Origin of the sequence: Prevotella sp. KH2C16 (genome assembly GCF_900113305.1) — a bacterium.
Classification (GTDB): Bacteria; Bacteroidota; Bacteroidia; order Bacteroidales; family Bacteroidaceae; genus Prevotella.
Genome location: NZ_FOOW01000004.1, coordinates 57,672 through 115,342 on the forward strand (window position 1 = coordinate 57,672; position 57,671 = coordinate 115,342).

Genomic DNA, 57,671 nt, shown 5'->3' on the forward strand with positions numbered 1-57,671 from the left:
TGGAAGCTGAACAAAGGCAGGAAGTATCGTGAGATAAACAAGAAGCCGCAATACAAGGACACGCAGACGGGAATCATGGACTGAGCATGAAGAAGCTGCTCATATTCATACTTGTCGCGGTGGCAGCAACTGTCGCAAGCATCATAGTCCTCCACCCCGACCAGCGGAGCGACTTAGAGAGGTTTCGGGAGGCCATGAACTTCGCGGTTTTCGACCAGTACACAGACTCTGTTTACGGGCATTCTTTCAGCTATCCATCCTTTTTCCAGAAGGAGGAAGACCCTGTCCCCATAAACGGGCACACGCAGTTCGGCTATCATGCGCACAACCTGAACCTCGTAATGGAGTGCCGCGTGGTGGCCACGAGCGGGCAGGAAGCTAAAATGGGCGATTTCATCGACACGGGCAGCGTCGATTTCATGGATGACTACAAGTATTATTCTCATCACATATATAAAGGGAGACACCATCTGATTCTCACTTTCTACTATCCTCGTAAAGCAGAAAGCGCAATGGGAAGAGTCATCTATCGAATAAAGAATTGGGAACCCTTCCCCACAAAAAAGCTACCCTTGAGGCAGTAAGAAAGACAAAAAACAACAAGATTTGCCGACCTATCACCCCTCGGCAAGTTTATGAAAAGCTTCATCGCCCCGTCTATTTAAAAAAAGTTAAAGCATCTTTTTGCAAATAGGGGGATTCTGGATTTTTGAATTATTGTAGACGAAAGCACGAGCAAAATCAGGATTTCCTCGCGACTTGACAAACAAATATAAACAATAACTCAAATTAAGACAATGAAGAAAAAGAATCTTTTCTGCCCATTGATGGCTTTGGCAATGATGGTGTTAACTGTTTCTTTCACCTCTTGCGACAATGACGACACAAAGAAGAATGAACAACTCACCAACAAAACAATCCTCGGAACATGGGAGAAGATTGGTGCTACAGGCACTTTGACCAATCTGGGAGATTCCAAGAAGCCGGCTTATCTGGTAGAATGGACATTTGAAAACGAAGCCACTACCATCAAAGTAGACAACAAGCCCTTAAAGGAAGCTCCCAAGGATGTTATGGAATACTTGAATTCTCTGGAGCAGGATTGCGACCGCATACAGTTCGTAGAGGGCAATAAGGTAAACCGCCAGATCTTCAAAGATGAGAAATGGACCAACGGAGAGATGGGTGCATCCTACTCTTACAATGAAAAGAATGGTCAACTGACCATCGAGTATCCTGGCAAGAAATTCGAAGGAACGGTAGCCAGCTTTGCCCAAATGGTAATGTCAATCCGCACAAAGAACATGCAGAAAGATAAAAACTGGAGTCTCCCTGAATATGTTTTCGCTTACAAGCGCATGAAATAAGCCATGGAAAAATCGCCCTTTTCAAAAAGGCAGTGTATAATAACTCAAAACTTAAGAGGCCGGCATTCCTAAGGGAGCCGGCCTCTTTTATTCCTTGGATCCGCCAGTCTATAGCAGGCTCTTGATTTCCGCGTCCAAGTCCTTTATCTGCTCAGCACGCTTGTAGAGCGAGTTGCTCCTATCAATGAGGAAAAACGAGGGAATGACCTGCACATTATAAGTGCGTAGCACCTGGCCGCTGCCGTCTTTCACGCTAATCCACGGCAGGGCTGCGGTCTGCGTTTTCCAGAAATGTTCATCGCCGTCTACCGCCACCTGATAGATCTCCAGTCCCTGCGCATGATACTTATTGTAGATGTCGCGCAGGTCCATAATACGCTTGGCACTCCCCTCGGCACCGAACGCATGGAAGTCGAGGAGCACCACTTTGCCCTTCAAATCGGTCAACCGGCGCGTCATTCCCTTGTTGTCCGGCAAGGCTATGTCGATAAGTCCGGCTACTGATACCTTGCTGGCATCTATCTGGCCAGCCGCCTGTTCGTTGCGAAGAATGCGCACATCCTTCATTCCCTCAAGGGCTATATTGTGCAGATTGATGCCCCGCTCTGCCTTCGGATAGAAGGTGTCCCAGCTCGTTGCGACCGCCGCGAACACCTTTACATCGTCGGCGTTGGCACGCGGATTGAAGACCAAGGCCTGCATGTTGCCCAGCTGATAGGTCTGGAAGAGGGCGAAATAGGCGTAGGCCTTCATGGGCTCCTTGAAGATATAGTGGGTCTTGACATGCTCCTTGTAAGCCTGCAGGATGCCAGCCACGGCCACCTGAACGCTGTCCACGCCTGTGCGGGGGTCGTTCACCGTGGCGTTGATGCGGTTCTGGAGGTCGATCTGGAGCTGTGCCAGCTCCTTGATCTTGGCATTGTCGTCGGAGCCTTCAATCTCATATTGCGAGGACATCACGGGGTAAGAGGCCTTCACCTTGATGTTCTCCGTAGAGTCAATGGCCACATTGATAATCTGTCCGGCTATCCGGAGACGATAGAACTCCGGCGCCTCGGGAGCCTTACCGCTGAAATCAAACGAGCCGTCCCCGGCCAACTTGACGGAATCCACCGTCACGGGACCGTTCAGACTCATGTTCTCGAAATAGAGAACGGAATCCTCGGCATCGCTGATCTGCCCCGACACTTGGAACTTCTTGTTGCTGCATGACACCATGCCCAGTATTGTCAGTACAAAGACCGCTACTGATGAAATCTTGAATATCTTCATTACGATTAAGTTTTCGATTTACACCTGCAAAAGTAATAATTAAATGTGAATTGCCAAAAGGGAATGATATTTTTTTCCACCTGCCGCTTGCGTTATTCAATCTTTTAGCCTATCTTTGCATAGGGAAGGCTATACTCGGCAATCCGAGAACAAGTTCTCACTGCGCTCGCCTGTACAGCCTTTGCCAAGGAAACGCTTTACTGCCATGAAGAAAGATATTTTCATTTCAATAATCGTGTTGCTCACACTCACCGTGTCGTGCAATCCTAACCATCAAACCACTATGAAAGAAAATCCGCAAAGCCGTTGGGAAGAGCAGCTGGAGGCCGAGATGCCCCTGCTTGGACACCGTAACTGGATCGTCGTTACCGACATGGCCTATCCTCTGCAATCGGCTCCCGGCATTGAAACCCTTTATGCCGATGAAGACTTTGAAACTGTCTTGACAAAAGTAAAGGCGTCCATAGACTCCGTCCCCCATGTCTTCGCCCATGTCTATCATGACCAGGAAATGGACTTTTTGACCGATTCCATCGCTCCGGGGATAGGAAAAGCGAGAGAAATCGTCAGCCAACTCTACGGCAAGGAAGCCAAGAGTATGGTGCACGAAGATATTATCACAAAACTTGACAAAGCCAGCAAGCTTTACAAGATACTGATCATCAAGACTCCGCTTACCATACCCTATACCAGCGTCTTCCTCGAACTCGACTGCAAATACTGGTCGGCAGAAAGACAGCAGCAACTCGACGAGCTGATGCGCAAATAGTATTTCTCCCGTATTTTGAGGCTGGCAGAAAAGGCGGCAAGGGCACCCCTGCTTGCAAAAGGCCGTTACCCGCTCGACAAAATCGGCGAGATTGTGGGACAAAATCGCCGATTTCGTCCGATGATTTCGCCGATTTTGTCAGACCGACAGCAGTCTCTCATCCTGCAAAAGACAAGTGGGCGGTTAGCGTTCAGATGCTCCCCGACGACTGAATTCCCGCCGGCAAGACTCCTTTTTCCCAGATTATTTCACTAAAAACACAAAATAATCCTTCGAATTTTCTTTTTTCTTATATTAATAATGTACCTTTGCTGCCGTTTTCTGGGCATAGCCTGTCAAGGCTATCCCTGACTTGACGATTTTTTAGATGTTATCAAAACAATAAAGTTTTATTTTTTCAGATGAATGTAATTACGAAGACAGTTCAATTGCCAGATGGCAGAACCATCTCAATTGAGACCGGAAAAGTTGCAAAACAGGCCGACGGCTCTGCGGTACTCCGCATGGGCAACACCGTACTTTTGGCAACTGTTTGTGCAGCAAAGGAAGCAGTTCCGGGTACAGATTTCATGCCTTTGCAGGTAGATTATCGCGAGCAGTACAGTGCCGCAGGCCGTTTCCCAGGGGGATTCACCAAGCGCGAAGGCAAAGCCAGTGATGACGAGATTCTCACATCACGCCTTGTGGACCGTGCGCTCCGCCCACTTTTCCCAGCAGATTATCATTGTGAAGTTTATGTGCAGGTAATGTTGCTTTCCGCCGATGGCGTCGATCAGCCCGACGCACTGGCAGGTTTTGCAGCCTCGGCAGCCATGGCCTGCTCCGACATACCTTTCGATTATACGATTTCAGAGGTCCGCGTAGCTCGCGTAAACGGCGAGTATGTAGTAAACCCGACCTTCCAGCAGATGGCTGATGCCGACATGGATCTCATGGTGGGAGCCACGAAGGACAACATCATGATGGTGGAAGGCGAGATGAAAGAGGTTTCCGAGCAAGACTTGATTCAGGCCCTGAAGGTAGCCCACGAGGCTATCAAGCCGATGTGCGAGCTCCAGGACGAGCTGGCCAGGGAACTGGGTACTGACAAGAAGCGTGAATATGACGACGAGGTGAACGACGAAGACCTGCGCCAGGAAGTAAAAGACCTCTACGACCAGGTGTACGCCATCAACCGACAGGCACTCGAAAAGCATGCCCGCCACGATGCTTTCGACAAGATTCTTGCAGACTTCCTCGAGAAATATGACGCCGCTCATGCCGACCTCTCGGAAGATGAACTTGGAGAAAAGCATGCAGAGGCTGCCCGTTATTACGACGATGTGATGCGCGATGCCATGCGCCGCTGCATCCTCGACGAGGGTATTCGCCTCGACGGTCGTGCCACAACCGACATCCGCCCGATATGGTGCGAGGTATCACCGCTGCCCATGCCTCACGGAAGTGCCATCTTCCAGCGCGGCGAAACCATGTCGCTCTCTACCTGCACACTCGGCACCAAGCTCGACGAAAAGCTGGTAGACGGCGTGCTGAACCGCGGCTATCAGCGCTTCCTCCTTCACTATAATTTCCCTCCTTTCTCAACAGGAGAGGCCAAGGCACAGCGTGGCGTTGGCCGTCGCGAGATTGGACACGGACACTTGGCATGGCGCGGACTGAAGGATCAGATTCCTGCCGACTTCCCTTACACCATCCGCCTGGTGAGCCAGATACTGGAGTCTAACGGCTCTTCGTCCATGGCTACCGTCTGCGCAGGCACTCTGGCACTGATGGATGCAGGCGTTCCAATGAAAAAACCAGTTGCCGGTATCGCCATGGGTCTCATCAAGAATCCGGGCGAAGAGAAGTATGCCATCCTGAGCGACATCCTCGGCGACGAGGATCACCTGGGCGACATGGACTTCAAGACGACGGGTACAAAGGACGGGCTCACCGCCACTCAGATGGATATCAAGTGCGACGGCCTCTCTTTCGAGATTCTCGAGAAGGCCCTTATGCAGGCCAAGGCCGGTCGTGAGCACATCATGGGTGAGATGATGAAGACGCTTTCCGAACCCCGTGCAGAGCTGAAACCTCAGGTTCCCCGCATCGTTGCCATCGAGATTCCGAAGGAGTTTATCGGTGCGGTAATCGGCCCCGGCGGTAAGATTATCCAGCAGATGCAGGAAGATACGGGTGCTACCATCACCATCGACGAGATCGACGGCGTGGGCAAGGTGCAGGTTTCTGCTCCTAACAAGGAGAGCATCGAGGCCGCTCTTGGCAAGATCAAGGCCATCGTAGCCATGCCGGAAGTAGGCGAGGTGTACGACGGAACCGTCAAGAGCGTCATGCCTTACGGCTGCTTCGTGGAGATTCTGCCCGGAAAGGAAGGTCTTCTCCACATCAGCGAGATTGACTGGAAACGCCTCGAAACGGTAGAAGAAGCCGGCATCAAGGAAGGCGACAAGATCAAGGTCAAGCTCCTTGAAATCGACCCGAAGACAGGCAAGTATAAGCTTTCTCACCGTGTATTAATTGAGAAACCTGAAGGATATGTGGAGCGTGAACGCCGTCCACGCCGTGAGAACAATGGCGACCGTCGTAACGGCAACCACCGTCCGAACAATGGCGAGCATCGCAACAGTAACAGCAACGGTCATCAGCCTCGTCGCTTCAGCGGCAATGCCAACGAGAATTATCGCCCCGCAGAAGAGGAAAACGAAACTCGGGATTTCAGCGATGTTCTCGATCGTGATAACGATTAATCACACATTATTATATCAAAAGTCCCCGCACTCGGTCTTGAGTGCGGGGACTTTTATTGTCTGAAGCCTAAATCTGGACCTCAAATCTTGAACTCCATCGCGAAAGTCTGGCTTTTCATGCCCTGAGGAAGCGTAACAATTACCTTGCCACCCGTCTTCTGGGTCTTCAGCGTCTTTCCCGTACTCAGGAGCCTGACGCTGCCCTTGGGCAGATTGCCCGCCCATGAAACCGTTGCGGGAACCTGCTCCCCATCCTTCACCGTATAGATGGCATAGAGCTTTCGGCCGTCCTTGCTGGCCGTAAACCACACATTCCCGTCGTGATAATTCTTGGTAATGGTAGTGCCATAGATGGCCTTTCCGTTCGCGCGCAACCATGCCCCGATCTGCTCAAGACGCTTTACAGCTTCCGGTTCTATCAATCCTTCGGGGGTCGGTCCGACGCCTAAGACTAAGTTTCCGCCCTTTGCCACAATCTCAACAAGTATGTTAATCACCTTGTCGGCACTCTTCCAGGTCGGGCGGGGAACCCATCCCCAGTCGTTTGTCAGCGTGATACAGCTCTCCCATGGGAAGTCAAGCTGGGTCTCGGGAATCGTTCTCTCGGGGGTCTGATAGTTCTCATAAGGTCCGTGAATGGTGCGGTCTACCATGATAAGACCCGGCTGACGGGCACGCGCCATCTTGGCAATCCGGTCCATGTCGAGGGTCTGCTTCCTGTAAGGATTCACCCATCCCCCGTCAAGCCAGAGGATGTCTACAGGACCATAGTTGGTCAACAGCTCCTCCATCTGATTATAGACGAACTTCCGAAAGCTGGCCCATCGCCACGGCCACTTATCTATATCGTAGTTCACATTGCGGCCGTTCTTGACGGGATAGACATCCCACCAGAAATCCTGAGAATGCCAGTCGGGCTTGGAGAAGTACTCGCCTATCATGAAATCCTTGTCCCGGAAAGCCTGAAGCACATACTTCAGCACATCCCGCCTGGGGTTGTCCTTGAAGGCATGATGGGCTATGGAATAGTCCGTATACTTGGAATCGAACATGCAGAAGCCGTCGTGATGCTTGGTCGTAAAGATCATGTACTTCATGCCTGCCTTCTGGAAGACACTTGCCCACTGGCCGGGATCAAACTTCGTGGGATTAAACTTGTCGGCAAGCCCCCAGTACCAGTCCTTGTATTGCTGATAGGTCATGGTCGTGTCGCGGGTTATCCAGTCCTCGTCGCATATCGACCACGACTCTACGATGCCGGGAACGGAGTAGACGCCCCAGTGCATGAGCACGCCGAATTTCAGGTCCTGCCACTTCTTAAGTTTGCTTACGACTTGAGGGTCGGCAGGCCACTCATAGGTTTTGGAACGCTCGTGAATCTCCCCCTGCGCGCTGACATTCAGCACAAAGGCAACGAAGGCCAGGAAAACGATAACTATTCTTCTCATAAAACATCAAGTTAGATTCTCGGGTAAAGTTACAAAAATTATTTTGAGATATAGCATTATTTTTTTATTTTTGCAGAAAAATCAAGTGCAGACAATGAATAAGATACTCTCAATACTCCTTTTGCTTACATTCTCGTTGGGACTTCCTGCCCAGAACGAGCCCACCTATCTGAAGACCTTTGAATACGACAAGCGCATCCACGACTTCGGAACCATACTGGAAAAGGACGGCAAGGTGAGCCATACTTTCACTTTCACGAACAAGGGAAGCAAGCCCGTCGTCATCAACGAGGTGAACTCTTGGTGCGGATGCACCGGCAGCGAGTTCAGCAGGAAGCCGATTGCCCCCGGCAAGACCGGCACGGTAACCGTTACCTACAATCCGCTGAACCGCCCCGGAAAGTTCTCCAAGGAGGTGGCCGTGCTGCTGAACGACGGCAGGAACTACACCCGCATCTGGGTAAAGGGGAATGTGATAGGCTACCTGCATCCCGTTACCGAGGACTATCCTTACGCCTTCGGACGAGGACTGTACATGGGATTTAAGGTGTTGCCGTTCGGCTCTTTGAAGCCCGGGGAGTCATATACCTTTGAGCAGAGAATCGCCAATGACACCGACAAACCCATGACCGTGGAGTTTGAGAAGGTGCCCGACAACCGCGTGCTCAAGATGCCCGGCAGGATAGAACTCAAGCCCAGGGAGCGCACTACATTCAAAGTTTCCTACAAGGCGGTAAGGCAATATCCCTACGACCGCCACATCCTCGTCAGGATTAAGGTAAACGGTGCATCGGTAAAGCCCATGCGCGTAACTTGGTTTGGCACGAAACCACGGCAAGTAGAACTTTAGAACATCGACGATATGAAAACTAAAAACCTATTATTAAGCATGCTGTTCCTGCTCCCCGCAGGCATGACGGCACAGAATGAAGCCCCCGCCCCGGTAGCCCCCCTGCCTAACGAGAACCAAGTGGAGTGGCAAAAACTCGAGACCTATGCCTTTATCCATTTCGGCCCGAACACCTTCGGCGACCGAGAGTGGGGCTATGGCGACGCCCCGCTGGAAAGTTTCAATCCCCGGAAACTCGACTGCGAGCAATGGGCTAAGACACTGAAGGCCGCCGGCATGAAGGGCATCATCCTCACCTGCAAGCATCACGACGGGTTCTGCCTGTGGCCTACGAAGTACACCGACTACAGCATCCGCAATACTCCCTACAAGAACGGGAAGGGCGATGTGGTAGGAGAACTCTCGGCAGCATGCAAGAAATACGGGCTGAAATTCGGCGTCTACCTCTCCCCGTGGGATCGCCACCAAGCCTTTTACGGCACACCTCTTTATATAGAGTACTTCTACTCCCAGCTTCGGGAGCTGCTCACGCAATATGGCGACATCTTCGAAATCTGGTTCGACGGTGCCAACGGCGGCGACGGCTACTATGGCGGAGCTCGCGAGACGCGCACCATTGACCGCCGTACTTATTACAATTTCCCGCGCGCTTTCAAGCTTGTCAATGAGCTTCAGCCCAAGGCCATCATCTTCTCCGATGGCGGCCCGGGCTGCAGATGGGTAGGCAACGAGAGCGGATATGCCTTTGCCACCAACTGGTCGTTCCTCCGCATCAACGATGTCTACCCCGGATACCCCGACTATTGGGAGCTGATGTCGGGACACGAAGACGGCGACACCTGGGTTCCTGCTGAGTGCAACACCTCCATCCGGCCGGGATGGTTCTATCATGAGAGCGAGGACAGCAAGGTGAAAAGCGTCGACCAGCTCGTAGACTTGTATTATCGCAGCGTAGGGCACAACGGCACCTTCCTCCTGAACATGCCCGTAGACAAGGACGGCCTGATACATCCCGTAGACTCCGCCCGCGTCATCGCCTTCCACAAACAGATTTCCTCGGAGCTCAAGACCAACCTACTGACGAAAGGAGTGAGCATCAAGGCTTCGAATGTGCGCGGCAAGTCGTTTAGCGAGAAAATGCTTACCGACGGGCAGTTTGATACCTACTGGAGCGTGAACGACGACCAGAAGGAGCCCTCGCTGCTGCTGTCTTTCAGCCGGCCGACGAAACTTAACCGCATGATGCTCCAGGAATACATCCCCCTTGGGCAGCGTGTGCAGCAGTTCCTCGTCGAGTATCGGCAGGGCAAGGAATGGCTGCCGTTGAAGATGAACGAGGAGACCACGACCATCGGCTATAAGCGCCTGCTGCGCTTCAAGACCATCCAGACCTCGCAGATTCGCATCACCTTCCAGAAGAGCCGCGGCCCCATCTGCATCAATGAGCTGGGAGCCTACTATGCTCCGAATGCCAAGGACCAGTTCATAGAGAGAGTGGAGGATGTGAAGAGCCTTCCTTTCACGGTATCAACAGCCAATCCCGATGAACTATACTTCGACTTGGGAAAGGTGCAAGGACTAAAGTCATTCTACTATCTGCCCGACCAGAACCCACGGCACAAGGGCCTCGTAACCCACTACGAAATCTATGTGGGCAAGGAAAAGGGCAGCATGAAGAAGGTGGCGGAGGGCGAATTCTCCAACATCCGCAACCATCCCGTCATGCAGGAAGTGCACTTCCCCCCCACCCAGGGTCGCTACCTGAAGTTCAAGGCCACACGCATGGTCAACGAGGGAGAGCTTATCGACTTTGACAATTGCGCCATACAATAAACTGAAACACTGCTAATTGATATGAAGAAAATACTCCCACTCGTCCTGCTAAGCCTCTTTGCGCTCAGCACGACGGCAAAGAAGAAACTGCCTTACCAGAATGCGAAGCTGCCTGTTGAGCAGCGCGTGAGCGACCTCCTGCACCGCATGTCGCTCGAGGAGAAGGTGGGCCAGCTGCGCTGCACCCTCGCCTGGAACTACTATAAGACGCTGGGCAGGCAGGTCGTCGTTTCCGAATCCTTCCGCAAAGACCTCGCTGAGGGCAACATCGGCATGCTCTGGGCCACCTTTCGTGCCGACCCCTGGACGCAGAAGAGCCTTTCCAACGGGCTCACGCCGGAGATGGCTGCCAAGACGGCAAACATTCTCCAAGACTATGTAATGGACCACACGCGCTGGGGCATACCGCTCTTCCTGGCTGAGGAGGCTCCCCACGGCCACATGGCCATCGGCACCACCGTCTTTCCCACGGGACTGGGACTGGCCGCCACCTTCTCTCCCGAGACGGCTGAGGCCATGGGTAGGGTAGTCTCCAAGGAAGTGCGGCTCCAAGGGGCACACATCAGCTACGGTCCCGTGCTCGACCTTTCGCGCGACCCGCGGTGGTCGCGTGTGGAGGAGAGCATGGGTGAAGACCCCGTGCTCACCGGTACCATGGGGGCGGCCTTGGTACGGGGACTGGGCGGAGGCGACCTCTCCAAGCCCTATTCCACCCTTGCCACACTGAAACACTTCATAGCCTACGGCACCACGGAGGGCGGCCAGAACGGCAACCAGAGCATCATCGGGCAGCGCGACTTGCTGCAAAACTTCCTGCCGCCGTTCAAGAAAGCCATCGACGCGGGGGCTCTCTCGGTGATGACCTCTTATAACTCGCTCGACGGAATTCCGTCTACGGCCAGCCGCGAACTCTATACCGACCTCCTCCGCAGGCAGTGGGGCTTCCGCGGATTCGTGGTTTCCGACCTCTACAGCATCGACGGAATCTGGGAAACCCACCATGTGGCGCCCACCCTGCAGCAAGCCGGGGTGATGTCGCTCACGGCTGGTGTTGACGAGGATCTGGGTGGCCGCGCCTATGCCGAGCTGCCGGATGCCGTGCGGAAAGGCCTCGTGAGCGAGGCACTTGTCGACACCGCCTGTGCCCGCGTGCTGCGAATGAAGTTCGAGATGGGGCTTTTCGAGCATCCCTATGTGGATGAGAAGGCTGCCCGGCAGGTGCGCTGCGAGGAGCACAAGGCCGTGGCCTTAGACGCGGCACGCAAGCTCATCACCCTGCTGAAAAACGAGAACCACACCCTCCCGCTGAACAAGACGGCCAAGGTGGCCGTGGTGGGGCCTAACGCCGACAATATATACAACATGCTGGGCGACTATACGGCACCGCAGGAAGACGGCAATGTGAAGACCATCCTCATGGGAATCAAGGCAAAACTGCCGCAGGGCAATGTGGAATATGTAAAGGGATGTGCCGTGCGCGACACCCTTAGCGACAACATCGAGGCGGCTGTGCAGGCCGCCCGACGGGCCGATGTAGTGGTCGTGGCGGTGGGCGGCTCGAGTGCCCGCGACTTTAAGACCAGCTACAAGGCCACGGGAGCGGCGGAGGCAGACACCAGGAGCCTCTCCGACATGGACTGCGGCGAGGGCTACGACCGCGCCACGCTCTCCTTGCTGGGCCATCAGCAGAAGCTGCTCGAGGCTCTCCGCAGCACCGGCAAGCCTCTGGTGGTGGTCTATATAGAGGGACGCCCCCTCGACAAGGCATGGGCCGCCGAGCACGCCGACGCCCTGCTCACGGCCTATTATCCCGGACAGGAGGGCGGAACGGCCATTGCCGATGTGCTCTTCGGCGACTACAACCCTGCCGGCCGACTGCCCGTCTCGGTGTCGAGAACTGTGGGCCAGCTGCCCGTCTACTACAACAAGCGGGCTCCGAAGGCGCACAACTATGTGGAGATGACTGCCCAGCCCCTCTACTCTTTCGGCTACGGACTGAGCTATACCACCTTCAGTTACGGCAACCTGCAGGTTCGCAAGCAGGGCGAGAAGGACTTCTGCGTGTCGTTCGACATCACCAACACCGGCTCCCGCGACGGCGACGAGGTGGCACAGCTCTACCTCCACGACGAGGTGGCATCAGTGGTCCAGCCCATGAAACAGCTCAAGCACTTTGCGCGCGTATATATAAAGAAAGGTGAGACGCAGCATCTGGAGTTCGACATCACGCCCGAAGACCTCGAAATCATCGGCAAGGACTATCGGCCGGTGGTAGAGCCGGGCGACTTCGAGGTGCTCGTGGGCAGCTCGTCGGACAACATCCTGCTCCACGGAAAGCTGTCTGTGGAATAGTTTTTTTCGGTTAATCGAAACGCAAACAACGGCTATAAGGAAACCAAAATAAGTGAATTTACGGGGTAAATTAACTGATTTTACTTCGTAAATTCACTTATTTTATCTGACGAAATCGCCGATTTTGTGGGACGATTTCGCCGATTTTGTCAGCAGGGAAGCCGCTTTTAGGAATGGAAAAACAAAACGGGAACCACACGAGTGATTCCCGTTTGCGCTCCAGGATGGGCTTGAACCAACGACCCCCTGATTAACAGTCAGGTGCTCTAACCAACTGAGCTACTGAAGCTTTTTGCCAATTGCGGTTGCAAAGGTAAGGCGTTTTTCTGAATCCACCAAACTTTTTAGAGTTTTTTTTCGGTTTATCGCTAAAATACAATAAATTTTGAGGGCTTTTAGCGGGAATGTGGTCTTATATTATTACTTTTGTACCTGATATGAAGAAACTGCTATTCTGTCTGCTCCTGCTGGGCGCAATGCCCGTGGAGGCACAAGAGAACAAGGATCACAACCTCGATGTGGCGAAAAACCTGGATGTGATGAATGTCATCTATAAGTATCTCGACATGATGTATGTGGATACGCTGGATGCCAACGAGGTGGTGGGCAACGGCATCAAGTCGATGCTCAAGAGCCTCGATCCCTACACCGTCTATTATTCCGAGAGCGATGTCAACGAGCTCCGCACGATGATTACGGGCAAATATGTGGGGGTGGGCATGCTCATCCGCTGGAACTTCCAGTTGCAGAATGCCGTGGTCGACGAGCCTTATGAGAATACTCCCTCGGCCGAGGCCGGCCTGAAGAAGGGCGATGTAATCCTAAGCATCGACGGCGAGTCGATGAAGGGCAAGGACACCAAATATGTGAGCGAGCATCTGCGCGGGGATGCAGGTAGCACCTTCGAGCTCGTGGTGCGCCGTCCTTCCACGGGCAGGCAGATGAAGTTCAGGATTACCCGTCGCTCCATCTACCAGACTCCTGCCGTGCCTTACTATGGCGTGCAGGAGGGCAACATCGGATATATCAACCTGAGCGGCTTCGTGGAGAACAGTGCCAAGGCCGTGCGCCGTGCGTATGTGGAAATGCGCCAGAAAGGCATCAAGGGACTCATTGTCGACCTGCGCAACAACGGCGGCGGTTCCGAGCAGGAAGCGGTGGACATCGTAAACATGTTCGTGCCCAAGGGCAAGCTCGTGGTTTCCAACCGTGGCAAGCTGAAGCGTGCCAACCACGACTATATCACCAGCATGGAGCCCATCGACACCGTGATGCCCCTCGTGGTGCTCGTGAACGGCAACACGGCGTCGGCCAGCGAGATCATGAGCGGGGCTTTGCAGGACTTCGACCGCGGAGTGATTCTCGGAACCCGCACCTATGGCAAGGGCATTGCGCAGATGACGCTCGACCTGCCCTATAACGGACAGTTGAAACTCACCACCAACAAATGGTATACTCCCAGCGGGCGATGCATCCAGGCCGTTACCTACAAGCATGCCCGCGGCGGTTCAACGGTGCAGAAAGCAGACTCCACGGCGAAGGTTTTCCTTACCGAGCACGGCCGTGAGGTCAAGGATGTGGGCGGCATCGTGCCGGACATAGAGGTGAAGGCCGACTCGCTGCCGAACATCGCCTATTATCTGGCTGCGGCCGTAGACTCAAATGAAGTGCTGCACAACTATGAGGTAGACTATATCGCCAGGCATCCCGCGATAGCACCGGCGGGCGAGTTCAGTCTCTCCGATGCCGACTACGAGGAGTTCAAGCAGCGAGTGATGGCCAGCAATTTCAAGTATGACCGTGAGAGTGAGAAATATCTCAAGAACCTGAAAGAACTGGCTAAGTTTGAAGGATATTACGATGAGGCCAAGCCTGAATTCGAGGCTCTGGAGAACAAGCTGAAGCACAATGTGGCCAAGGACCTTGACTACAACAAGCGCATCATCAAGCATATGATAGAGAACGACATCGTGGCGGCTTATTATTATCAGAAGGGGAGTATAGAGAATTCGCTGCGCGACGACAAGCAGGTGGCTGAGGCCTTGAAACTGCTCCATGACGAGGCAAAATACAGGGAAATCCTGCAATCGAAGAAAAAATAAGGAATGATAAGTGATGAAAGTTGCGCTTTTTCTTGGATTATTCGGAAATTATGCGTACTTTTGCATCGTTCAGTGGAATGAGGGGCTCCCAGAGAGCTCCTCATTTTATTTTAAATGAAATTGTATGATAGACAAGAAGGTCGTAGAAAAGTTAGTAGACGAGTGGTTGGCCGACAAAGACTATTTCCTTGTGGGCGTTGAAATCAGCACCGACGACAAGATCGTCGTAGAGATTGACCATGCCGACGGCGTGTGGATTGAGGACTGTGTGGAGCTAAGCAAGTATATCGAAGACCGCCTGAGCCGCGATGACGAGGACTATGAGCTTGAGGTCGGATCGGCCGGTCTGGGACAGCCTTTCAAGGTTCCGCAGCAGTATGTCAACTTCATAGGTAAGGAAGTGGAAGTCCTGGATGCCGACGGGAAGAAAGTGAGAGGTCTTCTGAAGAGCGTGGACGGCAACGACTTCGTTGTAACGGCAAAAGAAAAGGTAAAGATGGAAGGCAAGAAGCGTGCCGTGTTGCAAGATGTAGACCACCTCTACCAGATGGACAAAGTGAAATATACTAAATACTTAATAAGTTTCAAATAAGCTATGGCAGCAAGAAAAAATGCAGAAGAACAGGTGAGCATGATTGACACCTTCAAGGAATTCAAGGAAACCAAGAATATCGACCGTACTACTTTGGTAAGTGTACTGGAGGAGAGTTTCCGCAATGTGCTCGCTAAGATTTATGGCAGCGACGAAAACTTCGATGTGATCGTGAACCCTGACAAGGGCGACTTCGAGATTTACCGCAACCGAGTGGTTGTGGCCGACGGAGAAGTGGCCGACGAAAACAAGGAGATCAGCCTCTCGGAAGCCCAGAAGATAGAGCCTGACTATGAGGTAGGAGAGGATGTTTCGGAGCGCGTGAACTTCTCGAAGTTCGGCCGGCGTGCCATCCTGACGCTGCGCCAGACCCTGGCCTCCAAGATTCTGGAGCTGGAGCACGATTCGCTTTATAACAAATATAAGGACCGCGTCGGACAGATTGTCGCCGGTGAGGTTTATCAGATATGGAAACGCGAGGTGCTCCTCGTAGACGACGAGAACAACGAACTGATTCTCCCGAAGGCAGAACAGATTCCTTCAGACCAGTATCGCAAGGGCGAGACCATTCGCGCCGTCATCGATCGCGTGGAGAATGAGAACAACAATCCTAAGATCATCTTGAGCCGTACGAGTCCTGTCTTTCTGGAGCGTCTGCTGGAGCAGGAGGTTCCGGAGATAGCCGATGGGCTTATTGCCGTTAAGAAGATTGCCCGCATGCCGGGTGAGCGTGCCAAGGTGGCCGTGGAAAGCTACGACGAGCGTATCGATCCGGTGGGAGCCTGCGTCGGAGTAAAGGGAAGCCGTGTCCACGGCATCGTCCATGAGCTCTGTAACGAGAACATCGATGTCATCAACTGGACGGCCAACATCAAGCTCTTTATCCAGCGTGCTCTGAGTCCGGCTCATGTGAGCAGCATCAACATCAACGAGGAGGAACGCAAGGCCGAGGTCTATCTGCAGCCGGAGGAAGTAAGCTTGGCCATCGGCCGTGGCGGCCTGAATATCAAGCTTGCCTCTATGCTGACAGAGTATACCATCGATGTATTCCGCGATGTGCCGGAAGGTGAAGAGGAGGAAGACATCTATCTGGACGAGTTCTCCGACGAGGTGGACCAGTGGGTTATCGACGCGGTAAAGGCCATCGGTCTGGATACGGCAAAGCAGGTATTGAATGCTCCCCGTGAGATGCTGATAGAGAAGGCTGACCTTGAGGAGGAGACGGTAGACCATCTGCTGAATGTGCTTCGTGCAGAATTCGAGCAATAACAAAGTGTACCCCTCAATCCAACAAACAACCAGTAAAAAAGTAGTAAATGAGTATTAGATTAAATAAAGCAATCAAAGAACTGAACATAGGACTTCAAACGGCAGTTGAATTCCTTGAAAAGAAGAATCTCTCGGGCGACGAGACCCTCACGGCGAACACCAAACTCACCGAGGAACAATATCATGCCCTGACGGAGAACTTCAAGCAAGACGCCCAAGTGCGCACAGAGGCTGAGAAGCTCTTCCAAAAGAAGCAGCAAAAGGAGAAGAAACCTGCGGCGCAGCCGGTGGACCACAGTGGCGAGAGTCTGCTGAGATCGAAGCAGCAGTATAAACCTCTGGGCAAGATAGACCTTGATGGTATGACAAAAAAGGAAAAGGAGATTGCTGCTCCTCCCAAAGAGGAGGCTCCGAAGGAAAAGGCTGCTGCCGTTCAGCCTGAACCTGAAGCAAAGGTGGAGAAGGCGGAAGTCCAGAAGCCGGTGGAGGTGGAGGCGCCTGCCCCACAGCCTGAGAGAGAAGATTCAGCAAAGCCCGATGATAAACCGGAGGAGACCCCTGCTCCGGTAATCGAGGAGAAGGCTCCTGAGGCTTCTGCCCAAGAAAGCGGAAAGCCCGAGGTATATCAGCTGAAGAGTGAGAAGAAGATGCTTAACGCCCCCAATCTGAATGTATTGGGCAAGATAGATCTTGACTCCATAAACCAGAGTACTCGTCCGAAGAAGAAAACCAAGGAGGAGAAACGCAAGGAGCGTGAGGAAAAGGTTCAGCAACAGCATCCGGGCGGCGAGAAGAAAAAGCGCCAGCGCATCAGCAAGGAGCGCGTGAACATCGATGCCGCAGCCAATGAGGTAAGCAACCGTAAGAACAATAAAGGCAAGAATAACAATAAGGACAAGAACCGCAAGCGCAACCAAAAGCCGCTTGAGGTGGACGACGAGGCCGTAGCACGCCAGGTGAAGGAGACCCTTGCCCGCCTTACGAACAAACAGAGCCAGAGCAAGAAGGGTGCCAAATACCGCAAGGAGAAGCGTGAGGCCGCTCAGGAGAAACTGGACGCCGAGGCACGCGCAGAGCGCAGGGAGAGCAAGACGCTGAAGCTTACGGAGTTTGTAACCGTAAGCGAGCTTGCTACCATGATGGATGTTTCCGTAACACAGGTCATCTCTACTCTGATGGGGGTCGGCATCATGGTGTCTATCAACCAGCGATTGGACGCAGAGACTATAAACCTCGTTGCCGAAGAGTTCGGCTTCAAGACGGAGTATGTAAGTGCAGAAGTCCAAGAGGCTATCAGCGTGGAGCTGGACGACGAAGGAGACTTGGTTTCCCGAGCTCCTATCGTAACGGTGATGGGCCATGTAGACCATGGTAAGACCTCCTTGCTCGACCATATCCGTAACACGAATGTGATAGCCGGTGAGGCCGGTGGCATCACACAGCACATAGGTGCCTACAGCGTTACCTTGAAAAACGGGCGTAAGGTTACCTTCTTGGATACTCCGGGTCATGAAGCCTTTACGGCCATGCGTGCCCGTGGAGCACAGGTTACGGATATCGCCATTATCATCATTGCTGCCGACGACTCTGTGATGCCGACGACAAAGGAGGCCATTGCACATGCTCAGGCAGCTGGTGTTCCGATGGTGTTCGCTATTAACAAGATTGACAAGCCGGGTGCAAATCCGGATAAGATTCGTGAAGATCTGGCCAATATGAACCTGCTGGTAGAAGAGTGGGGAGGAAAGTATCAGTGTCAGGAAATCAGCGCGAAAAAAGGCATCGGTGTAGAGGATCTGATGGAGAAGGTTCTCCTTGAGGCTGATATGCTCGACTTGAAGGCGAACCCTAACCGCAAGGCAACAGGTACGATCATAGAATCCTCACTCGATAAGGGGCGCGGCTATGTTTCCACGGTGTTGGTGAGCAACGGCACGCTGAAAGTTGGCGATGTTGTTATTGCCGGTACTTCATGGGGCCGCGTGAAGGCTATGTTCAACGAGCGAAACCAGCGTATCGAGGGAGCAAGGCCTGCCGAGCCGGCAATCATCCTGGGGCTGAACGGAGCTCCTACTGCCGGTGACGCATTCCATGTGCTGGAAACGGAGCAGGAGGCCCGCGAGGTGGCCAACAAGCGTGAACAGTTACAGCGCGAGCAGTCGTTGCGTACGACCAAGACGCTGGGCTTGGATGATATCTCGCATCGCATCGCATTGGGCGAGTTCCATGAGCTGAACATTATTGTCAAGGGTGATACCGACGGTAGTATCGAGGCCTTGTCGGATTCGTTCATCAAGCTTTCCACGGAGAAGGTTCAGGTGAATGTGATCAGCAAGGCTGTGGGTGCTATTTCCGAGAATGATGTCATGTTGGCAAGTGCCTCAAGTGCCATCATCGTTGGATTCCAGGTGCGTCCTTCTGTCGATGCCCGTAAGGCGGCTGAGCATGAAGGCGTTGAAATCAACACCTATTCTATCATTTATGACGCCATTGATGATATCAAGGCGACCATGGAGGGTATGCTTGACAAGGTGAAGAAGGAAATCACGACGGGTGAGGTACAGGTCAAGCAGGTATTCAAGATCTCGAAGGTGGGAACCGTTGCCGGCGGTCTGGTTACCGAGGGTAAGGTTCATGCCAAGGATAAGGCTCGCGTCGTGCGTGATGGTATTGTGGTTCATACCGCTAATATCAGTGCCTTGAAGCGTTACAAGGATGATGTGAAGGAGGTCGTTACCGGCATGGAGTGCGGTCTGAGCCTTGTCAACTTCAACGATATCCAGGAAGGCGATATCATTGAGACCTTCACGGAGATAGAGGTGGAGCAGAAACTTTAATGACATTGGCGGGTGCTGTTTAATGTGGCCCGGTATTTGCTATGTCATAAGTAGGGTCAGTTGGAGCAACCGACTGTCCCTATCTTATCTAAAACAGGTGATATAAATTATGCCAGAGAAAAATGAGTTTGTCAAGCAGGTGGCGGAACAGAAATATAAATTCGGGTTCACTACCGATGTGCAAACTGAGATTATAGATAAGGGCTTGAATGAAGATGTCGTCCATCTGATTTCCCAGAAGAAGGGAGAACCGGAATGGATGCTTGACTTTCGCCTGAAGGCTTTCAACTATTGGAAGACCCTGCGGCAGCCGACATGGGGGCATGTGCATTTGCCGGAGATAGACTATCAGGCTATCTCCTATTATGCGGATCCTTTGGCCAAAAAGCCGAAGAACAAGGAAATCGACCCTGAGCTTGAGAAGACTTTCGATAAGCTCGGCATTCCTCTCGAAGAACGGTTGGCGCTCAGCGGGACGGCTGTCGACGCCATTATGGATTCCGTCTCTGTAAAGACCACTTTCAAGGAGAAACTTGCAGAGAAAGGTATCATCTTCTGTTCGATAGGAGATGCCATTAAGAATCATCCGGACTTGGTAAGGCAGTATCTGGGGAGCGTGGTTCCCTATCGTGATAATTTCTTTGCTGCCCTCAATAGTGCCGTGTTTAGCGATGGCTCTTTTGTCTATATCCCCAAGGGCGTGCGGTGCCCGATGGAGCTTTCAAGCTATTTCCGCATCAACGCCCGCAACACGGGACAGTTTGAACGCACGCTCATTATTGCCGACGATGATGCCTATGTTTCCTATCTTGAGGGCTGTACGGCACCCATGCGGGATGAGAACCAATTGCATGCTGCCATCGTGGAGATTATCGTGAACGACAATGCAGAGGTGAAATACTCCACCGTTCAGAACTGGTATCCCGGTGATGAGAACGGGAAAGGCGGCGTACTGAACCTTGTAACGAAGCGAGGTGATTTGCGCGGCGTGAACTCCAAGCTCTCGTGGACGCAGGTGGAGACAGGCTCTGCCATTACCTGGAAATATCCTTCCTGCCTGTTGCGGGGAGACAATAGCCAGGCGGAGTTCTATTCCGTGGCGGTAACCAACCATTGCCAGGAAGCCGATACGGGTACCAAGATGATTCACATGGGAAAGAATACCAAGTCGACCATCATCTCGAAGGGTATCAGTGCCGGTCGCAGCCAGAACTCTTATCGGGGCTTGGTGCGTGCGACGGCAAATGCGGATAACGCCCGCAACTACAGTTCCTGCGACTCTTTGCTGCTGGGCTCCGACTGTGGTGCGCACACCTTCCCTTATATGGACATCCATAATGATACGGCAATCGTGGAGCATGAGGCTACCACCTCTAAGATTTCCGAGGATCAGCTTTTCTATTGCAATCAGCGGGGAGTCCCTACCGAAGAGGCCGTGGGGCTCATCGTGAATGGCTATGCCAAGGAGGTGTTGAATAAGCTTCCGATGGAGTTTGCCGTCGAGGCCCAGAAACTTTTGAGTGTTTCGTTGGAAGGCACGGTAGGGTAAAAAGGGAAATCAACATGTAAAATTCATAATGAATTGATAAGATGATAGAAGTAAAGAATCTTCATGCAGAGATTGCGGGCAAAGAAATATTAAAAGGCATAGACCTAAAGGTGAACGACGGAGAGATCCATGCCATCATGGGACCTAACGGTTCGGGAAAGTCAACTCTCTCGGCAGTACTTACGGGAAATCCCCTCTATACGGTTACCGAAGGCAGTGCCTCGTTTAATGGCAAGGACCTTCTTGCCCTGAAGCCGGAAGAGAGGGCTTGTGAAGGCCTGTTCCTCTCGTTCCAGTATCCTGTGGAAATCCCCGGGGTGAGCATGGTGAATTTCATGAAAGCTGCCGTCAACTCCAAACGCAAGTATCAGGGACTGGAACCGTTGAACGCCAGCGAGTTCATGAAGCTGATGCGGGAGAAGCGTCAGATTGTGGAACTTGACTCCAAGCTCTCCCATCGCAGCGTGAACGAGGGCTTCTCCGGTGGAGAGAAGAAGCGTAATGAAATTTTCCAGATGGCCATGCTCGACCCGCAGCTCTCTATCTTGGACGAGACCGACTCCGGCCTTGATGTGGATGCGATGCGCATTGTTGCCGACGGTGTGAACAAGCTGTTTACCCCCCAGAAGTCAATCATCGTGATTACTCACTATGATCGATTGCTCGACATGATTAAGCCGCATGTGGTGCATGTGCTCTACAACGGGCGCATCGTGAAGACCGGCGGCCCCGAGCTTGCCAAGGAGATTGAGGCCAAGGGATACGACTGGATCAAGGAAGGGGCTGACGCTAAATATGGCAAGTAATGAATAGCGAGAAGCAATATATCGATTTGTATAATGCTGCCGGCAGGATGATCAGGGAGCATTCTGTGCCAGTAATGAATGCCGTGAGAGACGAGGCGTTTGCCGATTTCCAGCGGCAAGGCTTCCCGACGCAGAAGGTTGAGCGTTACAAATACACGGATATACAGAAGCTCTTTGAGCCGGATTACGGCTTGAACCTGAACCGCCTTGAGATTCCCATTAACCCTTATGAGGTCTTTCGCTGCGGGGTTCCCAACCTGAGCACATCCCTGTATTTCGTCGTCAACGACTCTTTTTACACCAAGGCCTTGCCCAAGGTCTCCCTTCCGGAGGGTGTCATCGTCGACAGCCTGAGTGCCGTAGCCTCAAAAAAGCCCGATTTCATCGCGAAATATTATGCCTGTCTCGCCAAAACGGGTGAGGATGCATTGACGGCCCTGAACACCATGCTGGCTCAGGATGGGCTCGTGGTCTATGTGCCGCGGAATGTGAAGGTGGAGCGCACGATTCAGATTGTGAACATTCTTCGCTCGGATGTCGACTTGATGGCAAACCGCCGTGTGCTCATCGTCATGGAAGAGGGTGCGGAGGCAAAGCTGTTGTTTTGCGACGACAGTGCCGATGACCGCAACTTCCTTTCCACACAGGTGATAGAAGTCTATGTGGGAGATAATGCCACGCTCGATCTCTATTGCCTTGAGGAGACCCATGCCAAGAATCATCGTGTGAGCAATGTCTATGTGGAGCAGCAGGCCAACAGCCGTTTCAACCACAATGTCATCACGCTGCACAACGGCGTAACGCGCAACAAGCTCGACCTCATGCTGAAAGGCGAGGGAGCCGAGTGCTGGGCAAACGGCTGCGTGATAGCCGACAAGACGCAGCATGTGGACAACAACACGCTGATTGATCATCAAGTGGGCCATTGCGAGAGCCATGAACTCTACAAATATGTGCTCGACGACAGGGCTACTGGAGCCTTTGCCGGCCGGATTCTGGTTCGCAAGGATGCCCAGAAGACCACTTCCAACGAGGTCAACCAGAATCTTTGTGCCACCAAGACGGCGCACATGTACACCCAGCCCATGCTTGAAATCTATGCCGACGATGTGAAGTGCTCCCACGGTTCCACAGTAGGGCAGCTGAACGATGCCGCCCTCTTCTACATGCGGCAGCGGGGCATCGACCGTCAGGAAGCCAAGCTGCTGCTGGAGTTCGCCTTTGTCAACGAGGTAATAGACAACATCCGTCTCGCTCCTTTGCGCGACCGCTTGCACCATCTCGTGGAAATGCGGTTCCGCGGCGAGCTGAAAGGATGCGGGGGCTGCAAGTCGTGTAAGTAGAATCCTATAGAAGCAAGTCCGGTCATGTATGATATAGAAACCATCCGTAAGGATTTTCCGATATTGAGCCGACAGGTCTACGGAAAGCCCTTGGTCTATCTTGACAATGCCGCCACCACGCAGAAACCGTTGTGCGTGCTGGATGCGATGCGTGAGGAATATCTGAATGTAAACGCCAATGTGCACCGGGGTGTGCACTGGATGTCGCAGCAGGCCACCGAGCTGCACGAGACTGCCCGTGAGAAGGTGCGTGCGTTCATCAATGCCCGTTATGCCTCGGAGGTGGTCTTCACCCGTGGCACCACCGAGGGGCTGAACCTCGTGGCATCGTCTTTCAGCGACGCGTTCATGACAGAGGGCGACGAGGTGATAGTCTCCGTGATGGAACATCATTCGAATATCGTGCCTTGGCAGCTGCAGGCTCAGAAGAAGGGCATCGTCCTCAAGGTCATTCCTATGACCGATAGGGGAGAACTGCGGATGGACGCGTATGAGGGCCTCTTCAGTGAGAAGACCCGCCTCGTGAGCGTTACGCAGGTGAGCAATGTGCTCGGAACGGTCAATCCCGTTGACGAAATCATACGCATCGCCCATGCGCACGGCGTGCCCGTGATGATAGACGGGGCGCAGAGCGCGCCTCACATGCGGATTGATGTGCAGCGGATGGACTGCGACTTCTTTACCTTCAGCGGCCATAAGATGTATGGGCCTACGGGAGTGGGCGTGCTTTACGGCAAGGAGGAATGGCTCGACCGCCTGCCTCCCTATCAGGGCGGCGGCGAGATGATAGAGCATGTGAGCTTTGCGAAGACCACCTTCGAGCGTCCGCCGCTCAAGTTTGAGGCCGGTACGCCTGACTATATTGCCACCCACGGACTGGCCAAGGCCATCGACTATATGGAAGCCCTGGGCATGGAGAACATCCAGCAGCATGAGCAGGAACTCACCCGCTATGCCGCCGAACGCCTCAAGACCATTGGTGGAATGCGCATTTTCGGCGAGGCGGAGCACAAGGATGCCGTTATCAGTTTTCAGGTCGGGGACATTCATCACATGGATATGGGAACCCTGCTCGACCGCCTCGGCATCGCCGTGCGCACGGGCCATCATTGTGCCCAGCCGCTCATGGATCGCCTTGGCATCCTCGGCACCGTGCGTGCGAGCTTCGCCCTTTATAACACAAAGGAGGAAGTCGACGCGCTGGCAGCCGGCATCGAGCGGGTTGCAAAAATGTTCTAACGGCTTAACTTCTTAGCGAAGCGATAACTTCTTTGACTCCTTAACTACATTAAGAAAATGCTGAAGAGCCATTATTACGATAATCTGATAGAGGCCGGATGCGACGAGGCTGGCCGTGGATGTCTGGCGGGTAGTGTCTATGCCGCTGCCGTGATACTCCCGGAAGGCTATGACAATCCGACCCTGAACGACTCTAAGCAACTTTCCCGGAAGAAGCGTTACGAACTTCGCGAGCAGATTCAGTGTGATGCCACGGCGTGGGCTGTGGGAATCGTAACGGCGGAAGAAATAGATCAACTCAATATCTTGAAGGCCTCGCTGCTTGCCATGCACAGGGCTCTCGACCAGCTGGAAGTCCGCCCGGAGGCCGTCATCGTAGACGGAAACCGGTTTGTTCCCTATCATGACCTGCCCTATGCCACGATTGTAAAAGGCGACGGCAAGTATCAGGCCATAGCGGCGGCAAGCATTCTGGCCAAGACTTATCGCGACGATTACATGATTGGACTGGACAGGGAATACCCGATGTATGACTGGAAGTCGAACAAAGGCTATCCCACAAAGAAGCATCGGGAGGCTATCCGCAGGTTCGGTATCAGTCCTTACCATCGCAAAAGCTACAATCTGCTGGGCGGCGAGTTGACTCTCGACTTCCAGGATTAATCCTGATTATACCTTATTATATATAGCAGGGAGACAGCCGAAAGATAATTCCGGCTGTCTCCCTGCTTGGGAAATCCACTATATGGAAAACCTGCAGAAACAGGGCATTCCGAGGGTGGTCGTTACCCTGAAAGTAAAAGGCCGTTAAAAGCCCGCCTTCTAACGGCTAAAAGGAAAGCTTTTAGCGGCTAAAAGGAGAGTAAAAGGCCGCTTCCGGCAAAACGGCCTGCCGTGCCTTCATGAAACGGCAGTTTTCCGTCCTCGTGAAGCCGCTTGTTAATTTTGTATTATTTTTAATATTCTGCCAAGGCTTGAATGCCTTTATAATATTCAGGGAGTTCTTTCTATTTTATAATATAACGGGCTTAAAAGTGGCAAAAACAAATAAAAACACGCTGCAAAAAATGGAAATATAATTTGTGAAGCATGTGTTTTAGTTAAAGTATGTTTAAAAACAAACAAAAAAGAAAGAAATATTTGTAATCAAAAGCTAACTTTTGTAAATTTGCATTTATGGGTATTTAGGATGAAATCGGGAAAATGAGAGAGAAAGCCGTTTATATCTGATTCCTCATACTTTTAATGTTCCTTATGAGAATAGATGTATTTTGTATTTTATATAATTAAAAAGAGAATTTATGGAAAAAAGACTAACGATGCTTTTGGCCTGCCTGTTTCTTGGCATAGGAATGGCTCTGGCTCAAACTAAAGTTACAGGAACCGTAGTTTCTCAGGAAGACGGCGAACCCGTAATCGGGGCTTCTGTCATGGTAAAGGGCACGAAGACAGGTGTCATTACCGACACCGAAGGCCGTTTCTCCTTGTCGGTATCCTCTGCCAATCCCACCATCGTGGTGAGCTACATTGGCATGAAGCCGCAGGAATTACGGGGACGCCAGGACATGAGAATTGTCCTTGAGCCTGACGACAAGACCCTTCAGGAGGTCGTGGTAACCGGTATGCAGAAGATTGACAAGCGCCTCTTCACCGGAGCCTCGACGAAGGTGAACGCCGCGGAGGCCAAGATCGACGGTATGGCCGACATCAGCCGCTCGCTGGAAGGCCGTGCCGCCGGCGTGAGCGTGCAGAATGTAACGGGAACCTTTGGTACTGCGCCGAAAATCCGCGTGCGTGGTGCCACCTCCATCTATGGCTCGTCGAAGCCTCTTTGGGTAGTCGACGGTGTCATCATGGAGGATGTGGAGAATGTCAGTGCCGACCAGTTGTCGTCGGGTGATGCCAACACCTTGATTTCTTCGGCCATTGCCGGACTGAACGCCGACGACATCGAGAGCTTCCAGATACTGAAGGATGGTTCTGCCACTTCTATCTACGGTGCCCGCGCCATGGCGGGCGTGATTGTCGTAACGACGAAGAAAGGTAAGGCCGGACAGGCTCACATCAGCTATACAGGGGAGTACACCATGCGGCTGGTGCCGTCGTATGCCGAGTTCAACATCATGAACTCGCAGGATCAGATGGCCGTTTACCAGGAGCTTTTCCAGAAGGGATATCTGCCCTATGCCGGTACGGCCAACGCTTCCGACTCGGGTATCTATGGCAAGATGTATCAGATGCTGAGCCAGTATGACGATACCACGGGGCAGTTTGCGCTCGCAAACACGCCGGAGGCGATTGCCGACTATCTGCGTGCAGCCGAGTATCGTAATACCGACTGGTTCAGCGAGCTCTTCTCCACCAACATCATGCACAACCATTCCGTGAGCATCTCCTCGGGTACGGAGAAGTCGCAGACCTATGCGTCGATAAGCGCCATGTTCGACCCGGGCTGGACCAAGCAGAGCAAGGTGCAGCGTTATACGGCAAATGTGAACACTTCCTACGATATCTCCAAGAAGCTGAACTTCAACATGATAGCCAACGCCTCCTACCGTAAGCAGCGTGCCCCGGGAACCCTGAGCTCGTCGATCGACGCCGTGACGGGTGAGGTGAAGCGCGACTTTGACATCAACCCATATTCCTATGCGTTGAACACCTCGCGTGCGCTGGAGGCTAACACCTATTACACGCGCAACTACGCGCCCTTCAACATCCTGCACGAGTTGGAGAACAACTATCTTGACTTAAGCGTCATCAACTTCCGTGCACAGGGCCGCCTGACCTATAAGCCCATCACGCAGGTGGAGCTGGCCGTACTGGGAGCCGTGAAATACGACGCCACTTCTAACGAGCACAACATCCTGGACGACTCTAACCAGGCACAGGCATACCGCGCGATGGGCACTTCCACCATCCGCAGCAAGAACCCGTTTCTCTATACCGACCCTGAAGACCTGACTGCGCTGCCTGTAACCGTATTGCCTTACGGCGGTATCTACGAGCGCACCGACAACCGCATGTTCGGCTGGGACTTCCGGGCCACGGCATCCTACAACGATGTCTTCAACGAAGACCACATCGTGAACTTCTATGGCGGTCTGGAGACCAACAGCTACGACCGCCACAAGAGCTGGTCCCGCGGCTGGGGCATGCAGTACAAAATGGGCGAGGTGGCCAACTACGCCTATCAGGTCTTCAAGCAGAGCAAGGAGCAGGGCACGGATTATTTCACCCTCTCCAACACCCATGTGCGCAGCGCGGCTTTCTTCGCCAACGCCACTTACTCGTGGAAAGGGCGTTACACCGTGAACGGCACTTACCGCTATGAGGGCACCAACGGGCTGGGCATGGCTCGTAGTGCACGCTGGCTGCCCACCTGGAACATTTCCGGAGCGTGGAATGTGCACGAGGAACCCTGGTTCTCCAAGCTGCAGCCGGCTCTGAGCCACCTCACTTTCAAGGTCTCCTATTCGCTCACGGCCGACCGTCCTTCGGTAACCAACGCAGAGGCTGTTTTCAAGAGCAGGACTCCCTGGAGATACTTCACGCGCGACAGCGAGACAGGGTCGTATATCGACGATGTGGCGAACCCCAGCCTTACCTATGAGAAGAAGAAAGAGTGGAACTTCGGGCTCGAGGCCGGTTTCCTGGACAACCGCATCAACTTTGCGGTGGATGTCTACCGCCGTAATAACTATGACCTCATTGGTGTGGCAACAACGGGCGGCATCGACGGTTTCATCCAGAAGTATGGTAACATTGCTTCCATGAAGTCGAATGGACTGGAGCTGAGCCTGAGCACGACCAACATCAAGACGAAGGACTTCAGCTGGACCACCAGCTTGATCTATTCCCACACCCATAACGAGGTTACCGACCTGGAGACATCCACCCGCATCATCGACCTGGTGAGCGGCACGGGCTTTGCCCGCGAGGGCTATCCGGTAAGGTCGCTCTTCTCCATCCCGTTCGCGGGGCTGAACAGCCATGGCCTCCCCACCTTCTATACCTCGGACGGCGGAACCACCATATCGGGCATCTCCTTCCAGGAGAGCAACCAGAAGGAGCTCGACTTCCTGAAATATGAAGGCCCCACCGATCCTACCGAAACCGGCTCGTTCGGCAACATCTTCCGCTACAAGGGTCTTACGCTGAATGTGTTCATCACCTATTCGTTCGGCAATGTAGTTCGTTTGGATCCCGTTTTCAAGGACTCCTACAACGACCTGACCTCTACTCCCAAGGAGTTTAAGAACCGCTGGATGGTGGCAGGAGATGAAAACAAGACCGACATACCGGCCATCGCCACGCAGAGGCAGAACTGGAACGACACCGACTTGGATATAGCTTACAACTCTTATAACTACTCTTCGGCCCGTGTTGCCAAAGGCGACTTTATCCGAATGAAGGAAATATCGCTTGGCTATGACTTCCCGGAATCGCTCTACCAGCCCGTGGGGCTGAGCAATCTGTCGCTGAAGCTGCAGGCCACGAACCTCTTCCTGATCTATGCCGACAAGAAGCTGAACGGCCAGGATCCGGAATTCTTCAATACCGGTGGCGTGGCCGTCCCGGTGCCGAAACAGTTTACGCTTACATTAAGATTGGGAATCTAAAAACAGATATTGATATGAAAAGAAGTAAATTGATATATTCCGTTATCACCTTGGGCTTCGGCCTCATGGCGTTCACTTCCTGCGACGACTTCCTGGATGTGATGCCGGACAACCGCACCGTCATCGATACGGAGGATAAGGTCAAGAGCCTGCTGGTTTCCGCTTATCCCAATTACGACTACAACCTGTTCACGGAGTTGCTTTCCGACAATGTGGATGAGTATCAGAATACTTATACCGAGCGTTTCATCGACGAGCTCTATCAGTGGAAAGACCCTAAGGAGTCTAACAACGAGTCGCCGGAGAGCTACTGGGAGGCGGCCTACCGAGCCGTCACCACAGCCAACAACGCTCTTGAAGGTATAGAGAAAGTAGGTGGAGCTACGACCACAACGCTGAAGGAATGCAAGGGCGAGGCTCTGCTGGCGCGTGCCTATGCCCACTTCATGCTGGTCAATATCTTCAGTCTGAACTATAATTCCGCCACCGCTGACAAGGACCTTGGAATTCCGCTGATGTATGATACGGAGGCGGAAATCGGAGTGGTGCCCGACCGCGGCACCGTGGCCGATGTTTATGCATCGATAGACAAGGATATCCAGGAGGCTCTTCCCCTGATCGGCGACAGCCATCTCTCAATTCCGAAATATCATTTCAACACGAAGGCTGCCTATGCCTTTGCCACCCGTTTCTATCTCTATTACGAGAAGTGGGACAAGGCCATCGAGTATGCCGACAAGTGCCTGGGCTCTAATCCCAAGTCATTGCTCCGCGACTGGTCGAATGTGGCTACGCTGGCCTCTACTTTTGAAGTGAGGTCGCAGCATTATGTGTCGTCAGAGTTGAACTGTAACCTGCTGCTCGCCACAGGTTATTCCAATGCGGGAGTTGCCTTCGGGCCTTACTTTACATGGAAGAAATATACTCACGGACCTTATGTCTCCAATCAGGAGGTCGGCGGAGCGGAGCATCCGTGGGGCGGTTCCACGATGCTCTATGATGCTCCTCACTCCTATCCGGGCACAGGCTACAGCTTCGTCATCTTCTGGCGAGTGCCTTATATGTTCGAGTATACCGACGCAGTAGCCGGCATCGGTTACCGTCGTTCGATATTCCCGCTCTTTACGACAGACGAATGCCTGCTCAACCGCGCCGAGGCCTACACCATGACTCAGCAATATGACAAGGCGGCCGCCGACCTCACGCTGTGGATGCAGAACATCACGCGGTCGAGCACCACGCTGACTCCTGCCGGCATCACGAACTTCTATAACGGTATCGCCTATAGCTACGAGGATAAAGACAAGCCGCTGGCATCGACGGTGAAGAAGCACCTGCACCCCGCCTTCAGCATCGACAAGGAGGGCAGCACCCAGGAAGCAATGCTCCAGTGCGTGCTCGACTTCCGCCGTGTGGAGACCTTGCATTGGGGTCTGCGCTGGTTCGACATCAAGCGCTATGGCATCGAATATCCCCGCAGGGCCATAGATGTTTCCGGTTCTCCATACAAGAAAACGGATTTCCTCTCTAAGGACGATCCCCGTCGCGCTGTCCAGTTGCCGTCGAAGGTGCTTGATGCAGGCGTTACGGCCAATCCGAGGAATTAAAGTCAAGATTAACTTTAAACGATTAGGAATATGAAGAAAATATTAATATATGCTTTCGCGATCCTGTCCGGTGCCGTACTGTTCACCTCCTGTTCGGAAGATGACTTGAGCCCGGAGAGCATCATCACCGTCGACCAAGTGGACTATACCGAGTTCGACCAATGGCTGAAAGCAAACTTTATCAATACCTACAACATCGATCTCAAGTACCGATTTCAGGATATAGAGACCGATCACGACTACTATCTGATTCCCGCCGACTACAATCAGTCCATCAAGTTGGCGCACATCATCAAGTATGCCGTGCTGGAAGCCTTTGACGAGGCTGCCGGAATCAACTTCACCCGGGGCAACTTCCCCAAGCAAATCTACTTGGTGGGAAACTGGGAATACCGCAACAACGGCACCTTCGTGCTGGGTACGGCCGAGGGAGGAAAGAAGGTTTTCCTTGCCGGCGTGAATCTTCTGGACGAGAATCTCTCGAGCATCGCGAGCCTGAATGAGTATTATCTGAAGACCGTCTACCATGAGTTCACCCACATTCTGAACCAGACCAAGGACTATGCGGCCGACTATCAGTTGATTACGGCCACGGATTATGTGGCCGGTGAATGGAGCGAGGCTCCTTATAACGCGAGTAGCTATTATCTGGAGCATGGATTCATCTCTGCCTATGCCCAGCATTCCCACGGCGAGGACTTTGCCGAAATGTTCTCCCTCTATGTAACCAATACCCCCGAACAGTGGGACGCATGGATGGAAACAGCTGGAACGGACGGTGCAAACCACATTGCCTCAAAGCTCTCCTCTGTACGGGATTACATGGAGAAGTCGTGGGGAATCGATATGGATGAGTTGCGTGATATCGTCCTTCGTCGTGAGGCTGATATTGTCGCAGGCAAGATAGACCTGTCAGATTTGACCGTAAAATAACATAAGGATTACGATTATGAAGAAGAATAAGTATTTTATATATTTGCTGCTCCTGCTCCCCGCGCTGATGCTGGGGTCTTGCACTCCGGAGCAGGACGACTATTTCGACGAGCCGTCTTCCACGCGTCTGGCCAATCTGATGTCTTCCACACGCAAGGCTCTGATGGGCTCCGAGCAGGGATGGGTGTTTGAGGTGTTCCCCGGGCTGGACGGTCAGGAGTTCGGGGGGTGTGTCTATACGGCGAAGTTCGACAGCCTCACCGTTTCCGTCAGGAGCGAGCTTGCCGGCGACCCTACCTACGAGGAGACCTCTTATTATAAGATGACCAACGAGGCCGGTGCCGCTGTTATCTTCGATACGGGCAACCAACTCATCCATTATCTCTCCGAGGGAACTTCCTCTAACTATAAGGCACTCGGTGGCGACATCGAGTTCGTGATAGACAGTGTGGGCGCGGATATCATCAAGGTTCATGGTGCCCGCTCCGGCAATACCTGCTACTTCCGCCGCCTCACTATGCCGGCAGAAGACTATATCGCGGCCGTGGGTGCCATCCAGGCCGACTTCATCTATGGCAACTACTATGGAACCATAGGCGGAAAGGCCGTTGCCGCAGAGTTTAACCTGAACTCCAATCAGATTTACATTAATCCAGACACGACCCAGACCGTGGAGGAAGTATCCACTTCTTTCATCTATACCAATACGGGCATCCGTTTCTACGAGCCTATCACCATTAACGGCATCACGGTTTCAGAACTTGCGTTTGACTATGATGCGGGCACGCTCACGGGTACCGACGGCTCGGGTAACACCTTTGTGCTTACCGGAATACTGCCGGAAGGCTATCGCATGTTTGCCGACTATGAGGGAACCTATCGCTTGCTCTACAACAAAGGCAGCAGGAGCATGACTGTAACGCTGACTCCCGATGAGACTGGCAGTCGTTATTACATGACCAATTTCTTCCCGAATTCTCCCACGACGCCTATAACGCTCACCTATAGCAAGGCCACCGGCGCGCTCTACATGAATTCTCAGCAGGTTGCCACGGAAGGCGGCAATCAGGTATGGCTTTGCGGATGGGCTCTTGCTGCAGGCGGTAATCTTACCTGGGATGAGTCTGCAGGTATGATGACAAAGTGGAATGGCGATGAGGCTAATCCTGTCTATACCTGGGTGGACAATGCGCAGTCATCTTACATTATCGACTCGTTCATCGTCTGGACGCTGAATTCAGCAGGTTCAAGTGCAGGTCAGTATGCGGGCACTCTGTATCGGATTCGCACCGGAAGCTCGCAGATGCCTTATGTTACAACAATGACAAAACAATAAAGGAGACTGATTATGAAAAAGATATTTGGATTATTAGGCTTTGTGCTGGGCTTGTTGGTCTTTGCCGCCTGCGGCAGCGATGACATCGACAATCCCTATGCAAAGGTCTCAAGCATCAGCGTCGACAGTGCCTCTGTCTTGTTTCAGGCGGCTCCGGGCACGGGAGTGGTTACGGTTACCGCCCCGAATGGCATCACGAAGGTGGTCTCAGAGCAGCCTTGGTGCACGACGACCGTCAATGGTAATGTGGTTACCGTGCAGGTAGAGGGCAACTCTGACATGCTGGGCCGCTCGTCGTTATTGACCATTTATTCCGGCGAAGACTATGCTCAGGTTACCGTTCAGCAGATGGGATTCATCTTTGCGTTAGACGCATCTTCCATTGTCTCGGGCGACGATGCCGCCACGCTGAGCTATGGGATGAACGCTAATGCCGATGTAGCCGTCAGCACGAGTGCCGACTGGATTACGGCCAGTCTCGGAAATGGCACGCTGGAAGTAAAGCTCACGGCGAATACCACGGGTCATATCCGCAAGGGATATGTCTATTATGAGGCCGGAGCGCTGAAGGATTCCGTATCCGTAACCCAGTACGACTTCGACAAGGACATTGCAGGCAACTACCGGCTACTCTACAGGGAGACGGAAAATGCCACCGAGTTGTATTATCTGAATGCCGTGGTCAGCAGGGATTCTATCTCGCTGCCGGATCTCGGCCTGAGGCTTCCTGCCTCCTTTGACGAGAGCGGCATTTCAATTAATTTCCAGTGCGGGCAGTATTGCGGGCAGTATGGTTCTTACTATGTCTATACAGCCTTTAGTTTGGGGGGCGGTTATTGGACGGCTTACTATACCACCACTACGGCCTGGGGTGTCTTCGACTATGATAACGAGGCAGGCTACCAGTATTGTGCCATCGACCAGTCCACCAGTAGCCGTGGCTTTACGGGCTTCACCCTCAGGGCTTGCAGCGAGCAGAACTTCAGTGCGGATACCGAGCTGGGTGCACTTATAGACCTCTACAGTCCCCTTCTTCAGAAGGTTGACGGGGCTGGTGGAGCCAAGGAAGCCCTGAAGGCTCCTGCGCTCAAGCGCGGCAAGTAGCCTGTTGGCTCTACAGAGGATATTCCGGGGGAACCCTATACTTCGTGTATATGGGTTTCCCCGGTTTTGCTTTCTTTGCTGCCAACTACCGTTGGCTATGCTGCCGAGGGTACCCTGAAGGAAGTGCATCCTGCCTGTCGGGAAGTTGCGCACATAGGATATGAGTTTTTTGTGAGTTGCCAGGACATTTTCTTGCGATTGTCAGAAATATCCTGTAACTTTGTGGCTATCATGAAGAAGACCATCACAACATTATTGCTGGTGCTGCTCTCTTTGGGAGTGAACGCAGCCCGCGAACTTACCTCCGCACAGCTCAAGCTGGTGGGGAACGGAAAGATTCTGAATACCGCTGCCCTTCAGGCGGCTATCGACAAGTTGTCTCGCAAAGGCGGCGGCAGGCTCACCCTGCTCAAGGGCACCTATCTCACGGGTGCCATCCAGCTCAAGTCGGGCGTGGAACTGCATCTGGAGAGCGGAGCCACTTTGTTGGGAAGCACCGACCCGAAAGACTATTACCAGTTGCAGGTGGGCGGTGAGGGTGATGTCGTGCGCAAGGACAATTCCAAGTACGGGCTGATCCTTGCCCAAGGTGCACGGGACATCAAGCTCACCGGCTATGGCACCATCAACGGACAGGGACGGGAGCTGGCGCTCACCATCGACTCCCTCTGCAAGGCGGGCATCCTGAAGGACGAGAACTATAGCACCCGTCTGCGTCGCCCAAGCGAGATTATGCGTCCGAAACTCTTTTTCTTCAGCGAGTGCGACGGGGTGGAAATCAGCCAGCTCACGCTGCGTGAGAGTGCTTGCTGGGGCTTGAGTTTCGACCAGTGCCGCCGTATGAAATTGGATAACCTCACCGTCTTGAATCGTGCCTACTGGAACAACGACGGCATCGATCTGACGGATTGTGCCGATGTCGAAGTGGCTAACTGCTATATCAATGCTGCCGACGACGGCATCTGCCTGAAGAGTTATCACCTGCACGGAGTGAGCGAGAATATCCATATTCACGACTGCCACATCGAGAGCTCGGCGTCGGCCGTGAAGTTCGGCACCGCCTCGTGGGGTGCTTTCCGCGACATCAGCATCCGCAATATCGATGTGCTGAACACCTTCCGCTCGTGCATTGCCATCGAGAGTGTCGACGGGGCGAAGATCGAGAACATCCTCGTCGACGGCATGAAGGCTCGCAACACGGGCAACGCCATCTTCGTGAAGCTCGGCAACCGGGCAGGCGACGGCACGGGATACATCCGGAATGTGCAGCTAAGAAACTTCGATGTGGAGCTTGCGGAGGGGCGCCCCGATGAGGGCTACGACATCCGCGGACCCGAAGTGAGCTATTTCCACAACCCCTTCCCCTCCAGCATTACCGGCTATCCGGGCCATGATGTCCGGGATGTGGTTCTCGACAGCATCCGTATCGTAGCCCCGGGCAACGCCAGCAAGGGCATGGCCTATGTGCGGGTAGACGAGGTTCCGGAGAACGAGAAGAATTACCCCGAGTTCACCATGTTCGGAGAGTTGCCCGCATGGGGCTTTTTCTTCCGTCATGTCAACGGTCTCACGATGCGCCGCGTAGAGCTGACATACAGGAAGAAAGACTTCCGGAGCCCCATCGTGAAGGACGATGTGAAGAACTGCGGGGAAGAGGATGTCGCCGTAAAGTGGCAGTATGCGAACTTATTTGTCGACTATCCGGAACATCAGCCGTCGTTCCCGGGTGGAAGTAGTGCCCTCCTGAAATATATTGCCGACCATGTGCGGCATTCCGGCGGCAAAGGTGCGGGGCAGGACAAGGTCGTAGTAAGCTTCGTCGTGGAGCGCGACGGCTGTCTGTCAGACTTCCAGATAACGCGTTCCTTGGACCCTGTACTCGATGCCGAGGCTCTGCGCGTGGTGAAGGGCATGCCCCGCTGGACTCCGGGAAAGCAATATATGAACGGCTACGGCCTTGTGCCTGTGCGGACAAGATATAATGTGCCAATAACTTTTAAAGCAAAATAAAACCCATGAAAAAAACACTTTTAGTCTTTTGCCTTGTGCTCCTCTCGTTGAGTGCAGGTGCCCGGAAAACCATTACCTCTGCCGAAGCCGGCCTCGTAGGGGATGGCAGAACTCTGAACACGACTGCCCTTCAAACTGTCATCGATCGTCTCTCGCGTGAAGGTGGAGGCGTGCTGCAGCTTCAGCAGGGCACCTATCTCACGGGCTCCATCCTTCTCCGCTCGGATGTGGAGCTGCGTCTTGACAAGGGAGCCGTGCTCCTGGGCAGTCCTAACCCTGATGACTATACCGATCTCCGTGAGCAGGTGGAGGGCAAGCCGTTGCCGAAGAGTGTCTACAGCCTCGCCCTCGTGGTTGCTTACAAGGGCAGGAACATCAAGATTACGGGCCGCGGCACCATCAACGGGCAGGGGCGTAAGGTAGCACTTGCCATCGACAGCCTCCACCTGAAGGGCATCAGGAAAGACCCTAACTACTTCACCCGGCTGAATCGTCCGCGTGAAATCGTGCGCCCCAACCTGCTCAACTTCATGGAATGTGAGCAGGTGGAGCTCCGGGGAAACCATTATGAGGGTAGTGCCTGCTGGGGACTGGTGTTCGTGAAGTGCCGCCAGCTGCACATAGAGGGCCTCGACATTCGCGACCGCGACTACTGGAACAACGACGGTATCGACATTGCCGACTGCCACCAAGTGGTGGTGCGCGACTGTCATGTGGACGCTGCCGACGACGGCATCTGTCTGAAGTCAGACGATGCGACAGCAACCAACAAGGACATCCTCGTGGAAAACTGCCGCGTGGAGTCGTCGGCTTCAGCCATCAAGTTCGGTACGGCAAGTGCCGGAGGCTTTCAGGACATCATCATCCGCAACATCAAGGTGAAGAACACCTTCCGCTCTGCCATCGCCATAGAGAGCGTGGACGGCAGCATCTGCAAGAATATCCTGGTGGAGAACATAGATGCCCGCCACACGGGCAACGCCATCTTCCTGCGCATTGGCAAGCGATGGGGCAAGCGGCAGGCCATTCTGGAGAATGTAATCCTGCGTAATATCACCTGCGAGGTGCCCTTCGAACGCCCCGACAAGGGCTACGACATGCGCGGTCCCATAGATAACACCATGCTCAACCCCATTCCCTCCAGCATCACGGGCATACCTGGGATGAAGGTGAAGAATGTGGTGCTTGAGAACATCACCATCACCTGCCCCGGCCAGGCCTCCAAGGGCGTGCGCTATATCCCGTTGTGGAACATCGGTTCCATTCCCGAGAAGATCAACAGCTATCCCGAGTACGACATGTTCGGCGAGCTTCCGGCCTATGGATTCTATCTTCGCCATGTGGACGGCATCGTTTTCCGGAATGTGCGTTTCAAGCTGGACGGCGAGGAGTTCCGCCCTGCCTTCGTACTCGACGACGCGAGGAATGTAACCTTCGAGCGCATCACTTATCCGAAGGGGCACGATAAGAACCAGATTTACTGGAAGAAAGACTGACGACATCTGCCGCCGATTTTCGCGGGACGGGCGAATTCCGAATCCGGCGGCGCGACCCAGTCCCGCTGTCCTTTGCTTCCCCCATGGAGCCTGTCAGGCGCCATGGGGGAAGTCGTTATTTTGTTGAGCGGCCCTCTGTAAGGGCGTGTCCGGCAGGTTTCCGTTGAAATCCGTGGCCTTTGTTGCGCTGTCTCGTGCTCTCGGGAGCTGTTTTTTTAGAAATAAAATTGACAAATATCTTGCATCTTTCGATTTTATTTTATAAAATTGCGAGTTGTAACCTATTAAAAACAAGGGGCTTATGAAAAAAGTATTTTTGAGTTTTCTGTGCTTTCTCTCGATGTTTTCCTATGCCCAGAACGACAATTCCTTCCTTGTGCCTGGGAATTATAACAAGAAGGGAAAACTGCTTCCTGCGTGGCTGAAGAACAAGGTCAGCGCGGCACAATACGACCCGCTGGGCTATCATCACAAGGAATTTGTGGACAAGATGTTTGTTCTCTCCCTCTAAGAAGGTGCTCCTCGGATCCGGCGGCGAGACTGACTTGAGGGTCAACGGTGCCTGTCGTTGGATCTGTTTCTGTAAAAATATTTTCTGATTAGCGGCTTTTGCATATTCAATAGTTATCTGAATAATATTCAGAAATTGACCTCTGGGTTTGCAAAAGGTCGCCTTTTACATGCCTTTTAGCGGCCTTTTGCAGGGTCGGAAGCCGTTAGAAGGAAAGTAAAAAGCCGCTAAAAGTCTGCAAAAACTGTATATTTCTCTTTTAAATCAGCAATTCTAATTCTTAACGAAAGTTAAATACGGCTTTTAAACGAGCTGTAAGCCCATAAAACCCTCCCTGCCTGTAATTTCCACTTCGAGCACCCCCCGCCGCTTCTCGGGGGAAATGGATAATTATGCAGAAACCAGTTCTGTGGTTGTAATATATTTTGGCAATTCAATCTCTCCCCGTCCTCCCGTGGCGGAAAGAGCCTATTCCGCCCCCTTTCGGCGGTTGCAGTCGCGGCAGAGCATCTGGCAGTTTTCCTTCACGGTGCACCCTCCCTCGGCTACACTTCGGTGTCGATGCGGAGGTGCTATATTTCCTTGTCGAGCTCCGCCTTAGCGGGAATCTTATCGTGAAAGCGGCCATAGGGCGTCGAATTTAACCGCTTTTATCTTTTCTTATTTTGTAAATCAGCGGGAAAGTAGTAACTTTGCAGACAAAAATATAACGAATAAAAAACAAATATAGACTTATGGCAAAGAAAGCTTTATTGATGATTCTCGACGGATGGGGAATCGGCAAGCATGGCGAGGGCGATGTGATCTACAATACGCCGACGCCTTACCTGGATTATTTGAACGCCGTGTCGGCTCACTCCCAGTTAATGGCCTGTGGCGAAGATGTGGGGTTGCCCGACGGTCAGATGGGCAACTCGGAGGTCGGCCACCTGAACATCGGTGCCGGACGCGTGGTCTATCAGGACCTCGTGAAGATCAACCGTGCCTGCAAGGACGGCTCCATCCTCCAGAACCCCGAGATACAGAACGCCTACGGCTATGCCCGGAAGACGGGCAAGAAGCTCCACCTGATGGGGCTGACCTCCAACGGCGGCGTGCACTCCTCGCTCGACCACCTCTTCAAACTCATAGAAATCTCCAGGCAGTATGGCCTCAAGGATACCTATGTGCACTGCTTCATGGACGGCCGCGACACCGATCCGAAGAGCGGCGTGGGCTTCATCAAGGAGGTGCAGGACTGCTGCGACAAGAACGACGCGCACATTGCGAGCATCGTGGGACGCTTCTATGTCATGGATCGCGACAAGCGCTGGAACCGCGTGAAGGAAGCCTACGACCTGCTTGTGGAGGGCAAGGGCAAGCAGGCTGCCGACATGGTGAAGGCCATGGAGGAGAGCTATGCTGACGAGGTTACCGATGAATTCATCCTGCCCATCAACAACTCCACCGTCGACGGGACCATTCAGGAGGGCGATGTCGTAATCTTCTTTAACTTCCGCAACGACCGCGCCAAGGAGCTGACGATGGTGCTCACCCAGCAGGATATGCCCGAAGAGGGGATGCACACCGTCAAGGATTTGCAGTATTACTGCATGACGCCTTACGACGCAAGCTTCACGGGCGTCCATATACTTTTCCCAAAGGAGAATGTAACGAATACGCTGGGCGAGTATCTGTCCAAGTTAGGCAAGAAACAACTCCACACCGCCGAGACCGAGAAGTATGCGCATGTAACCTTCTTCTTCAACGGTGGCAGGGAAGAACCTTACGAGGGTGAGGACCGCATACTGGTTCCATCGCCCAAGGTGGCCACCTACGACCTCAAACCGGAGATGAGTGCGTATGAGGTGAAGGACAAACTGGTGGACGCCATCAACACTCAGAAGTATGACTTTATCGTCGTAAACTTTGCCAACGGCGACATGGTGGGTCATACGGGCGTGTATCATGCCATCGCAAAGGCGGTATGGGCGGTAGATCACTGCGTGCACGATGTCATCGAGGCGGCAAAGGCCAACGACTACGAGGCCATTATCATTGCCGATCACGGCAACGCCGACAACGCCATCAACCCGGATGGAACGCCCAACACGGCGCACTCCCTCAACCCCGTTCCTTTCATCTATGTAACCGAAAACAACTCGGCAAGGGTGAAGGCGGGTCGTCTGGCCGATGTGGCTCCCTCCATCCTGCACATCATGGGACTGGAGCAGCCAGAGGCGATGACGGGTGAGAACCTGATAGAAGACAAGTAAACGCGAACAGACAGAGAGCCTATCCGGCCGGGGAGGACGGGGTATTTTCCGATGGATGTAAAAATAGAAGAAAGCTGGCGGCAGCAGATTGGTGAGGAATTCGACAAGCAATACTTTGTCGACCTCACCCGTTTCGTGCGCGAAGAATATCTGCATTATCAGTGTTTCCCTCCAGGAAAGCTCATTTTCAATGCCTTCAACCTCTGTCCTTTCGAGCAAGTGAAGGTGGTAATTATCGGCCAGGATCCCTATCATGAGATGGGGCAGGCCATGGGATTGAGCTTCTCCGTGCCGCAGGGAGTGATGATGCCGCCGTCGCTGGTCAATATTTTCAAGGAGATAGAAGGCGACCTCGGCACGCCGATGCCCGCTGACGGCGACCTAACCCGCTGGGCGCGGCAGGGCGTGCTGCTGCTCAATGCAACGCTTACGGTGCGTGCCCATCTGGCGGGAAGCCATCAGCGCAGGGGCTGGGAAGAGTTCACGGATGCCGCCATCAGGGCATTGAGTGCCCGGCGCGACCATCTGGTATTCATCCTCTGGGGCGGATACGCGCGTTCAAAGCGCACGCTCATCGACACGAATCGACATCTCGTGCTTGAGTCGGTGCATCCCTCACCGCTGTCGGCAAATCGTGGCGGATGGTTTGGAAACCATCATTTCTCCCGTTGCAATGCCTATCTTGAACAGAACGGCATCGTTCCCATCCAATGGTAAAACAACAGCTTCATATCCTTCAGGTGGGCAATGTACTCGTCTCACCCGATATCTTCACGGAGTATTTCTGCTGCGACCTCGATGCGTGCAAGGGCATCTGCTGCGTGGAAGGCGACGCCGGGGCACCGGTGGAGCTGGATGAAATCGCGGAGATAGAGAACTGTCTGGACATGGTCTGGGGCGACTTGTCGGCCTCGGCGCAGTCGGTAATCGATCGGCAGGGCGTAGCCTATGCTGACAGGGACGGCGAACTGGTAACCAGTATTGTAAACGGGAAGGACTGTGCGTTTACCTGCTATGCGGGGGAAACCTGCCTGTGTGCCCTGGAAAGGGCGTGCCGCGAGGGGCGGAGTAGGTTTGTGAAGCCGGTCTCCTGTTCGCTCTATCCCATTCGGGAGAAGAAATTTCCGGGTGGAATATCAGGCATCAACTATCACAAATGGCAGATATGTGAGTCTGCGAGGGCAAAGGGCAGGGAGTTTAACCTGCCTTTATACAAGTTTCTGAAAGAGCCGTTGATTCGCCGGTTTGGTGCCGAGTGGTACAAGGAACTCCTTGAACTGGCCGATGAACTGCGGGTTCAGGGACTGATTTAATCTCCTTTTCTTTAGCTTCTTCTATATTCCGAAGGCGACAATCCTGTATGCTCCCGGAAGTATTTGCCGAAGAAACTTTGGTTGGGAAAGTTCATTTCCTGGGAAATCTCCTTGATGCTCTTCGTGCTGCTCTTCAATTGGACACGGATTTCGCGCACCACATAGCTGTCGATCCAGTCGTTGGGGGTGCGCTTGCTGATTTGCTTCACGCTCTCGGAAAGGTATTTGGAGGTGATGCAGAGCTGTTGCCCGTACCAGCTCACGCGCCTCTCATGCCTGAAGTTCTCCTCCAGCAAGTGCATGAACTGGATGAAAATGGTCTCGCTGCGGGTCTGCTTCCTGTCGCCGAGCTGCTGGATGCGATAGATGCTGTTGCCGATGTCGTAGAGCATGGTGGTGAGCAGCGAGCATACCACATCCTTGCGGAAGTGGTGGGAGTTGTCGCGCATCTTGCGGCGAATGAGGTTATAATATTCTTTGAAAACTTCTTCTTCATCGCTCAGGAGGCGGAAGACCGGATGGGAGCGGGAGAACAGAAACACGGACGATATCTCGTGAATGTCCTTCACCATCTCGGAAAAGAAGTTGAAACTGATCATCAGTCCGATGCCGTTGAAGTCGTGGCTGCGCTGGAAATTACCGGTTACCTGACCGTGGCTGATGATGAGCACATCGCCGGCAGACACCTCGTGTATCTCCGTGTCGACGGTGTAACGGGCGTTTCCCTGCAGGCATAGGCCGACAAGAATGCAGTCGAGAATGCGGGATTCCGTAGGGAACGGCAACTTGGCAAACTGATCGAAAAGGATGATGTCGTCATCGATATATTCGCCTTGAAATGCTTTCTTGGCCTTTGCAATCGTAATCGGTTCGAATTGGGAATTGCTCATAACACGACTTTTAGTTGCAAAGATACATTATTTTGATGGAAAAACCGAACAAGATGAGTGAATTCTATTCTTAAAATGGAGAATCAATAGTCTTGAAATGAAGAGTCAATAGCCGGTCGTACTCTCGTCCTCCGTTATAACCTCCACAACCTCCAGCCTCTGGATTTGCTCCCGCCTAAACCATTTGTCGCCGTAGACAAGTATCCTTCTGCCGAAGAAGCGGGCAAACTTGGGGAAGGCCTGCTCGTCGGTCTTGCCATTGCAGATATACTCGAAATCGCCGAAATGGATGACTTCTCCTTTCTTGCAGTCTCTCAAGGTAGCTCTCAAAAAACCGTAGAAGGGCTCTCCGAACTCATAATAGACGGTGTCGCCGGCAAGGTCGAAATACTTGTAAGGCCGGATTTTGACAACTCTTTCCTGGCCAGTAAGGATGTCTTGAAGGCGTTTGCTCCCCCTTGCAGGCTCCCAGACTTCCTTTGCGGTTTGCCAAAGGGCTGTGTTCACAGGGGTGGCATTCCATGGGGTGATGTCTACATTCGCGTCTTGAACCTCGTCGGCATTGGGTGCCAGCACCCTGTTGGCGGGTCTGCACAGCCAGCTGCCGTCGCTCAGATGGGCAAAGTTGCGCCCTCGGCGGTCTTTCCCGCTGTACACCACGGCCACCTGATGATGATCTATGTGTGGATAGGACGGGGCATACCAGAGGGCAATGGTGTTGGAATCGCTCCTCAGAAGGTGAGATATGTCGAAGGTCCGGGTTGTCGGGACATCAGAAGGAGCATGTCGGTTGAGGGTAATCTGGGCGTTTGAGACATTGCACTCGTTGACATATACATCAACGCAACCTGTTGTCGTTACCGTCAACCAGGCCGTCAAGGGACGCTCCTTGCTGATATAGGTCTTCCGGAACCATATCTGCGAGGTGGAGTCCGGCTGCGGATAGCTTATCCAACGGGCACTGAACTCTTGGGCCTGAACGCCCAATGACCATCCGGTCAACCATATGAGGAAGGAAAGTCTCATGCTCCCTGTCTATTTCAGAATCACGCCCTGGCCTCTTTTCAGATTGATTTTCTTTTCCTTCCCGTTATATTTTACGGTGGTGGAACCGCCGTTCGTGCTATGGAGGGTTGCCTTAGTAACCTTTCCGTTGCTCCATTCCATGTCTACGGTGAAGCCTCCGCGGGCGCAGATTCCCTTTACGCAGCCCTCGCTCCATTGCTCAGGAAGGGCGGGGAGAAGCTCGATCTCATGGAGCGAACTTTGCAGGAGCATTTCGCAGACACCTGCCGTGCCTCCGAAGTTGCCGTCTATCTGGAAAGGGGGATGGGCATCAAAGAGGTTGGGATAGGTACCTCCGCCGTTGCCGTAGTTGGTCTCGTTCTTGTCTGCCGGTACATAGTTGAGCAGTTCCTGGTAGATGTGGTAGGCTTGCTTGGCATCATGCAGCCGTGCCCAGAGGTTGATTCTCCAGCCCGTGCTCCAGCCCGTGGTGCGGTCGCCCTTCTGTATCAAGGTCTTTCGAGAGGCTTCGGCCAGTTCGGGAGTGCCGCTGACCGTAATCTGATGGGCGGGATACAGGCCGATCAAATGAGACTGGTGGCGGTGGCGAATGTCGGGATCTTCCCAGTCATAATACCACTCGTTGAGATCGCCCTCGCGGCCTATTGTATAGGGATGCAGCCGTTTCACCTTGTCGGAAAGCTCATGGGTAAGGCCGTCGCTGATGCCGAGGATGGTTGCGGATTGCAGCGTATTGTTCAACAGCTCGCGGATAATAGCGAGGTCGGCGGTACCCCCATAGCAGGTTCCGCCCCGATAGCCATTCACCCTATAGGTGTTCTCGGGACTCGTGCTGGGTGCCGTAATCAGTTCTCCCGGCTGTTTCGGATTCTCGATAAGCCAGTCGGAAACGAACTCGGAGGCACCCCGCATAAGGGGATATGCCGTGTTTCGGAGGAAGTCTTTGTCCATCGTGTAGGCGTAATGTTCCCATAGGGACTGCGTAAGCCATGCGAATCCGAGGTTCCAGTTAGCCCACATAGGGCTGCCGACCTTGTCTCCCACGGGGTTCGTCATGGCCCAGATGTCGGAGTTATGGCTTGAGCACCAGCCTCGGGTGATGCCGTAATAGTTGCTGGCGGTGTACCTGCCGTTCTCCGCAAGGTTCTCCATGAGTGTGAAGAGGGGCATCGTGAGCTCGGGGAGGTTGCACACTTCGGCGGGCCAGTAGTTCTCTTCGAGGTTGATATTCACGGTGTAATTACTTCTCCAGGGGGCTTTCTTATGCGGGTTCCACAGCCCCTGCAGGTTGGCGGGAACACCTTTCGTGCGTGAACAGCTGATGAGCAGGTAGCGGCCGAACTGTGTATAGAGCGTCTCGAGGTAGTGGTTATCTCCGCCGTTCTGGGTGTAGTTTTTCAGTTGGACATTCGTGGGGAGCTTGTTCTCATTACTGTCTGCCTTGCCCAATCGGAGTTGAAAACGATTGAAGAGGTTCTGGTAATCGGTGATATGACGCGTCCGTAGTTGTCCGTAAGGCTGTGCCTCGACGGCTTTCAGGTTGTCTTCCGCATTTGTGATGTAGGCTGCCCCCTCCTTTACGGGATGCTTGTCGAAGCCGTTAAAGCTGGTCTCATTGACGAAATAGAGCGTCGCCTCGTCCACATTCCTTAATGCAAGGGTGGAGTCGGTATAGGTAATCTGACCTCCCTTGTTCATTGCCTTCAGGATGGAGCAGAAGTGGATGGTTTCCTGCTCGTCGCCGACGGCGTGTCCAGTCATGGTGAGCCGGTTGCGTGAAGCCTTCACTCTATGGTTGATCTTGGCGCTTAGGGTGATGGTGAGGTTGACCTGCCCGGGCTTGTCGGCCTTGATTCTGACGGCGAAAACCTTGTCTGGATTCGACACGAAGTACTCCCTTGTGTAGGTAATCCCATTGCGTGTGTAACGATCCTTGCAGAGGGCGCTGTCGATGTTCAGTTCCCTGTAGTAACCGGTCGGCGTGCCCGTGGAGTTGTCGAGGATGCGAAGGGTTGCCAAAGGCATATAGTATGCCGAGTTGGGGCCTTGCAGATGACGCTGCAGGGAGTCGGCGAGCCGGTAGTCTTCATTGAACAGCGCCTTGCGGATTTCCGGCAGCCAACGGTGTGCACCCTCATCAAGATTCTTGTCAACAGGCTTTCCCGACCACAGCGTGATGTCGTTCAGGTAGATTAGATTGTCGTCGGGAGCTCCATAGACCAGTGCTCCGAGCTTGCCGTTTCCCAAGGGCAGTGATTCCTCGAAGAAATCTGCGGGCTGGTCATACCATAGTTTGAGTTGGGGTTGCTGCGCAAAACCCGTCAGTACGCTACTGAGCAGGATTAGAGTAAGAAGGTTGCTTTTCATTTTTAATAATAGTCTTTGTTTGCAAAGATACGATAAAACTTCCGTCTTTCAAAATAATTAAAATAAAAAAGACCATGAGTGTTTCATAGCCTTTTGGCAAAGTACTTATAAATGAGTGTTGTTTTTTAGCCGGCAATATGTTCCCACCCTTCGGGCCCCAAGGAATTGAGGAGTACCATGATAATCATGGATAGTATCAATACTACCCCCTCTTTGTTCCTAAAGTATGTGGCAGCCAAGGCTACCGCGACGCTCGAAAGCAATGGCGTGAAAAGCATGAACCTCATCGGGCGGAAGTCTATAAACATTAAGCTAACTGCGGGCAACAGTCTTCCTAAGATTATGCAGCATGCAATAGGGATGGTGTGTCTGCCGTCATCGTATGCGTTTAGTAACAGATAAGCTAACACGAAGTAGCAGACCGTGCCCGTCCAGCTTGCGGTCTTCTTGTCATTGAGCGACCAGTAGGTAAGAAAGCACAGTAACAAGGACGCTAAGAAGCAGATTAAATACTTTATCTTCATAGTGCTTTTTTCAATATTGTTTATCTTAACTGTAGCTTACATGTAATACAGACTCTACAAACTTCAGCCAGACAGGGGGAATCAAAGTGTTGAGAACTACAGCTATTATTGTTATGACTATTAATACATACGCGGTACGGAACTTGTAATAGATTCCTGCTGCGATGATTGCCAGTATCTCAACTACTGTGATATAGAATGAGGGCAGGCAGTCCATGAAATCGAAAATCCTCATAGGGAGTTCCAGTATTAGGCGTCCTGCCAGAATCCACAATATGATGTTCGTAATCTTTTGCGAGCTCCCATATTTCTCTAATATAGCCAGACTGACACAAAAGAATGTGAAGCTTTTTCCCCATTCATGACCTGTATCTGGAATAGCCAGTATCCAGAACGAAGTCAGTTGGACGGCTAAGGCGATGAAGAAAATCTTCCAAAGGGTCTTATTCATGTTCTTTTCGTATAGTGTTATTTACATACTAATACATAATCCGTTGCATTCTTCTCTCAAGACCTATCCGCAGCCACTCGTCGTTTCTTAGCATTTTATCCAAATCTTTTCACATACTAAAGGAAAGCAATGTGTAAGGGTGGAACTTTCATGACACGAACATTCAATTTCTCCCTCTGTCCCGGTAATGGTTGTTGTATCAGATGGTATGGCATTTTCCCCTTCATTAATCTCTCGCGGGTCTTCTTTAATCCCGAGATTCTTCTATGGGTGCTTTGCTTATGGGCTTCAATATTGAGCCTGTTTTCGCAATATCCAATGTTCCTTTGGTGTCAACCACTCTGTCAGGTGTCTGGAAGAGAGCGATAGCCACTTGTTTATTCCAGTTCAGTTTCTCCTCTGCTTCTATGGTCCACTTGGTAAAGAACAGATCCATTTCGTTGAGCTCTTCATCTGTGGATTTCCTGTCACTCCAGAGAAATGGATGTGCTTCAGTCCATTTAATGGCTTCGTTTATGTGCTCAAGTTCGGCTTTTGTCCATGGAAGCGTCTTGAGCTCTTTGAATTTTCCTTTCCATAATTCGTGTCTCTGCTCAGGAGTGAAGGCTCTGTAGGCTGGTGTTTTGTAGTCTTCTCTTAGTTTAAGCCATTGGCTTCGATCCATTTTCCTAATGGTTGGAAGATTGTCAACTATGCCTCTGTTAATAGCAGAATCACAACAATACACCTTTTCCTCGATGTCTTGGCATGCAAGGTTTGTTGAGAAGCAGAACAATGTTATGGCAAAGGACAATAATCTTTTCATGATGGTAGTTATTTCGTTAGACGATTGAAATGAGTTTTAGTATTTCTGTTTATCACAAGCTTTCAGATAACAGCCTGTTTCATTCTCTTTGAAGTTATTCTGCCGTAAAGTTAGAAGGCTAGATTGAGAAATCCAAATGAATGCCAATTTTTTTCTTGGGGCGTCGCACCATGTAATAGAAAGGTAACAGGCTGGGGAATAAAGGATTATAGAAGAATTTGTTGCGGTGCAGAGGGGCACAAGTGCGACGCACCATGAGGAATTATTTCCTTAGGTTTCGCTTGATGCGCAGGCGATAGTTGCGGATGGTGCTGGGCTGGACGAAGAGGATGCGCTGTATTTCGCTATCGCTGAACTCAAGCTGGCGAAGGATGATGAATGTGGTGTGGCGCAAGGAGAGGGAAGAGTAGGATGAGATGAGCCGGTTGTAGTCGTCGGGATGGGAGAAGGCATAATAGTCCACGAAGCTCTGCTCGTCTTCCACCGAGATGTTCTTCATTTGTCCGCCGGCCATGACGCTTTCGTAGATGTGCTTTCCCTGCCCCAGTTCGTCATACTTGCCCTGAAGGGTGTGTGCGGCCTGTTTCCGCAACAGCTCTTTCTCTTGTTCGCTATGCCGTATGCTTTCGTTGAGCTGCGAGATAGTGGCAGTTTGCTGCTCCAACTCGCTTTTCTTGGCATTGTAGAGCTGCCTGCGCCTGTCGTAGATGCAGAGTGCGGCAATGCAGACAGTGAGGAGCGCAATGATCCATGGCAGGTGGGGAATTGGCGGTTGGGGACTTGCGGTATCGATGCCTGTTGCGTGGTACAGTCGGAAGGGATTCTCTGTACGCAGCAGGTTGCCGATGACAACCTTTCGCAAGCTGTCGGTTCTGGCAGAAAGGGTCTGCGCCTGATTGCCTTCGAGCCCGCTCTCTATTTCGGACAAAGTCTGGATTTGCAGCAGGATTTGCCGTGCGCTGTCGGCTTTCAGGATGTCCCGACGGGTCTGCAGGGTGTCTGCCAGGTGTGTCCGGAGCCCTGTAGGCTTGATGATAATAGGCCTTTATATCCTTTGCGTAGGATAGCTGCAGCAGTCTTAGGGCTTCGTTGTCTTGACGGTCTTGGAGGGCTTTTGCCGCCTTGTAAAAGTAAGCTGTCGATATGCAGTGTGGCTTGTGCGTAACCAGCAGATTGGCCTGGTGCAACGCAGTCTCGGGTATCCGGGCATAGTGCTCTATGGCGGAGTCGGTCTGCTGGTCAATCAGCCATTCGCTTTTTGTCAGCGCTCTGCTGTACGGGCTTCGCGAGAAGCAGGAAGCAAAGAGGCACATGGATAGCAGGGATGCGACAAAGGCATATCCTTTGAGCGGATATGCCTTTGTCGCATGGTGCTTCCTATGCGTCGATATTGGCATAAGTGGCGTTGTCTTCGATGAACTTCCGTCGCGGTTCCACATCGTCGCCCATGAGCATGGAGAATATCTCGTCGGCCTCGGCGGCGTTTTCGATGGTTACCTGCTTCAGCAACCGGGTCTTCGGATCCATGGTGGTTTCCCAGAGTTGCTCGGGATTCATCTCTCCCAGACCTTTGTAGCGCTGGGTGTGCAGTCCCTTGTCGTCGCTGTTGCCTTCCACATATTTGTCGATGAAGGCCTGCCGCTGCTGCTCCGTGTAGCAGTATTCGCTTGCCTTCTTGTATGTGCACTTGTAGAGGGGAGGCGTGGCAATGTAGAGATGGCCTTCCTCGATTACCTTCGGCATGAACCGGTAGAAGAGCGTCATGATGAGGGTGTCGATGTGCGAGCCGTCGACATCGGCATCGGTCATGATGATGATTTTGTCGTAACGCAGCTTGTCGATGTTGGCCTCGCGGTCGTCCTCGCCTTCCACTCCGAACCGCACCCCGATGCTCTGGATGATGTTCATGACCGACTCGGCCTCGAACACCCGGTGCCATTGCACTTTCTCCACATTCAGGATCTTACCGCGCAGGGGAAGGATGGCCTGTGTGTATCGGTCGCGGCCCTGCTTGGCCGAGCCGCCTGCGGAATCACCCTCGACGAGGAAAATCTCGCAGTCCTTGGGGTCTTTGTTCGAACAGTCGGCCAGCTTGCCGGGCAGACCGCCGCCGCTCATGACGCTCTTGCGCTGCACGCTCTCTCGCGCCTTGCGCGCCGCGATGCGGGCAGTTGCGGCGAGAACGACCTTCTCGCAGATTTGCTTGGCCTCCTGTGGATGCTCCTCAAGATAATAGGTGAGTGCCTCGCCCACGGCCTGCTGTACGGCTCCGGCCACCTCGCTGTTGCCGAGCTTGGTCTTGGTCTGCCCCTCAAACTGCGGCTCCGCCACCTTGATGGATATTACTGCGGTGAGTCCCTCGCGGAAGTCTTCGCCCGCAATCTCTATCTTTGCCTTCTCGATTTGCTTCGAAATGGCGGGGTCGTTGTCGGCATAAGCCTTCAGGACGCGCGTGAGAGCGGTGCGGAAGCCCGTCAGATGGGTACCTCCCTCTATGGTGTTGATGTTGTTCACATAAGAGTGGATATTCTCGCTGTAGTCCGTGTTGTACATGATGGCTACCTCGATGGGGATGCCTTGCTTCTCGGTCTTCAGGTAGATGACATCGTCGAAGAGATGGGTGCGGTGCCGGTCGACATAGCGCACGAACTCCTTCAGCCCGTCCTTGGCATGGAATACCTCCTGGCGCGTCTTCCCTGTCTCCGGGTCGGGACGGAGGTCGGTCAGGGTAATCTTGATTCCTGCGTTCAGGAATGCCAGCTCGCGCATGCGGCGTGCGACGATGTCCCACTGGAATGTGGTAACCGTGAAGATGCCGTTGTCGGGCCAGAACTGCTGGCGCGTGCCGCGCTTCTCGGTCTCGCCGATAATCTTGACGGGATAGAGGGGCTTTCCCTTCTCGTATTCCTGCTGATAGATCTTGCCGTCGCGATAGACCTGCGAGGTCATGTGGGACGACAAAGCGTTCACGCAACTGACGCCTACGCCGTGCAAGCCACCGCTGACTTTGTAGGAACCCTTGTCAAACTTACCTCCCGCATGGAGGACGGTCATGACGACCTCAAGGGCTGATTTATGTAGTTTCTTGTGTTCGTCTACGGGAATTCCGCGACCGTTGTCTTCCACGATCACGCTTCCGTCTTCGCAGAGGGTAACCTCAATGTCGGAACAGTAACCGGCCATTGCCTCGTCGATGGAGTTGTCCACGGTCTCGTTGATCAGATGGTGGAGACCCTTCTCACTGATGTCGCCGATGTACATGGCAGGGCGCTTGCGCACTGCCTCCAGTCCTTCGAGGACTTGGATGTTACTGGCCGAATAATTGTTTTCGATGTTCTGATTTTCTGCCATTTTGTTGTTACTGATTAATAGTATGCAAAGATACTAAAAATTCTCCAATTGTCGAAATTTTTTAAGGGATAAAATGCTCGCCCGGCGGTTTCGTTTTGTAAGTTTTTCTGTCGTTGCGGGGAGGGCTTCGTTTTTCTCCCGAAATTTAGGAGAATGTTTTCTTGTGGAAACAGCGGCGGAAATGAATAATTATGCATGTCGCGTATGGGGCTCTGAGGCGGGGCTGGGGCGGAATAGTGCCGCCGTTGTGAAACGGAGGGCTTGTAGGGGCGTTTAAAACGATTTTTTGTTTTTTATGATAAATAGGACTCCTGCTTTTTGTCCGGTCGATGACTTGCTCCGGAGTAAAAGACGGCCTTTTACTCGGCAAAAGGCCGTTAGAAGGAGGGTAGAAAGCCGTTAAAAGGAGTGTAAAAGGCCGCTTTCTGCAAATCGGGAAGCCATTTTCTGAATAAATATGCAGTAGCAGGTGAATATGCAATTTCCAGGACGGGATTTCGGGCCGTCCGTTTTCGGAACAAATCGCGGGTGTCTCATCCAGTAGGGACGGAAGCCTTGTCTTCTTGGTTTTGCAGTCATCCCGCGTCAATACGACTAAAGGCCGCATCCCTTTCGGGGTGCGACCTTAGAATGGTTTCTTACAGGCGGGAGATTAACCCAGCTTGCTGATATGAAGGCACAGACTTGACTTCAAGTTTGCGGCCTTGTTCTTGTGAATGATATTTGTCTTTGCGAGCTTATCCAACATCTTCTGAACTGCCGGATACATCTTTACGGCCTCTTCCTTGTCGGTCGTGGCGCGCAGTTTGCGGACAGCATTACGCATGGTCTTAGCGTAATATTTGTTGTGCAGGGTTCTTGTCTTTGTCTGACGAATTCTTTTCAGAGTTGATTTGTGATTTGCCATCTTCTAAATTCTTCTTTTTATTTTGTTTGGTAGTCCCTAGCAGAGTCGAACTGCTCTTTAGAGAATGAAAATCTCTCGTCCTAACCGATAGACGAAGGGACCGCGGTCTACTTTTGCGGGTGCAAAGTTAGATATTTTTATCCGATTGGCCAAATTTTATAGGGAATATTTTCCGTTAATGGCTGTTTTTTAGTATTTTTGCAGGGATGCTGATAAAGTCGAGAGGCATAGTGCTGCATAGTCTGAAGTTTGGCGATTCTCAGTTGATAGTCGACCTTCTGACGGCCCAGGCGGGTCGCGTCTCCTTCATTTGCAGGCTTCCCTCAAGTAGGAAATCGAAGATAAAGAAGCAGTTTTTCCAGCCGTTGAGTATTCTGAATATCGAGTTCGACTATCGGCAGAACCTTAGGCTGCAGAAGTTTAAGGATGTTGCGGTTGCCGAGCCGTTCACTTCGATACCCTTCGACCCCTACAAACTGTCGATTTCGCTCTTCCTGGCGGAGTTTCTCACTTATGCCACCCGCGACGAGCAGCGGGACATCTTGTTGTATAATTACATAGAGAACAGCATGCTCTGGCTGGATGGTACGCGGCAGGCATTCAGCAATTTCCATCTTGTCTTCATGATGAGGCTCAGCCGCTTTATCGGTTTCTATCCAAATCTGGAAGACTATAAGGAGGGCGATTTCTTCGATTTGCGAAGCGGCATATTCTGCAGGAAGCCTCCTCTTCATCCAGACTCTGTCCCTCCTGCCGAGGCTTCTAAGATAGTCCTTCTCATGCGGATGAACTATGAGTCGATGCATCTCTTCAGAATGAGCCGGGAGGAGCGTAATCGCTGTGCGGAATGGATACTGGCCTATTACAGGCTCCATATACCTAACTTCCCGATGCCGAGGTCGTTTGCGGTGCTCCAGGAGCTGTTTGCATAGCCTTGCGTCAGCATCGGGGCACGAAAAAAGGACAGCCCGGTGGCTGTCCCTCAGTATAGGATAGTGGGTCCGTGTTACGCTAACAGTTCCTTCACGATTCTGGAGATGGTGCCGCCGTCGGCCTTGCCGGCCAGTTGCCTGGAGGCTACACCCATCACCTTGCCCATCTCTTTCATGCTCGTGGCACCTGTCTGGGCAATGATGTCTTTCACCGCCTTTTCGATTTCCTCTTCGGAAAGCGGCTGCGGAAGATAGCCTTCGATGACCTTCACCTGCGCCAGTTCCTCGTCGGCAAGATCCTGCCGGTTCGCCTGCGTATAGGTGGCGGCGGTCTCCTTGCCCTGCTTGGCCAGCTTCTGCAGAATCTTCATGGCGGCCGCATCGCCTAAGGTGTCGTTGGCTCCCGGCGCCGTCTTGGCTTCCAGAAATACCTTCTTGATGTTGCGGAGGGTCATCAGGCGCACCTTGTCGCGTGCCTTCATGGCCTCCTTGATGTCTTCGCTTATTTTCTCGTATAAATCCATTCTCGTTTCTTTTTTATCCTTCAGAGAAATTGATGATGCCCTGTACGGGGTCTCTCTTTTCCTCTTCGGTGTTGTGGGTTATGTTTCCTGCTGCCTGTTCGCGGATGTTCTCGAGCATCTGACGCGTACGCTTGTAGGTCGGGGTGTTCTCAACGGCAAGGATAACATCCTCGTTGTCGAGGTCTTCCGGACGGAACAGGAAGATGTGCGGGCGCCGCTTGTATTGCTTGTTGTCAGAGTCTTTGCCGTAATAACGGTTCCGGCGGTCCTGGCGTTCGGCTGCTTTTTCCTCTTCCTGGGCAATGCGGTCGGCCTCTTCCTGCGTGCGCTTGTTGGAAAGATGGGAGTTCATGCCGTCTACATCCTCAATGCCGAATCCGGTGGCAAGGATGGTAACCTTGACCTGTTTGCCGAGGTCGGGGTCGATGGCAAGGCCCCATTTGATCTCGAAGTCGCTGCCAAACTTGGCCATGAAGTCATTCACATCGTTCATCTCCTCCATCATCAGGCCGGTGTTGTCGCCTTTCTCGTTACAGAAGTTGATGCTCAACAGGATTTTCTTGGAGTTGAAGATGTCGTTGTCATTGAGCAATGGGGAGTTGAGCGCGTCGTCAATAGCTTTCTTGACACGGCCTTCTCCTTCGCCGTATCCCGTGCTCATGATGGCCACGCCACCGTCTTTCAGCACGGTTTTGACATCGTTGAAGTCGAGGTTGATGAGGCCGTGGTTGGTGATAATCTCGGCTATGCTCTTGGCTGCTACACTCAAGGTGTCGTCTGCTCTGCCAAAGGCGTCGAGCACGGTAAGTTCCGGATAGATTTCGCGAAGCCGCTCGTTGTTGATAACGAGCAATGCGTCCACATGCTTGGACATCTCTTCGACGCCGTCAAGAGCCTGGTCGATCTTCTTCTCTCCCTCGAAACGGAAGGGAATCGTAACGATGCCTACGGTGAGAATACCCATATCCTTGCTGACCTTGGCAATGACGGGAGCAGCTCCTGTGCCGGTTCCACCGCCCATGCCGGCTGTGATGAATGCCATCTTAGTGCCGTCGCTGAGCATAATCTTGATGTCTTCGATGGTCTCCTCTGCAGCCTGGCGGGCCTTGGCAGGCTTGTTTCCTGCGCCGAGGCCTTCCCTTCCTAACTGGAGATGGACTGGTACGGGAGAATCGTTGAGTGCCTGTGCATCTGTATTGCACAGTACGAAACTCACATCGTGAATGCCTTCCTTGTACATGTGGTTGACTGCATTGCCACCACCGCCACCAACACCGATGACCTTAATATAAGTGCTTTCCTGTTCGGGCTCACCGAAATCTAATATCTGTGGTTTCATTTTTTTCTGATTTTAATGGATTACTGTTGGTCTTTGCATTATTCTTCACCGGAGATAATGGAGGAACCAAACTTCTTTAGGAACTTCAGAGTTTTGTTTAATACGCTGTTTTCCTTTTTCTCTGCGCTGATTCTCTCTTCTTCGGCTTCGGCCTTCTTGCGGGCTTCTTCCTCTTCTACCTCTCTCTTTCTGCGGGCTTCTTCCTCCGCCTTCAGCTTTTCTGCCTCGGTTTGGACGATGCCCCGGCCGGTAGTTTCGCTAATAGGGCGAGGGTCGCGGTGCAGGTCTCCTGTAGTAGGACCCAGCTTGGTGTCGGGGTTGACGAACAGGTCGTTGCTGATTTCATCACCTGCACAGTTCATATCACCTTTCTCAAGCAAACCGAGAACGGTATTCATCTTCCCGTCATGAGCCATGATTTCCGGAATGTTGGAGTTGATGGTCTGGGTAACGAACTTTGCAATTCTAATCTTCGCCATGTGGGTGTGGTTGCGGAAGGCACGCTCTATTTCGGGCATATTAGAGCCGCCACCGGTCAGAATAATGCCCCCAATCAACTTGTCCACATACTCGTTGGGTACCTGGAACCATGCATTTTCTATGATTTCCTCGAGCCGGCCTTCAACGATTTCAATGAATTTGCGGCTTTCAACCTGGCGTTCCTGGTCAATCGGCAATATGAGGGTGTTGTCGATGTCCCCGTTGTCTGTGAATGCCTTTGCATGTTTGAGCTTCAGAATTTCCGCATCCTTCTCTTCCATCTGCAGCGAGGCGATGTCTTTCGTGATGTTGTCGCCGCCGATAGGAATCACGGCTAAATGGCGTAGGATATTCTTGTAGTAGACAGATACGGTCGTGGTATCGGCTCCGAGGTCTACCAGCACGCATCCAGCACGCTTCTCATTTTCGGTAAGCACGCTGTCGGCTAACGCCAAAGGAGCCAGATACATCTCGGCGATGGCTATTCCTGCCTCGTCGAAGCATTTGTTCAGATTCTTATAGAAAGCCTTGCGCCACAAGATATTCAGGAAGTTTCCTTCTAAGCGGTGGCATGGGATGCCTACTGGATCGAGCTGATACTGGTTGTCCACTTTGTATTCTTGTGTTGCGGCATCCAGTATCTCTTGCTCTGGATAGCTCATGTTGCGGTTGGCGTCCATGAGCTCGTTCACCATCTCCTGGGTAACGGTCGTCTCAACGGGAAGCTCCTTTACAATCACATTCTTGATGCTGCGGATGGATCTTCCTCCTACTCCTACATATACATGGGCAACCTTAGTCTTCAGGACTGTTTCAAGTTTCTTGACGATGTTTGTGATGCACAGCACAGTCTTGTCAATGTTGTAGACTACGCCTTTGCGTATGCAAGAGGTCGAGTCTTCTTGCGCAATTGCAAGAATACTCGTACTACCATCCAGGTTCTTCCTGCCTGCGACACCGGTGATCTTTGACGATCCCAGTTCAATAGCTACAATAAATTCTTTTGCCATACAGTTATATCAATTATGAGATTTGTTTTTCTTGCAGATGATTTGATTGTCGAACTCCAAGTTTATATAGTTATACTTGTTCCATCCTGCCTGTGAAAGACCGTATTTATAAAAGGCCAATAGGCGTTCCATCTTTTTCTTTACAAAGTCTTCAATAAGTTTTTTGCGCCCGCTCTTATAGTTGCTTTCCGGCAATTGGCCGATGTAGATGACATGGTTGCCGACTCTCGGTACGAGTTCAACCCCCTTGTCGGGTAGGATATTAATCTGCACAATCTGATTTCTCCATAGGTCGTTGGCACAGAGTGCGGCATTCAGGTAAGAAATATAGTTTTGTGCATACCATCGACTGATGTTCCCCGTAGCGATAATGAGGTCGCTGGTATAGTGGGAATTCGGCATGATGTTGTTCTTGTCGTCGATGTAATAGTCATCACCGTTGTTTGCCTTGATTCTCACGGTCGGCATTCTCTGCGTGAGCGTGATGCATACATGTCCGTCCTGAGTCTTGTAACACTCTGCGGTCTTAACGAAAGGAGTCGCTTTGAGGGCATCCTCTATGTTGCGGGCACTTATTTCCTTCATCGGCTTCTCCAGAGGATAGAGCTTGTTCCGCTCAAGTCGGTTCTTGATTTCCTTTGTATTGATGAAGCCGTTTGTGGTCTCGTCCTGAATATTGATGCTGACTTTATTGCACTTGGAAACCGTTTCATCGGGCTTGTTAAACGCGGTGAATGCCAGTATGAGGTATCCTCCGATAACCACATCCAGTGCAATAGTTAAAGTTTTTCGCCAGTCAATCTTCATTTATTCTCAATAATCTTTGTGATTTGGGGAACATAGTTGTCCAGGTCGCCGGCACCCAATACCATGAGCACATCGAAGTCCCGAGTCTTGACAAGGTCTAATATGTCTTCCTTGTTGACCATGCTTTTCTCGACACCAGCTTTCAGGTTGTCATAGATGAGTTTGCTGGTAACGCCGGGAATGGGCTCCTCGCGGGCAGGATAGATGTCGCAGAGGATGACTTCGTCCAGCTGACTCAGTGCTTCGGCAAACTCTTTGTAGAAGTCGCGAGTGCGTGTGTAGAGGTGCGGCTGGAATATAGCCGTTATCTTGCGGTCCTTATAGAGCTCACGAATGCTCTTTGCGCTCTGATAAATTTCCTTGGGGTGATGGGCGTAATCAGAGAGGAACACATGCTTGTCGTTCTTGATCTTGAAGTCGAAACGCCGGTCAACGCCCCCATAGGTGCGCATTCCGTATCTGAGTTCCTCGGCATCGCAACCGTTTAGCTGCGCCATGGCCATGGCGGCAATGCCGTTCTCGATGTTGATAGGTACGGGCTGACCAAGCGTGATGCTGGGCACATTCTCGATAGGGGAGATAAAGTCGAAGGTGATTTCCCCGTTTTCAATCTTGATGTTTTCTGCATGGAAGTCGCCCTCGTCGCGGCTGTACTCGTAAATCTTCACACCCTCCTGGACATGGGTCTGCATTTCAAGG

At 52.5% G+C, this 57,671-nt stretch carries 46 protein-coding genes and 1 tRNA gene (2 of these 47 cut by a window edge); 30 read left to right on the forward strand and 17 right to left on the reverse strand.

The genetic code is table 11. From position 1 onward, the window contains the following. The 3 genes from BM114_RS04150 to BM114_RS04160 all read left to right on the forward strand — a co-directional run. Nucleotides 1-84, forward strand: the end of a protein-coding gene (locus BM114_RS04150) for a TonB-dependent receptor (RefSeq protein WP_092110710.1). 1,959 nt of this gene lie to the left of the window's left edge; only the last 84 of its 2,043 coding nucleotides appear in the window; the start codon falls outside the window, past its left edge; it ends in the stop codon at nucleotides 82-84. 2 nt (nucleotides 85-86) lie between these two features. After that, entirely contained in the window at nucleotides 87-584 is a 498-nt protein-coding gene (locus BM114_RS04155; RefSeq protein WP_092110712.1) for a hypothetical protein, read from the forward strand. 213 nt (nucleotides 585-797) lie between these two features. Beyond that, complete coding sequence (locus BM114_RS04160) at nucleotides 798-1,367, forward strand: hypothetical protein (RefSeq protein ID WP_143089245.1); 570 nt, start codon at nucleotides 798-800, stop codon at nucleotides 1,365-1,367. 108 nt (nucleotides 1,368-1,475) lie between these two features. Here the strand turns inward: BM114_RS04160 and BM114_RS04165 are convergent, their stop codons facing one another. After that, entirely contained in the window at nucleotides 1,476-2,639 is a 1,164-nt protein-coding gene (locus BM114_RS04165) for a TlpA disulfide reductase family protein (protein ID WP_092110717.1), read from the reverse strand. Between the two features lie 205 nt (nucleotides 2,640-2,844). Here BM114_RS04165 and BM114_RS04170 point away from each other — a divergent pair, with 205 nt between their 5' ends. Both BM114_RS04170 and pnp read left to right on the forward strand, forming a co-directional pair. Next, nucleotides 2,845-3,408 (forward strand): hypothetical protein, encoded by a 564-nt coding sequence (locus BM114_RS04170; RefSeq protein WP_255406420.1) that lies wholly within the window; start codon nucleotides 2,845-2,847, stop codon nucleotides 3,406-3,408. A gap of 401 nt (nucleotides 3,409-3,809) precedes the next feature. Further along, nucleotides 3,810-6,155 carry a polyribonucleotide nucleotidyltransferase gene (gene pnp, locus BM114_RS04175; RefSeq protein WP_092110719.1) on the forward strand — a complete coding sequence of 782 codons (2,346 nt, stop codon included), beginning with the start codon at nucleotides 3,810-3,812 and terminating at the stop codon, nucleotides 6,153-6,155. 80 nt (nucleotides 6,156-6,235) lie between these two features. Here the strand turns inward: pnp and BM114_RS04180 are convergent, their stop codons facing one another. Further along, complete coding sequence (locus BM114_RS04180) at nucleotides 6,236-7,603, reverse strand: alpha-L-fucosidase (protein WP_092110721.1); 1,368 nt, start codon at nucleotides 7,601-7,603, stop codon at nucleotides 6,236-6,238. 94 nt (nucleotides 7,604-7,697) lie between these two features. On the opposite strand from BM114_RS04180, the gene BM114_RS04185 reads away from it, so the two are divergent. Genes BM114_RS04185 through BM114_RS04195 form a run of 3 tightly spaced genes read left to right on the forward strand, consistent with a single transcriptional unit; the run spans nucleotide 7,698 to nucleotide 12,638 of the window. Next, entirely contained in the window at nucleotides 7,698-8,453 is a 756-nt protein-coding gene (locus tag BM114_RS04185; protein ID WP_092110723.1) for a DUF1573 domain-containing protein, read from the forward strand. 12 nt (nucleotides 8,454-8,465) lie between these two features. Next, on the forward strand, nucleotides 8,466-10,286 hold the full coding sequence (locus tag BM114_RS04190) for an alpha-L-fucosidase (protein ID WP_092110727.1): 1,821 nt from the start codon (nucleotides 8,466-8,468) through the stop codon (nucleotides 10,284-10,286). A gap of 21 nt (nucleotides 10,287-10,307) precedes the next feature. Then, on the forward strand, nucleotides 10,308-12,638 hold the full coding sequence (locus BM114_RS04195) for a glycoside hydrolase family 3 N-terminal domain-containing protein (RefSeq protein WP_177207042.1): 2,331 nt from the start codon (nucleotides 10,308-10,310) through the stop codon (nucleotides 12,636-12,638). Nucleotides 12,639-12,853: 215 nt separating this feature from the next. On the opposite strand, the gene BM114_RS04200 is transcribed toward BM114_RS04195, so the two are convergent. After that, nucleotides 12,854-12,927 (reverse strand) — tRNA-Asn (locus BM114_RS04200). Between the two features lie 148 nt (nucleotides 12,928-13,075). Between BM114_RS04200 and BM114_RS04205 the strand changes: the two genes are divergently transcribed. From BM114_RS04205 to BM114_RS14055, 17 genes are all read left to right on the forward strand, one after another. Further along, complete coding sequence (locus tag BM114_RS04205) at nucleotides 13,076-14,740, forward strand: S41 family peptidase (protein ID WP_092110732.1); 1,665 nt, start codon at nucleotides 13,076-13,078, stop codon at nucleotides 14,738-14,740. 124 nt (nucleotides 14,741-14,864) lie between these two features. Then, the gene (gene rimP, locus BM114_RS04210) at nucleotides 14,865-15,332 is read left to right on the forward strand and encodes a ribosome assembly cofactor RimP (protein ID WP_092110733.1); all 468 of its coding nucleotides are present in this window, start codon (nucleotides 14,865-14,867) and stop codon (nucleotides 15,330-15,332) included. Between the two features lie 3 nt (nucleotides 15,333-15,335). Further along, entirely contained in the window at nucleotides 15,336-16,601 is a 1,266-nt protein-coding gene (nusA, locus tag BM114_RS04215) for a transcription termination factor NusA (RefSeq protein ID WP_092110735.1), read from the forward strand. Nucleotides 16,602-16,648: 47 nt separating this feature from the next. Next, nucleotides 16,649-19,438, forward strand: coding sequence for a translation initiation factor IF-2 (gene infB, locus BM114_RS04220; RefSeq protein ID WP_092110738.1), 2,790 nt, complete (start codon nucleotides 16,649-16,651; stop codon nucleotides 19,436-19,438). A gap of 109 nt (nucleotides 19,439-19,547) precedes the next feature. Next, nucleotides 19,548-20,987 (forward strand): Fe-S cluster assembly protein SufB, encoded by a 1,440-nt coding sequence (gene sufB / locus BM114_RS04225; protein ID WP_092110740.1) that lies wholly within the window; start codon nucleotides 19,548-19,550, stop codon nucleotides 20,985-20,987. Nucleotides 20,988-21,028: 41 nt separating this feature from the next. After that, nucleotides 21,029-21,793, forward strand: coding sequence for a Fe-S cluster assembly ATPase SufC (gene sufC, locus BM114_RS04230; protein ID WP_092110742.1), 765 nt, complete (start codon nucleotides 21,029-21,031; stop codon nucleotides 21,791-21,793). Further along, a complete protein-coding gene (sufD, locus tag BM114_RS04235; RefSeq protein ID WP_092110744.1) occupies nucleotides 21,793-23,136 on the forward strand; it encodes a Fe-S cluster assembly protein SufD in 1,344 nt (447 codons plus the stop codon). The genes sufC and sufD overlap by 1 nt, the downstream gene beginning before the upstream one ends. Before the next feature lie 24 nt (nucleotides 23,137-23,160). Beyond that, nucleotides 23,161-24,375, forward strand: a complete 1,215-nt coding sequence (locus BM114_RS04240; RefSeq protein ID WP_092110746.1) for an aminotransferase class V-fold PLP-dependent enzyme — start codon at nucleotides 23,161-23,163, stop codon at nucleotides 24,373-24,375. A 57-nt stretch (nucleotides 24,376-24,432) separates the two neighbouring features. Next, nucleotides 24,433-25,038 (forward strand): ribonuclease HII, encoded by a 606-nt coding sequence (locus tag BM114_RS04245; protein ID WP_092110748.1) that lies wholly within the window; start codon nucleotides 24,433-24,435, stop codon nucleotides 25,036-25,038. Nucleotides 25,039-25,676: 638 nt separating this feature from the next. Then, nucleotides 25,677-28,994: a SusC/RagA family TonB-linked outer membrane protein gene (locus tag BM114_RS04250; protein ID WP_092110750.1), complete on the forward strand. Its 3,318-nt coding sequence runs from the start codon at nucleotides 25,677-25,679 to the stop codon at nucleotides 28,992-28,994. 14 nt (nucleotides 28,995-29,008) lie between these two features. Beyond that, entirely contained in the window at nucleotides 29,009-30,601 is a 1,593-nt protein-coding gene (locus BM114_RS04255; protein ID WP_092110752.1) for a RagB/SusD family nutrient uptake outer membrane protein, read from the forward strand. A gap of 30 nt (nucleotides 30,602-30,631) precedes the next feature. Next, nucleotides 30,632-31,534 carry a zinc-binding metallopeptidase gene (locus BM114_RS04260; RefSeq protein WP_092110754.1) on the forward strand — a complete coding sequence of 301 codons (903 nt, stop codon included), beginning with the start codon at nucleotides 30,632-30,634 and terminating at the stop codon, nucleotides 31,532-31,534. A gap of 16 nt (nucleotides 31,535-31,550) precedes the next feature. Further along, nucleotides 31,551-32,870, forward strand: coding sequence for a DUF4302 domain-containing protein (locus tag BM114_RS04265; protein ID WP_092110756.1), 1,320 nt, complete (start codon nucleotides 31,551-31,553; stop codon nucleotides 32,868-32,870). 12 nt (nucleotides 32,871-32,882) lie between these two features. Further along, nucleotides 32,883-33,974 (forward strand): BACON domain-containing protein, encoded by a 1,092-nt coding sequence (locus BM114_RS04270; protein ID WP_092110758.1) that lies wholly within the window; start codon nucleotides 32,883-32,885, stop codon nucleotides 33,972-33,974. Nucleotides 33,975-34,205: 231 nt separating this feature from the next. Further along, a complete protein-coding gene (locus BM114_RS04275) occupies nucleotides 34,206-35,984 on the forward strand; it encodes a glycosyl hydrolase family 28 protein (protein WP_177207043.1) in 1,779 nt (592 codons plus the stop codon). 5 nt (nucleotides 35,985-35,989) lie between these two features. Beyond that, complete coding sequence (locus BM114_RS04280; protein ID WP_092110760.1) at nucleotides 35,990-37,480, forward strand: glycoside hydrolase family 28 protein; 1,491 nt, start codon at nucleotides 35,990-35,992, stop codon at nucleotides 37,478-37,480. Nucleotides 37,481-37,781: 301 nt separating this feature from the next. Further along, nucleotides 37,782-37,991 (forward strand): hypothetical protein, encoded by a 210-nt coding sequence (locus tag BM114_RS14055; protein ID WP_143089246.1) that lies wholly within the window; start codon nucleotides 37,782-37,784, stop codon nucleotides 37,989-37,991. A 468-nt stretch (nucleotides 37,992-38,459) separates the two neighbouring features. Here the strand turns inward: BM114_RS14055 and BM114_RS14705 are convergent, their stop codons facing one another. Next, nucleotides 38,460-38,567, reverse strand: coding sequence for an HNH endonuclease (locus BM114_RS14705; protein WP_092110936.1), 108 nt, complete (start codon nucleotides 38,565-38,567; stop codon nucleotides 38,460-38,462). A gap of 158 nt (nucleotides 38,568-38,725) precedes the next feature. On the opposite strand from BM114_RS14705, the gene gpmI reads away from it, so the two are divergent. From gpmI to BM114_RS04300, 3 genes are read left to right on the forward strand one after another with little or no spacing between them, the layout of a single operon-like run. Continuing rightward, nucleotides 38,726-40,246, forward strand: a complete 1,521-nt coding sequence (gene gpmI, locus BM114_RS04290) for a 2,3-bisphosphoglycerate-independent phosphoglycerate mutase (RefSeq protein ID WP_092110762.1) — start codon at nucleotides 38,726-38,728, stop codon at nucleotides 40,244-40,246. A gap of 51 nt (nucleotides 40,247-40,297) precedes the next feature. Beyond that, nucleotides 40,298-40,963, forward strand: a complete 666-nt coding sequence (ung, locus tag BM114_RS04295; protein WP_092110764.1) for a uracil-DNA glycosylase — start codon at nucleotides 40,298-40,300, stop codon at nucleotides 40,961-40,963. Continuing rightward, nucleotides 40,957-41,559, forward strand: coding sequence for a DUF3109 family protein (locus tag BM114_RS04300; protein WP_092110766.1), 603 nt, complete (start codon nucleotides 40,957-40,959; stop codon nucleotides 41,557-41,559). Before ung ends, BM114_RS04300 begins: the two co-directional genes overlap by 7 nt. 11 nt (nucleotides 41,560-41,570) lie before the next feature. Here the strand turns inward: BM114_RS04300 and BM114_RS04305 are convergent, their stop codons facing one another. The 3 genes from BM114_RS04305 to BM114_RS04315 form a co-directional block, all read right to left on the reverse strand. Continuing rightward, on the reverse strand, nucleotides 41,571-42,449 hold the full coding sequence (locus BM114_RS04305; protein WP_092110768.1) for an AraC family transcriptional regulator: 879 nt from the start codon (nucleotides 42,447-42,449) through the stop codon (nucleotides 41,571-41,573). Between the two features lie 105 nt (nucleotides 42,450-42,554). After that, entirely contained in the window at nucleotides 42,555-43,475 is a 921-nt protein-coding gene (locus BM114_RS04310) for a hypothetical protein (RefSeq protein WP_092110770.1), read from the reverse strand. A 9-nt stretch (nucleotides 43,476-43,484) separates the two neighbouring features. Further along, nucleotides 43,485-45,842, reverse strand: a complete 2,358-nt coding sequence (locus BM114_RS04315) for a glycoside hydrolase family 95 protein (RefSeq protein ID WP_092110772.1) — start codon at nucleotides 45,840-45,842, stop codon at nucleotides 43,485-43,487. Between the two features lie 186 nt (nucleotides 45,843-46,028). Here BM114_RS04315 and BM114_RS14060 point away from each other — a divergent pair, with 186 nt between their 5' ends. Continuing rightward, complete coding sequence (locus BM114_RS14060; protein ID WP_143089247.1) at nucleotides 46,029-46,244, forward strand: hypothetical protein; 216 nt, start codon at nucleotides 46,029-46,031, stop codon at nucleotides 46,242-46,244. Nucleotides 46,245-46,391: 147 nt separating this feature from the next. On the opposite strand, the gene BM114_RS04325 is transcribed toward BM114_RS14060, so the two are convergent. The 5 genes from BM114_RS04325 to rpsT all read right to left on the reverse strand — a co-directional run bounded on the left by BM114_RS04325 (nucleotide 46,392) and on the right by rpsT (nucleotide 51,880). Next, a complete protein-coding gene (locus tag BM114_RS04325) occupies nucleotides 46,392-46,817 on the reverse strand; it encodes a hypothetical protein (protein WP_092110776.1) in 426 nt (141 codons plus the stop codon). A gap of 247 nt (nucleotides 46,818-47,064) precedes the next feature. After that, entirely contained in the window at nucleotides 47,065-47,622 is a 558-nt protein-coding gene (locus tag BM114_RS04330) for a bacteriocin fulvocin C-related protein (protein WP_143089248.1), read from the reverse strand. A gap of 262 nt (nucleotides 47,623-47,884) precedes the next feature. Then, a complete protein-coding gene (locus BM114_RS04335; RefSeq protein ID WP_092110781.1) occupies nucleotides 47,885-48,550 on the reverse strand; it encodes a hypothetical protein in 666 nt (221 codons plus the stop codon). A gap of 449 nt (nucleotides 48,551-48,999) precedes the next feature. Further along, nucleotides 49,000-50,973 carry a DNA topoisomerase (ATP-hydrolyzing) subunit B gene (gene gyrB, locus BM114_RS04340; protein WP_092110783.1) on the reverse strand — a complete coding sequence of 658 codons (1,974 nt, stop codon included), beginning with the start codon at nucleotides 50,971-50,973 and terminating at the stop codon, nucleotides 49,000-49,002. A 652-nt stretch (nucleotides 50,974-51,625) separates the two neighbouring features. Beyond that, nucleotides 51,626-51,880 (reverse strand): 30S ribosomal protein S20, encoded by a 255-nt coding sequence (gene rpsT, locus BM114_RS04345; RefSeq protein WP_092110785.1) that lies wholly within the window; start codon nucleotides 51,878-51,880, stop codon nucleotides 51,626-51,628. A 206-nt stretch (nucleotides 51,881-52,086) separates the two neighbouring features. On the opposite strand from rpsT, the gene recO reads away from it, so the two are divergent. Beyond that, the gene (gene recO / locus BM114_RS04355; protein WP_092110787.1) at nucleotides 52,087-52,812 is read left to right on the forward strand and encodes a DNA repair protein RecO; all 726 of its coding nucleotides are present in this window, start codon (nucleotides 52,087-52,089) and stop codon (nucleotides 52,810-52,812) included. Nucleotides 52,813-52,886: 74 nt separating this feature from the next. Here recO and BM114_RS04360 read toward each other — a convergent pair whose 3' ends face one another. The 5 genes in view from BM114_RS04360 to murC are tightly spaced (at most 38 nt apart) and all read right to left on the reverse strand, a layout consistent with a single transcriptional unit that may run on beyond the window. Continuing rightward, on the reverse strand, nucleotides 52,887-53,336 hold the full coding sequence (locus tag BM114_RS04360) for a GatB/YqeY domain-containing protein (RefSeq protein WP_092110789.1): 450 nt from the start codon (nucleotides 53,334-53,336) through the stop codon (nucleotides 52,887-52,889). A 13-nt stretch (nucleotides 53,337-53,349) separates the two neighbouring features. Further along, complete coding sequence (gene ftsZ, locus BM114_RS04365; protein ID WP_092110792.1) at nucleotides 53,350-54,675, reverse strand: cell division protein FtsZ; 1,326 nt, start codon at nucleotides 54,673-54,675, stop codon at nucleotides 53,350-53,352. Nucleotides 54,676-54,713: 38 nt separating this feature from the next. Then, entirely contained in the window at nucleotides 54,714-56,165 is a 1,452-nt protein-coding gene (gene ftsA / locus BM114_RS04370) for a cell division protein FtsA (RefSeq protein ID WP_092110795.1), read from the reverse strand. Nucleotides 56,166-56,174: 9 nt separating this feature from the next. Next, nucleotides 56,175-56,972 (reverse strand): cell division protein FtsQ, encoded by a 798-nt coding sequence (locus BM114_RS04375; RefSeq protein ID WP_092110797.1) that lies wholly within the window; start codon nucleotides 56,970-56,972, stop codon nucleotides 56,175-56,177. Further along, nucleotides 56,969-57,671: the 3' portion of a UDP-N-acetylmuramate--L-alanine ligase gene (murC, locus tag BM114_RS04380; protein WP_092110800.1), read on the reverse strand. 674 nt of this gene lie beyond the right edge of the window; the window shows 703 of its 1,377 coding nt (coding positions 675-1,377); its start codon lies beyond the right edge, outside the window; the stop codon is at nucleotides 56,969-56,971. Before murC ends, BM114_RS04375 begins: the two co-directional genes overlap by 4 nt.

Bases quoted from the DNA above. Each gene is read 5' to 3' on its own strand.
- BM114_RS04305 (WP_092110768.1), bottom strand. From the start codon at position 42,449: ATGAGCAATTCCCAATTCGAACCGATTACGATTGCAAAGGCCAAGAAA.
- pnp (WP_092110719.1), top strand. From the start codon at position 3,810: ATGAATGTAATTACGAAGACAGTTCAATTGCCAGATGGCAGAACCATC.
- BM114_RS04275 (WP_177207043.1), top strand. From the start codon at position 34,206: ATGAAGAAGACCATCACAACATTATTGCTGGTGCTGCTCTCTTTGGGA.
- BM114_RS04240 (WP_092110746.1), top strand. From the start codon at position 23,161: ATGTATGATATAGAAACCATCCGTAAGGATTTTCCGATATTGAGCCGA.
- BM114_RS04260 (WP_092110754.1), top strand. From the start codon at position 30,632: ATGAAGAAAATATTAATATATGCTTTCGCGATCCTGTCCGGTGCCGTA.
- BM114_RS04185 (WP_092110723.1), top strand. From the start codon at position 7,698: ATGAATAAGATACTCTCAATACTCCTTTTGCTTACATTCTCGTTGGGA.
- BM114_RS04325 (WP_092110776.1), bottom strand. From the start codon at position 46,817: ATGAATAAGACCCTTTGGAAGATTTTCTTCATCGCCTTAGCCGTCCAA.
- BM114_RS04375 (WP_092110797.1), bottom strand. From the start codon at position 56,972: ATGAAGATTGACTGGCGAAAAACTTTAACTATTGCACTGGATGTGGTT.
- BM114_RS04170 (WP_255406420.1), top strand. From the start codon at position 2,845: ATGAAGAAAGATATTTTCATTTCAATAATCGTGTTGCTCACACTCACC.
- BM114_RS04315 (WP_092110772.1), bottom strand. From the start codon at position 45,842: ATGAAAAGCAACCTTCTTACTCTAATCCTGCTCAGTAGCGTACTGACG.
- rimP (WP_092110733.1), top strand. From the start codon at position 14,865: ATGATAGACAAGAAGGTCGTAGAAAAGTTAGTAGACGAGTGGTTGGCC.
- nusA (WP_092110735.1), top strand. From the start codon at position 15,336: ATGGCAGCAAGAAAAAATGCAGAAGAACAGGTGAGCATGATTGACACC.
- BM114_RS04280 (WP_092110760.1), top strand. From the start codon at position 35,990: ATGAAAAAAACACTTTTAGTCTTTTGCCTTGTGCTCCTCTCGTTGAGT.
- infB (WP_092110738.1), top strand. From the start codon at position 16,649: ATGAGTATTAGATTAAATAAAGCAATCAAAGAACTGAACATAGGACTT.
- recO (WP_092110787.1), top strand. From the start codon at position 52,087: ATGCTGATAAAGTCGAGAGGCATAGTGCTGCATAGTCTGAAGTTTGGC.
- sufB (WP_092110740.1), top strand. From the start codon at position 19,548: ATGCCAGAGAAAAATGAGTTTGTCAAGCAGGTGGCGGAACAGAAATAT.
- BM114_RS04300 (WP_092110766.1), top strand. From the start codon at position 40,957: ATGGTAAAACAACAGCTTCATATCCTTCAGGTGGGCAATGTACTCGTC.
- ftsA (WP_092110795.1), bottom strand. From the start codon at position 56,165: ATGGCAAAAGAATTTATTGTAGCTATTGAACTGGGATCGTCAAAGATC.
- ftsZ (WP_092110792.1), bottom strand. From the start codon at position 54,675: ATGAAACCACAGATATTAGATTTCGGTGAGCCCGAACAGGAAAGCACT.
- BM114_RS04270 (WP_092110758.1), top strand. From the start codon at position 32,883: ATGAAAAAGATATTTGGATTATTAGGCTTTGTGCTGGGCTTGTTGGTC.
- BM114_RS04205 (WP_092110732.1), top strand. From the start codon at position 13,076: ATGAAGAAACTGCTATTCTGTCTGCTCCTGCTGGGCGCAATGCCCGTG.
- BM114_RS04360 (WP_092110789.1), bottom strand. From the start codon at position 53,336: ATGGATTTATACGAGAAAATAAGCGAAGACATCAAGGAGGCCATGAAG.
- sufC (WP_092110742.1), top strand. From the start codon at position 21,029: ATGATAGAAGTAAAGAATCTTCATGCAGAGATTGCGGGCAAAGAAATA.
- sufD (WP_092110744.1), top strand. From the start codon at position 21,793: ATGAATAGCGAGAAGCAATATATCGATTTGTATAATGCTGCCGGCAGG.
- BM114_RS04330 (WP_143089248.1), bottom strand. From the start codon at position 47,622: ATGAAAAGATTATTGTCCTTTGCCATAACATTGTTCTGCTTCTCAACA.
- BM114_RS04245 (WP_092110748.1), top strand. From the start codon at position 24,433: ATGCTGAAGAGCCATTATTACGATAATCTGATAGAGGCCGGATGCGAC.
- gpmI (WP_092110762.1), top strand. From the start codon at position 38,726: ATGGCAAAGAAAGCTTTATTGATGATTCTCGACGGATGGGGAATCGGC.
- gyrB (WP_092110783.1), bottom strand. From the start codon at position 50,973: ATGGCAGAAAATCAGAACATCGAAAACAATTATTCGGCCAGTAACATC.
- BM114_RS04255 (WP_092110752.1), top strand. From the start codon at position 29,009: ATGAAAAGAAGTAAATTGATATATTCCGTTATCACCTTGGGCTTCGGC.
- BM114_RS04250 (WP_092110750.1), top strand. From the start codon at position 25,677: ATGGAAAAAAGACTAACGATGCTTTTGGCCTGCCTGTTTCTTGGCATA.
- BM114_RS04310 (WP_092110770.1), bottom strand. From the start codon at position 43,475: ATGAGACTTTCCTTCCTCATATGGTTGACCGGATGGTCATTGGGCGTT.
- BM114_RS04165 (WP_092110717.1), bottom strand. From the start codon at position 2,639: ATGAAGATATTCAAGATTTCATCAGTAGCGGTCTTTGTACTGACAATA.
- BM114_RS04155 (WP_092110712.1), top strand. From the start codon at position 87: ATGAAGAAGCTGCTCATATTCATACTTGTCGCGGTGGCAGCAACTGTC.
- ung (WP_092110764.1), top strand. From the start codon at position 40,298: ATGGATGTAAAAATAGAAGAAAGCTGGCGGCAGCAGATTGGTGAGGAA.
- BM114_RS04180 (WP_092110721.1), bottom strand. From the start codon at position 7,603: ATGAGAAGAATAGTTATCGTTTTCCTGGCCTTCGTTGCCTTTGTGCTG.
- BM114_RS04190 (WP_092110727.1), top strand. From the start codon at position 8,466: ATGAAAACTAAAAACCTATTATTAAGCATGCTGTTCCTGCTCCCCGCA.
- rpsT (WP_092110785.1), bottom strand. From the start codon at position 51,880: ATGGCAAATCACAAATCAACTCTGAAAAGAATTCGTCAGACAAAGACA.
- BM114_RS04195 (WP_177207042.1), top strand. From the start codon at position 10,308: ATGAAGAAAATACTCCCACTCGTCCTGCTAAGCCTCTTTGCGCTCAGC.
- BM114_RS14055 (WP_143089246.1), top strand. From the start codon at position 37,782: ATGAAAAAAGTATTTTTGAGTTTTCTGTGCTTTCTCTCGATGTTTTCC.
- BM114_RS14060 (WP_143089247.1), top strand. From the start codon at position 46,029: ATGGATAGTATCAATACTACCCCCTCTTTGTTCCTAAAGTATGTGGCA.
- BM114_RS04160 (WP_143089245.1), top strand. From the start codon at position 798: ATGAAGAAAAAGAATCTTTTCTGCCCATTGATGGCTTTGGCAATGATG.
- BM114_RS04265 (WP_092110756.1), top strand. From the start codon at position 31,551: ATGAAGAAGAATAAGTATTTTATATATTTGCTGCTCCTGCTCCCCGCG.